The sequence below is a fragment of the Cupriavidus basilensis genome (assembly GCF_029335485.1).
Taxonomy (GTDB): Bacteria; Pseudomonadota; Gammaproteobacteria; order Burkholderiales; family Burkholderiaceae; genus Cupriavidus; species Cupriavidus basilensis_E.
Genome location: NZ_JARJLM010000574.1, coordinates 1 through 43,243, shown reverse-complemented (window position 1 = coordinate 43,243; position 43,243 = coordinate 1). Strand labels below are relative to the sequence as shown.

Sequence of the window (43,243 nt, the reverse complement as noted above, 5' to 3'; positions counted from 1 at the left end):
CTGGGACGGCCGCGGTGCCATGCCGGACTGGTTGCAGCGGGCAGTCAACGCCGGGCAGACCGTGGAACATTTCCGCGTGCCCATAACGGGAGTCAGGGGGCCCGTCGTGAAGGGGAGCTCCGATTTGAAATCAAACGGTTAGCCGGAGCTGCGGCGGATTTTTGACGAATGACACGGGGAGTCATATCAGCTTGGTAAGCCGAGTGGCTGGACCTGGGGTAATGGGACGGGCTATCAGCGCAGCTTTGACCTCAATGGGCGGCTTACCCAGCTCCCGCTGGGAGCCACCAGCGGGGCCGGCGCCACCCAAATGGCTGGTCACGGACCGTCAGCTATGACGCGGCATCGCGGGTCACCGCCTACACCCATACCGACGCCACGGGCAGCCCCTCCAGCAACACGATCAAGGCGGTGAAGACCAGGCTCGAGCCCTGGGAATACGACCGAGAGATGTACAAGCGCTGCAACGAAGTCGAGCGACTGTTCCGGCGCCTGAAGGGCTTCCGCCGAATCTTCTCGCGATTCGAGAAGCTCGACGTGATGTTCCTTGGCTTCATCAGCTTCGCGCTGATCGCTGACGGACTTCGATCGTGTTAACAGGTCCTAGCCCCCGGTGACTGCCAGCCGACTGTTGATTCGATGGGCGGCCTCTACGACCCAATGGGCGACCTGCTCAATGCTGAGTTCCGGGGTGATGTGTCGCGAAAATGCCGCGCTAATCGCCGAGCGCGTTTGCCCCGAGGGGTCGCCGATGAGCGCACCGACCGAAGTGATTCCCGGGACGTTTTCATCGACCACGTACGCATACCCTGTTGCGCGCGTTTGGGCCAGAGAGGCCACCAGTGCCAAGGGATCCGTGATGGTGTGGGGGGTGACGGCCGGCAGTGGTTCGGTGCCCAGCAACTTCAGCGCCTCTTCGTCCGAGAAAGAAGCGAGGATGGCCTTGCCGATCGCGCTGCAATGCAACAGGATCACCTGGCCGGGATCGCATCGCACGCTGACCGGTCCGGGGCCCTGGATGCACAAGAGATAGATCGCCTTTGTGTCTTGCAGCACCGCCAAATACGCGTCGACGCGCATTTGATTCGCCAGTGCCTGGAGCTCTCTCTGCGTCTCCAGCAACATCGCGTCCTTGGTCATCAGCGATGCGCCGATGCCGAGTATCTGGTAGCCGATGCTGTAGCGCTTGGTCACGGCGTCACGGCGCACATAGTGCTTCTCGGTGAGTGTGTTGAGCAAGCGCTGGACGATGGCCGGGCTCAGGGACATCTGTCTTGCGATCTCACGCGGACCCAACGGGCGATCAGAGGAGTTCAGCAACTCCATGACATTCAGACCGCGCTCGAGCGATTGGCTTTTGGTCAAGGTGATCCTTCGGATTTCGGAATTTGTCTGCTCGAAAAAGGAAGCTCGGCAACCCAGCGTTGCCGGCCCGCTTTCTCAGGGGTGGATGGCCGATGGCTGATGCAGTGCACGTGCTGAGCTGGTGAGCAGTTCATGGCCGGTATCCGTGATGATAGCGGTGTCTTCGACCATCATGCCGCCCCAGCCGATCTCGTAATAGGGCGTCTCGACGCAGAAAACCATTCCGGGTTCGAGCACCGTTTGGCTCTCGGGTCCGATGAGCGGAAATTCGTGGGAATGCAGGCCTATCCCGTGACCGCAGTGGTTGCGCTGATAGTTGGGCAAGGCGCCCTGGCGCACCGTGCGCATGGCGATGTCATACACATCCTTTGCCAGTATTCCAGGGCGTAGGGCTGCCAACTCTGCCTGCTCGCCGGCAAGCAGTGCGGCGTAGCGCGAATCCTGCACATCCGTTGGCATGCCGACGCACAGTGTTCTGGCCATGTCCGAACAGTAGCCCTCAACGGTGCATCCAATGTCCAGTCGGACCAGGTCGCCGTCTTGCAGCACCTTGTGCCGTGCATAGGCATCGACACGCGAGCTTCGCTCTCCGGAAGTGACGACGACGAAGCGGGCGATCCCGCCGTGGCGAACCATATGCCGGCTGATCTCGCTGGCGATTTCCAGTTCGGTCGTCCCGGGCCGAATCATGGGGAGGATTCCGCAGATGGCCTCGTCCGTGATGCGCGATGCGTGCCGCATCAAATGAAGTTCGCCCGGAAGCTTTGTTGCGCGCGAGGTCCTGAATGCCGACGCCGGATCGACAAACGAGGCGCCGCTCAAACTTTGTTGGATGCCGTGGGCCGTTGATGCGTTGCGAACATCCATACCGACGCGCAGCCCACGCATGTCGAAGGTGCACAGCGCCGCCGACAGGGCGTCGGAAAAGGAAGCGCTGTGCTGCGGCATCTCTTCATAGCCCTTGGCCCCCGGTGCGCTGCTGACGTAGAAGAGCCCATAGCGCCAGATGGCCGAGGGCTCACTCAAGCGTTCGAGCGCTGCCGGCGCATCGCTGGCGCCGGTGACAAGAACAAGGCGCTCCGGGGTGGCGATCACTGCCTGCGCGTACAGCGTCACGTCCTGAAGGATGCTTCGATAGCCGCTCAGATAGCCCACGTGTGCAGGATCCGTGGTGATCACGGCGTCGAGTTCTTTCGCTGCGCCGAAGAATTTTTGCCGGCACAGCGCACTGAGTCCTTCGGTTGATTTCTGCAACTCATCCAACGTATGGGTCACTGTCATGGTGTCTCCGGCGAAGTCATTGGTGGACCGATTATAGGAACACTGTTGCTATAGTACAAACACCTATGACAAAAAGCAAGCTGCAGCGGGCGCTCGTCGTTTATATTATCGGAACAGTGATCCTATATAAATCACGATTCCGTGCTGCTGCTGATAGTGTGCCGCAGACTTAATCCTCACATCCCGGTCCGGAGTTCTCACATGTTGAAAAGACGAGCCCTTGTTGTCAGTGTCTTTACCGCGCCCGCGCTCTGCGCGTTGATGCCTGCACTGGTGAGCACCAGTGCCTTGGCCGTCACGACGGCGGGCAAAATTTCCGTCGGCGTCACGACCGTTGTGCCGCCTTTCTCCTTCATGCGCAACGGCAAGCACTCGGGAATCAGCAATGACATCCTGCAAAAGGTTGCTGCGCTGGAGAACCTCGAGATCGACTACGTGCCGCTCAAGTTCGATGCGCTGATTCCCGCCATCCAGGCGGGCCAGATCGACATTGCTGTCGCCGGCATCTTCGTGACGGAGGCGCGCAAGAAGGTGGTGGACTTCTCCGATCCCTATTTCACCCAGGGCGGCATCATCGTTGTCCCCGTCAACAGTCCCTTCAAGAGCGTGGCCGATCTGAAGGGCAAGACCCTGGCTTGCGAGCAAGGCTCGGCCGCGCTGGGAATCGCACGCGAAAACGCGGAGGCCTGGGGCGTCACGCTGCGCGTGTTGCCGGACCCCGCCAACATGCAACTGGCGATGAAGGCCGGCGACGTTGACGCCATGATCTATGACTCTGGCATCGTGGCGCATCAGATGCGTGTCGAAGGGGCCCAACCCACCATCAAGCAGATCAGTGGCGTTCTCAAGCCAACAGGCATTGCGTTTGCCTTTCCGAAGGGCAGCAAGATGGTCGATGTGGTCAATCACGGCATGGCCCAGTTGCGCGCCAGCGGTGAGATCGCAAAGATCCTCAAGTCTTACGGCATGGATTGACGAGAATTCAAGATGGCTACTTCCAATTGGCTGGAATACATCCCGATGTTGCTGAAGGGTGCCTGGCTCACCCTCGTCCTGACAGCGACATCGATGATTGTCGGCACCCTCATCGCCTTTCCCCTAGCGTTGATGAAGATATCAGGCTCAAGGTTTGCACGTGGCGTCGCGGCGTTCTACGGAACGCTTATACGAGGCCTGCCGCTACTGGTGCAGATCCTCTTCGTCTACTTCGGACTTCCGATGCTCACCGGCATCAGAATGCCCGCCGTGGTCGCGGGGGGCATCGCGATGGCGCTGTACACGGGTGGATTTTTGGCGGAGGTGGTTCGCGCAGGAATCCAGTCCATCGACAAAGGACAAATGGAGGCAGGGCGCTCCATCGGATTCAGCCGCGGCCAAACGATGCGCCTGGTCGTCCTGCCGCAGGCCTTCTGGACCATGATTCCGAACATCGCCAACCAGTTCAGCGTCACGCTCAAGAACACTTCGCTGCTGTCGGTCGTCGGCGTCACCGAGCTCACCATGGCGGGCCAGAACATTTACGCGTTGAACTTCGACACCATCCGCGTCCTGAGCCTTGTAGGGGCGATCTACCTGATCGTCTATCTCATCGCCGAGCAGATCAGCGCCTATGTCGAGAGGAGGATTCCGCGATGATCGTCGCAAGCAATGTACAGAAGTCGTTCGGCTCCCTCAAAGTTCTGAAGGGCGTCAATCTGACGGTCGAGGAAGGGGAAGTCGTTTGCCTGATCGGCGCATCGGGATCGGGCAAGTCGACGTTCCTGCGCTGCCTGAATTGCCTGGAGCAGGCCGACACCGGCGAGATCACCGTCGATGGCCAGAACATTCTCGCCAAGGGCGTCAATATCGACCAGCTGAGGCGAAAGATCGGCATGGTCTTTCAGGGCTTCAATCTGTTCCCCAACATGAGCGTGTTGGAGAACATCATCCTGGGGCCAACGCATCTGCTGGGAACGGACCGCGCGGAGGCGGTGCGCCAGGCCGAAGCGCTGCTCGCATCGGTGGGGTTGAGCGACAAGGCCAACATCAATCCGCAAAAACTCTCTGGCGGCCAGAAGCAACGCGCGGCCATCGCCCGTGCCGTGGCCATGAACCCGCGCGTGATGCTCTTCGATGAGCCGACCTCTGCGCTGGACCCTGAAATGGTCAGCGAGGTGTTGGACGTGATCCGTGGTCTGGCCCGCAAAGGAATGACGATGGTGCTCGTGACCCATGAAATGGGTTTTGCACGCGAAGCGGCACAACGCGTGGCCTTCATGCACGGCGGCCAGATCCTAGAGATCGGTTCGCCAGCCGAAGTCTTCGGCAACCCGCGCGAAGCGCGCACGCGGGAATTTCTTTCAAAAGTACTCTAAGCAATCGAGCGTCCCGTGTCCCAACTTGCAAAGCCTGACGACCAAACCTTGTGTGTGCAGCATCCAGCGGTCAGCCTGGATGGCTACCAGAGCTTCTCCACGCCGGTCTACCGAGCGTCAACGATCGTGTTTGACACGCCCCAGGCCTACCGCGAACGCGCTCAGCGCAGTCCGGATGGCTATACCTATGGCCTTTCAGGCACGCCGACCTCCAGAACACTGGAAGCCCAGCTTTCAAGCCTGAATGGCGCGGTCCGCACGATCATCGTTCCCTCGGGGCAGGCCGCGATTTCTGCGCTGATGTTGACGGTGCTCAAGGCGGGCGACCACGTGCTGTTGCCAGACAATGTCTACCCCCCGGTCAAACAGTTTGCCTCCGAGTTGCTTGTTCATTGCGGGGTGGCCACCAGCGTCTACGACCCACTGGACCTGCCGGCGCTCGAACGTGCGGCAGACACAGAACGCACGCGCCTCATCTGGATCGAATCTCCCGGTTCGACCTCGATGGAGGTGTCCGACATTCCGGCCATCGTGCGCATCGCCAGGTCACGTGGAATTATGACTGGCTGCGACAACACCTGGGCAACGGCCTTGTATTGCAAGCCGCTTCAGCTTGGTGTCGATGTGGTCGCGGAAGCGCTGACCAAGTACGTGGGAGGCCACTCCGACCTGCTGCTTGGATCGCTGAGCTTCGCGGACATCGAACTGTATGGTCGTGTGCGCCGCCAACTTGCCAATCTTGGTGTGGGAGTATCCCCCGACGATTGTTCGCTCGCCCTGCGCGGCATAGAAACCATGGGCGTCAGGCTGGAGCGCGTGGGGAAAGTCGCGGCCGATTTCGCCCAGAAGATAGAGGGTCGAGCAGGCATTGCGGAGGTTCTGCATCCTGCACTACCGACTTCAGCCAGTCATGCGTTGTGGCAAAGAGATTTTGCGGGCAGCTCGGGCGTTTTCACGCTGAGACTCGCCGGGACATCGCAGCAAGCTGTGGACCGCGCCTTGGGAGAACTGCAGGTGTTCGCCATCGGCGCATCCTGGGGCGGAACCCGTAGCCTCATTGCGCCGATGTCATTGGCCAATGATCGCTCCTTCGCTGACATGGACCGGGATGCGGTCTATCTGCGTATCAGCATAGGTCTTGAAAGCCCTTCCGACCTGTGGCGAGACCTTGAAAACATGTTAAATGCGCTCGCCGATCCAAGCCGCTAGCACTGCGTCCTGCAGAGCAGACAACAGCCCGGTACGGGTTGGTGCTGGAGCTCGTCCGCCGGTTCATCCGGTGACCACATTTCTCGCTTGAATTGGAGCCCCATTCATGACCCCCAAGAATTCTTCAACGCCTTCTGTCGACGTTGTCGAACTTGCGACGAAGGCCAGACACAAGCTGTTTGAAGCATGTCCCCGTGTCGGCGCCGTGTTGACGCTGGATCCTGCGCACATAGGCTACCTCACTGGCTACAGAAGTACAGGGCACGATCTCTACCGCTACTACCAGATGGCGGCGCTCGTTTCGCCCGAGCGCGTGGCGCTGGTACTGGGCGCAGGCGATGGCCCGCCAGCTTCCGAACTCCTCCCACAGGAAAGCTTGTTCTGCTACGGAACCTTCTTCGTCGAGAGCATCGATCGAGCCAAGCACTGGGGATCTGCATATACATCCTTCGACGCCGCGCTCGATGCTGCGTTAGGAAGCATTCTTCCTGAGCACTGCCTACTCGGTCTGGATCACACAGGAATTCCCTCGAAGGACCAGCTGACAGCGAGTTTGAAGAATTGGTGGATTGAGGACATCACAGCAAGACTACTCGATTGCAGGGTGGTCAAGTTGCCCGGAGAGATCGAGTTGCTTCGCCATGCGAACAGACTGCTTGAGCGCGGCATTGCAGTGGCTTTCGAGAACGCGAAGATCGGCGTCACCGAGTGCGAACTGGCCGCACTGGTCGCTTCGGAGATCGTGCGCGGCGGCGGGATGCCCAGGTCGCTGACGGTCACCTCCGGACCTCGTACCGCGCTGGTCGACGCGCCGCCGTCACAGAGAAGGCTTGCGCACGGCGATACGTTGAGGCTTGACTTGGACTGCACATACCAGGGCTACTGGGCAGACATTGCCCGGACCGCCTTCATAGGCCAGGCAACGCCAAAACAGGAAGCGAGGTTCTCAGCGATCTCGACGGGCCTTGCCGCTGAGCGGCAAGCCATTCGGCCCGGTGTGTCAGCTGGTGAATTGTTCCGGACCGCGGTCGACGCGACACGCAGGGCAGGATTGCCAGCGTTCGATCGCCACAACTGCGGACATGGAATCGGCGTGAACAGCAACGAACGTCCGCGCATTGTTGAAGGCAATCAGGAAATCTTGCAGCCCGGCATGGTCATCTGTATTGAAACGCCCTACTACGAAATCGAGTGGGGAGGCATGATGACAGAGCAGATGATGTTGGTGACCGAAAACGGCGCTGAGCCATTGACTACTCTTGATGCCACTCTGAGAGTGCTGTGAGTCGCCACTAATTCGTTGAACGGATACTGGTCCTTGGTAAGCCGTCAATAAACCACGCTCTTGTTCAGGGAGCGATGAGCTGTGAGGCTACGTGCCCATGTAGAGCAACATGGACAGGTAGACATGACAGAGCAGTACGCAGAGTTGAGGGCCGGTTGGTTGTGGGGCGCAAGAGTGACGGTCGCAGCGTCTACGACGAAGCCGCCAAGAGGGAGTTGATCGTTGCCTGCCTCAAGCAGGGAGTGAATCGCCCCGGATTTTGTGGAGGCTCAGCACTCTGAGAGCATCGCGACACCTTCGGGGTCGAGCCGATCTGCAAGGTCTTGCAGATCGCCCCGTCGGGCTATCGGCGGCACGCGGCACTGTTACGCGAGCAGCACAAGCGCTGCACCTGGGCACACCGCGACGATGCCCTCATGCCAGCGATTCAGCGCATGTGGCAGGCCAACATGCGGTCTCCAATGAAGCCGTTACAACTTGACTTGAGGGCCGAGTTCCAAGCTCGCCGGTTTTAGTGCTGAGGCTTCCGGGCTCAGCTCGCGTCTGGCGCAGGACCGGTGGTGTCGCGTCGTACGAGTTGAATGGGCAGAACATCGTGGACGGGCGCTCCCACGCCCCCGACACGAATGCGCTCGACCAGGCGCCGTGCGGCCGTCCGTGCCATGGCTTCGACCGGCTGCCGTATCGATGTCAGTCCAACCAGCGGAGAATTGGCCAAGGGCGTATCGTCGAAGCCGATGATGGAAAGCTGTTCTGGGACTTGCATGCCCCGGCGTTTGGCTGCCTCGAGAACGCCAAGGGCGATCGTGTCATTTCCGGCAAGAATAGCCGTGACGGGTCTGGGCTCGTTGAGCATTGAGACCGCACTGGAATAGCCTGCTTCTGTTGTGTATTCACTCCAGACGACAGATATCGCATCTGTCGGCAGTCCCGCGTCTCTAAGCCAGCTCAATGCCCCTTTTGCGCGGTCCCGGCTGGTCGAAGTGTTTTTCGGTCCCATGACAAGCCCGATCCTGCGATGGCCTAGCTGATAGAGATGTTCGGCGGCAACGGCTCCCGCGTGAACGTTATCGATCTCCACGGTATCGACCATGACATCGTCAACCGACCTGACGACAAGCACCAATGGGATTCCCCGCCGTTGCATCTCGGCGACCACCGGTGAATCGAGCGTCGCAGTGGCGAAAATCAAACCGTCCAGATAGCCATCAATCAGAGGCCGGAAAGCCAGCAGGTTCTGGGAATCGTTCATCGAGTCGATGACGAGCGCGATCTGATATCCGAGTTCCTGGAGAGCATCGTGCAGATGCGTGAGCAACACGGTCATGAACCGGTTGTGAAGCGCGCCGACCACGACCCCAATCAGTTTGGTTGGAGGCTTCTTCCCGCGACGCCCCTGGGTTGGGATCCGATAACCGAGTTCTGCCGCGACGGCATGCACAGCCCCACGCGTCTCTTCACTAATCGCGGGATGACCTGCCAGTGAACGTGAAACAGTGGACACGGAGATGCCCAGTCGTCCAGCCACATCCTCTAGCCTGATTTTTGTTGCGCGCGGCCCACCGGATTTTTTTGCATTGTTTTGCATAACTCTGCGTCAAAAGAAAACGAAAATAAGGTGCATGGCGCACTTGGAGGGACTTCGCTCGTCGCTGCAAGCGCAGTATCTAGGGTAAGTTTGTACCATTTGCAGGTTTTTTGCACGGGATATTGTGCTAACTTTGCACCCATTAACTGCAAACGTAGTGCAAATTGCAGGCCTCCGATTCTGCCCACCCATTCTCAACAGGAATTCAGAAAATGGCAATCCAACATCTGAAGCTTGGCCGTAGCGCCGAAGAATCGTCCCAGGACGCCGCGAAAGTTCGAGACACCGTTACGGGAATCCTTGCCGACGTCACAAAGCGGGGTGATGAGGCCGTAGCGGAGTTGTCGAAGAAGTTCGACAACTGGTCACCCGAGAGCTTCCGCCTGACGCAAGACGAAATCGGTGCTTGCTTGCGCTCCCTCTCCGCTGGCCAGCTTGAGGACATCAAATTTGCACAGACTCAAGTCCGCAATTTTGCACAAGCTCAGCGCGAATCGATCCGGGACATTGAAATTGAGACGCTCCCTGGCGTCGTTCTCGGGCATAAGAACATGTCGGTCGATAGCGTTGCGTGTTACGTGCCTGGTGGCAAATTTCCGCTCGTCGCGTCGGCTCACATGGGCGTTGTGACGGCCAAGGTTGCGGGCGTGCAGCGCATTATCACCGCGTCGCCGCCTGTTCAAGGCAGGCCCAATCCGGCAGTCGTGGCAGCGATGCACCTTGGAGGCGCGGACGAGATCTATACGTTCGGTGGCGTTCAGGCCATCGCGGCGATGGCACTGGGGACGCAAATGATCGACCCCGTGTCGATGGTTGTCGGACCGGGCAACGCATTTGTCGCCGAGGCAAAACGTCAGTTGTTTGGCCGTATCGGCATCGACCTGATCGCTGGCCCGTCCGAGACGCTCATCATTGCGGATGACAGCGTCGACGCCGAAATGTGCGCGACCGATCTTCTGGGCCAGGCTGAACACGGATTCAATACGCCGGCAGTGCTCCTGACCAACTCGATGAAGCTGGCAAAGGACACGATTGCCGAAGTCGAACGTATCCTCAAGATTCTTCCGACCGCAAATACGGCCGGCGTGTCGTGGCACGACTATGGCGAGGTCATCGTCACGGACACGTTGGAAGAAATGGTCAAGGAAGCCGATCGAATCGCGTCGGAACATGTGCAAGTCATGACACGCGACCCGGACTATTTCCTCAAGAACATGAAGAACTACGGTGCACTGTTCCTCGGGCCGCGAACCAATGTTGCGTTCGGAGACAAGGTCATCGGAACGAACCACACCCTGCCAACGGGCAAGGCGGCTCGCTATACCGGCGGTCTGTGGGTGGGCAAGTTCATCAAGACCTGCACGTACCAGAAGGTTCTAACAGACGAAGCCAGTGCGATGATCGGCTCCTACTGCTCACGACTCTGCGCGATTGAAGGCATGATCGCGCACGGCGAGCAGGCCAATCTGCGCGTTCGCCGTTACGGACACCGCGACGTGCCCTACGGCACGGCCGTTCCCGCCTGATTCCGCGGCTACGAATCACATTGCATGGTCCGCTGCGACATCGAGCATGACCGCATCTTGATGAGGATCGTTTCTGGATCTTTGCAACGCAACGCCCTGTTTGCCTTGTATCGCGTCCTCGATTAGCTGGCGATCTGGCCTGTATCTCTAGGATTACTTATGTTGCCAATGCTTCCTGATTTTCGTCTTGATGGAAAAACGGCGCTCGTAACAGGCGCAGGAAGAGGTATAGGCCTTGCCGCTGCGGCGGCGCTCGCACAAGCTGGCGCAAAGGTAACGCTCGCAGCGCGAACTGCAACAGAAATCGAAGCAGCGAGTGAAGCAATAAACGCGGCAGGGGGTGAAAGCGACTGCATGGTCCTGGACGTAACAAATTCCCGTTTGGTCAGCGAAGCCGTGGCGGCTCGGCAACCGTTCGACATCCTCGTCAACAGCGCCGGAATGAATCGACCCATGAAGCTGGTCGACGTAACGGACGAAGACCTTGACGCGGTCATGGCGTTGAACGTCAAGGCTGCCTTTTACGTGTCGCGCGCGGTAGCGAGGAAATTGCTGGAATGTGGCAAGAGAGGTGCATTCGTAAATGTCTCGTCGCAGATGGGGCATGTAGGGAGCCCGGGCCGTACCGTCTACTGCGCGACCAAGCATGCCATCGAGGGCATGACGAAGGCGCTGGCGTGGGAGCTCGGGCCTCATTGCATCCGCGTGAACACTGTCTGCCCCACGTTTATTGAAACGGCATTTACCGCCGACATGTTCAAGGAACCCGGGTTTCGTGACTGGGTGACGTCGAAGATTGCGCTGGGCCGCGTCGGTCGCGTTGAGGAAGTGATGGGTGCCATTGTTTTCCTTGCGAGCGACGCGTCCTCGCTGATGACTGGCAGCGCGCTCATGCTCGATGGTGGCTGGACCGCAGCCTGAACACCAGAGGAGGCAATTCCATGGTTCCCGCAACTTCACATCGATCAGCGTTGGAGAAACCGCTCGTGCACCTTGCGGGTTGCGACGCGCTGGACGTCCCGCCGGAAGACATCGATCCACTCGCCGACATTGCAGTCACTCAGGACGAGTTGATTGCATATGCACTTGCGGTTCGCCCGCTTTACGACAATCTCGGAAGGCTGATAGGCCAACTCGCGGGACTGTTCCTGCTCGCGCAAGTAAGTGGTCGATTCGACCGCGATTTCGAGGCGGTAACAACACCGATCGAACGTGCTCGCGAGTGTTCCGATGCGATTCGATCTATTGCAGCGCCAAAGGGGGCCTCACGTCGCCATTGGGCGCTGTGTCGTGCAATGTCCTTGGTCGGTGAAGTGACGGACCAGTTCGCGAGCACGACGTATGGGCAAGAACATGTCCGCGAACAGGTGTCGGCGTGGACGGATCAACTCAAACGCGCTAACGCGCTCGTGCGTTTGGCGTCTGACGCATCGCTCGGCCTCAATCCCGTGGACTTCAGCCAAGCCTGCTGCTGTTGCAGCGGCTGAGTATATCCATATGGAAACGAGTCATGACAATAACAGGAGATAAGCATGGGTGCAGGCTATTCGGTGTGGGTACTCGAGTACAGCTATGTCACGAATTACCATAAGAGCGGAGTGATTTACGGTGCGCATAACGAGGGATATGTAAAGCTGCCCTATTGCTATGTGCTGATCAAGGGGAACGGCCACGTCGTAATGGTTGATGTGGGATACAACCACAAGGAGTACGGCGGAATGCTCGGCGACCGCTTCGGCGTCGAGAACTGGCACTCGCCCAGAGATGTTCTGGCGGAATGCGGCGTGAAGCCCGAAGACGTTGATACTGTGTTCATCACGCATGCACATTTCGACCACCTCGGTAATACGGATGATTTCCCGAACGCAACCTTCTACATCCAGGAGCGCGAGCTGTCGAAATGGATCTGGGCCATGTCGTTGCCAGACCGCATGCGTTGGCTGATGGGGGCTGTCGACCCTTCGGACATCCTGCGCGCAGTCGACCTCGCGAGACAGGGACGCCTGGTAGTGGTTGAGGGAGATCGCGAAGACGTGCTGCCGGGCATCGACCTTCATGCGGCGTTTGACAGTCATACCTACGGCAGCCAGTGGGTGCATGTTCGCAACGATGGCCGCGTTCCCTCACAAGACAGTTGGGTGCTGGCAGGCGACCTTGTCTACGTGTTCGAAAACCTGGAGTTCGATGGTGCCTCGATTGGCGTCGAAAAGATGTACAACCCCGTAGGCCTCGCTGTGGGAAGCCAGACCAATCTCCTTCTTGCCACCGAAGAGATGATGAAGTCTGTGCAACACGAAATGCGACGCGTCATTCCGATCCACGAGGAGCGCCTGCGCGACACGTTCCCCTCGCGAATTACCAGGAACAACCTTCGGATCAGCGAGATATGTCTGTCTGCCGATCACGACTCAATGGTCAACTGAAATATGAAATCCACAATTGACTTCAATATGCCCGTAGCCATTGTTGGTGCGGGCCTGGTTGGCGCAGGCTGGGCAATTGCCTTTGCCCGCGCAGGCCTGTCGGTGCGTATCTTCGACAACGATCCCCGTATCTCAGAGCAGGCGATTCCGTGGGCGGTAGAGCAATTGAATGCCATGAAGGCACACGGCCTGCTCGAGCAATCGCCGGAAGAGGTGGCCGCAAGTCTGACCCGGGTAACGTCACTTGCCGAGGCGGTTGCCGGCGCGGCATACGTACAGGAATCTGTACTTGAGCGCGTGGACGTGAAACGCAGGCTGATGGAAGACATCGATCGCGTCGCAGACGGCAACGTCATGGTTGGCAGCTCGAGTTCCGGCATTCCCGCCTCGGCCTTTGCTAGCGACTTGGGGATCTCGCCTCGGGTGCTGATCGCTCATCCGGTCAATCCCCCTTATCTCGTACCCGTCGTCGAACTCGTACCGTCCAGCCAGACATCGGAAGAGACTGTCACGTTCGTCGACAAGCTGATGGCTGGCATTGGACAGAGCGTTGTGCACGTGCGCAAGGAAATCGAAGGATTCGTGCTCAATCGTCTTCAGGCGGCATTGCTGCGCGAGGCATGGGCATTGCACCGCGAGGGAATTGCGAGTTGCGAGGACATCGACAAGACCGTGCGTGACGGGTTGGGCTGGCGATGGTCATTCATGGGGCCATTTGAAACCATCGACCTCAATGCGCTCGGCGGCGTGGCCGACTACGCCAACAGGCTTGGGCCGCTCTACTACTCGATAGCCCAGTCGCGGATCGCGGACGGCCCATGGGATGCGCAGTGGATAGCCCAGGTGGAGAAAGATCGCCGTCAGCACTTGTCGATGCAAGATCTGGCCAAACGCAGGGATTGGCGCGATGAGCGGCTAATGGAGTTCGCCGCACAGCGACGCTCCGCAGCAGGACGCTAAGCCGGTTAGATTGCCGTGTGGGAGACAACCGCCGTCATCAGAACGGGGGGATATAGGCAGGCCCTTGTGGTGCGACCGCCGTACCGCCCGCGGTTGGTATTCCAAGTATCGTCTGGAGACACAATGTCGTTCGTCATCATCGCCGCATCGCTGGCGTTTCTCATGTTTGCTGCCTACCGCGGCTTTAGTGTCATTCTGGTTGCCCCGCTCGCGGCACTTGGCGCAGTCCTGCTGACGGAACCTGCCGCGGTTGCGCCCGTCTTCTCTGGAATCTTCATGGAGAAGATGGTCGTATTCGTGAAACTCTACTTTCCTGTCTTTCTGCTCGGTGCCGTTTTCGGGAAAGTGATCGAACTGGCGGGTTTCTCCGAAGCCATTGTTCATGCGGCAATCCGCTATATCGGCCGCTCCCGCGCGAATGCAGTCATCGTCGCGGTCTGTGCATTGCTCACCTATGGTGGCGTCTCGCTGTTCGTTGTCGTGTTTGCGGTTTATCCCTTCGCTGCGGAACTCTACCGACAGAGCAATATTCCGAAGAGACTGATGCCAGGCGCGATCGCCCTGGGGGCGTTTTCGTTCACCATGGATTCGTTTCCCGGCACCCCGCAAATCCAGAACATCATTCCGACGAACTTCTTCAAGACAACAGCGTGGGCGGCGCCCGGCCTCGGCATTGCAGGATCGCTGTTCATCGTCATCGTCGGGCTCGCATTCCTTGAGTGGCGACGCCGCGCCGCGATGGCAAAGGGCGAAGGATATGGGACGGCCCTTGTCAATGAACCGGAGAGAGTGGTATCACGCGTACTTCGACATCCGCTCGTGGCCATCGCGCCCCTGTTGCTCGTTGGTGTTGCAAACTTCGCATTCACCCGCGCGATTCCTGCCTGGTACGGACCGACATATACGATTGCACCGGATGTCCTGCCGGGCCTTCACTCCCCGGTGACGACTACGATCAACTCCGTCCTGGCAATCTGGTCCGTGGAAGTCGCTCTGCTTCTGGGCATTCTGCTGGTTGTTGCCACCGCTTTCCGCGAACTGCGTGACCGGTTTGCAGCTGGAACCAAGGCTGCGGTCGCCGGGGCGTTGCTCGCGTCAGTCAACACCGCTTCGGAATACGGTTTCGGAGGTGTCGTCGCCACGTTGCCGGGCTTTGCTGCTGTCATCGGCACGCTCGGGAGTATCCCCAACCCGCTTGTAAAGGCCGCGGTGTCTGTCAGTGCCCTCGCAGGCATGACGGGTTCGGCGTCGGGCGGGATGAGCATAGCCCTCGCTGCGATGTCAGATCTGTTCGTGAAAGGTGCACAAGCCGCGCAAATCTCGCTCGAGGTGCTTCACCGCGTCGTGGCAATGGCGAGCGGAGGCATGGATACGCTGCCGCATAACGGTGCCGTCATCACATTGCTTGCAGTGACCGGTCTGACGCACCGGGAATCCTATCGTGACATCTTTGCGATCACGATGATCAAGACGCTCGCCGTATTCTTCGTGATTGGTCTCTATTACTCATTCGGTGTGGTTTGAGAGAGGACTCACGGCTGTCGCCCGAGGCAGCACGTGCAAGCATGCACGTTCATATTTTCAATGAATCAGGAGCAAACCATGGATCAAAAGGTCGCCCTAGTTACGAATACCTCTGGCTACGCCGGTCCGCCTGCGGTGGCCGCATTGCTGCAAGCAGGCTTCCGCGTTTTCGTGCAAGACGACACATTCACCGTCCAGGATGACTGGAACAAGTTCGTCGCCTTGCATCCGGGTGCAGAACTTCTGAGCGCCGAAACGCCTGAGCTCCTGCTTGAGGCAGCATGGCAAAAAGCCGGTCGCGTCGACGCCATCGTCAGCAATGACCATTACCCGGCGATACACCGATCCTCGACCGATGTATCGCTGGATGACCTCCGGCAGACGCTCGAAATGCTTGTGGTCCGGCCGTTCGCACTAGTGAGGGCTGCAATCCCTCATTTCAAGGCCCAGGGCGGCGGGAACGTCGTCATGATCACCTCATGCCGAACGCATCTTCCGATGTATGGCGCGGCAATTCCCGATGCGGCCAGGGCTGGAGCAAATGCCCTGCTTCGTTCTTTTGCCATTGAACTTGCCCCGCTCAATATTGCAGTGAACGCAGTCGCCCCAAACTTCCTTTACAGCGAAGCCTACTACCCGCGCGCCGTTTTCATCGACGCCCCGGCCGGGAGGGAATACGTGAAGTCAGAGGTACCTGTGGGTCGACTTGGTCATCCCGAGGAAATCGGCGATCTGATTCGGTACCTGGCATCAACCCAGTCTCGCTTCCTGACCGGTGCGGTGGTCGATTTCTCCGGTGGATGGCCGGCAGCAAAGGTCCGCCCCGGGAGCTGACACCTACCTTGTCCCGTAGCCAGGCCCGCAATCAATTTTTTACAAGTCCCGCAGCCAAGCCCGGTATACGATGCATCAGTCTTGGGGGAATCCTCCACCGGTCGAGTATGAGGAAAGGACTAACATGGAGCGACGTGTCTATCTGCGCAGTGACGATCTCGATATGAATGTCGACGTGGTGGGGTGTAGCCAGGCTGTCGATGGCACTTTCCATGTTGAATTGTCTGCAACGCTCATTCATCCCCACGGCGGCGGGCAGCCATCGGACGTCGGCACGATCGGGCAGGCTAGCGTGATTCGGGTCATTCAGGTGAATGACGACGTGATCCACATCTGCGACCGGGAGGAGCCAATCGGTAGTGCCTGTATCCAGGTATCTTCACCTCATCGCGTGCTGCACGCGCGACTGCACTCGGCTGGTCATCTGATAGGTTATTGCGGTGAACGACTGGGCTGGAAGGCCGTGAAGGCCCATCACTGGCCGGGCGAGGCGCGCGTCGTTTTCGAAGCGGGGCAAGGCATGGAGTTGATGACTGCCGACACAATCGAGCGACTTGCCAATGAGCAGGTTGCTGCCGCCTCGCCGCGCTACACGTTTCAGGAAGGACAAGTCTGAACCGCCCCGGGTTTAGTGGAGGCTCCAACTCTTGAGAGAATGAAGCCTATGAGCAAGCAAACCAAGTTTTCCCCCGAGGTCCGAGAGCGGGCCGTACGTCCGGTTCGAGAGCAACGTAGCGAGCATCCGTCGCTGTGGGCGGCAGTCGAATCCATTGCACCGATGATCGGTTGCACGAGCCAGACGCTGCTAGGTCAAGCAAGAGCAAGTCGAGAGCGGCGAGCGCGACGGCGTGACCACGTCGGAGCGTGAACGCCTCAAGGCGTTGGAGCGCGAGGTAAAGGAACTGCGCCGAGCCAACGAGATCCTGTATCTGGCGAGCGCGTTTTTCGCCCAGGCGGAGCTCGACCGCCGTCTGAAGTCCTGAAGGCCTTTGTCGATCAGCACCGCGACGTCTTCGGGGTCGAGCCGATCTGCAAGGTCTTGCGGATTGCCCCGTCGGGCTATCGGCGCCACGCCGCGCGGCTTCGCGATCCATCGCGGCGCTCTGCACGAGCCAAACGCGATGAACTGCTGCGGCCCGACGTCAAGCGAGTCCGGCAGGCCAACATGCGGGTCTACGGGGCCGATAAGGTCTGGAAGCAGTTGAACCGCGAGAGCATAACGGTGGCGCGCTGCACGGTCGAGCGGCTGGTGAAGCAGCAGAGTTTGCGTGGGGTGATTCGCGGCAAGCGGGTTCGCACGACGATTCCCGATACGACAGCAGCGCGCCCGCTGGATCTCGTCAATCGTCAGTTCGGGGCCGAGCGGCCGAACCAGCTCTGGGTTTCGGACTTCACCTACGTTTCGACGTGGCAGGGTTAGCTTTACGTTGAGTTTGTGATCGACGTGTTCGCCCGGCGCATCGTCGGCTGGCGTGTCAGCTCGTCGATGACCACGGACTTCGTTCTGGACGCACTTGAACAGGCGCTTTACGCTCGCCAGCCCGGCAAGGATGGATCTCTCATCCACCACTCCGACAGGGGTTCGCAAGGCGAATTCAACCGGTCGTTGCAACACCTCCATCAAACGAGGAGTTGCAATGGGAAAACGCAAACATGGTCGTTGCCGCAGGAGCATCCGTCCTGCCCTTGGCTCAATTGGTCATCCGGGTGCTGGCCTCAAAGGAGAACTGCAGCGATTCTGGAAGCCGCTTATTCTCGGCACCGCGTGGGCGCTTCTATATACCGCGAAAGGGGGGCTGCGAATGCCTCGCGTTGTTCCCGCTGTTCACCGCCGGCAAGTCGTTTGAACGGCGGCGGCATCAATTTTGCTTTAAGAAACGCCGGGAGCTGCAAAAAATCTGTTCCTCCGGCCGACACTTGAAGCAATTTTGCGCCTTCCCCTAACGCTTCGGTCAGCCCTCGGTAAGGTCCAGGCCGACAAGGCGAGGCGAGCCGATGGTCCCCCGTTGACGTCATTTCTAACATAACGCCCGTGCAGCGAAAAACTGACTCGACTGTTTGGCGGGGGCGAAACGTACCCCACGGCCTGTTCTTCCCCGCCCTGATAGAAGGTGACCCATTTGCCGTCGCTGATGCATTGGGCGCCAGGGCAGACCTCATCATGGCCATTGGGAACGTCCAGCGGGAAGGGCGCGCGTGGCGTGGCCCAGTAGCGGCCGGTCGGTAAGGCCTCGATCGCTTTTCAGGACATTCTCTTCAGTACCGCCATGCGCTGTCACTCAACGTGCTATTTAACCCTGCTGCGGCGAAACCTATTATGTCAATCCTGCAACGGCATGGCACCGTCCCGAGAGATCCTCGTGTAGTCTCCCTACCCGTCACCTCCTGCTACACGGTTCAATTTAGCCATGGGGCAATACCTCCAAGTTGCAGTCCGAGCCTTCGGCGTCAGCGCCATCCTTGTGATCGTCGCCGTTGCCTCCCGGCAAGTATATCTGCGGGTCGCTGCTGAGGCTGGTAGTGCCGGCGGTGAAGAGGATCCCGCAGCGATGATGTTGATCCGATGCGAGGCCATGCACAGCCGCCTGCAGAATCGGCCTGTTTCCGAAGACGCTGCGGACGCTGACGAGGTGCCGCGTGCCCGGTGTATGGAGTCCTGAGCCCGCAGCAAACCTAGGCAGTCTGCAGTTCACGCTCCGTATGTGACGCTAATGGGCCGTCCCGCCTGCCGGCCCTGGTTCCATTTGACTCCGGAATCACGGCCGGCGCGTATGTGGCCGGCAAGCGGCTGGGCCGGGACCTCCCCCGCAAGCGCCCCTCGCACGCGCCCAGTCTTGGCGAATATCCTCCCCAAGGGGGCCTACCGCTGCGGGGCGACAAGGTGAACATCAGAGGTGCGTCATGCCGAGCGGCAAGCCAATGCTGCAACCCTGGCGCGGCTGGGGGCCTGGGGGGCGGAGCTGGAGGCAGCTGGCCGTCCGCTGATGGAGCTACGTACCCAATTCTCGACCGAACAGGAACGGGCGCGCGGCGGAAGGCCGGTGGCCAAGGGCCGATCACGAATGAAGAACCGAGTGCGCCGGCGCTCCCCCTCAAACCACATGACGGTAACGATGGCAATGGAAATTGAGCGGGCGGACGCGATCCGCTGGATCCGGGCGCAGATGCTCGAGTACGGGCTGACGATGGAAGAGTTGGAGGCGGCCGGGTGCTTTGCGCCGCCGCCGAGCCCGCGCCCGGTCTGCTACAGCAATGCCGAGGGGCTGAGTTGGGACGGGACGGGCGAGATGCCGGACTGGCTGCGGCGGGCGGTCAATGCCGGGCAGACGGTAGAGTTTTTTCGCGTCAGGTAGCACAAGAAATCGACCCTGCTAATTTCGAGACCTGCGACGGCGCCGAGAATTGGGTACGACGAGGTGGGGCCCATGCTCGATGGCGTGAGGTTGGGGGCATGCCAAGATTCGCCCAAACCGCTATCAAATGCGCGCGTCCCTCGCGGTGTGGCGACAACTCCCGGGCGCCTGCCATGGCCCTTGTGATAGCGGGCACATCCCCTTCCTGCAAAAAATGAGCCGTGAACTGCCGGCCTAAACTTCCTTCGTGTCGAATATGAGCATGTCAACGCCGGCCTGGGCAAAATTGGCCACGTCAGTTGCTGCTGCTGCGCCCTCAGGCGAAGCCATTGCCCGCTGGATCGCCGCCAGCGAATCGAAGTTCAGCACCGCAACCAGGTGAAATGGCGAATCGCCGGCCGGGCTTGTAACTGGGCCGCTGCTGACCTCGTAGCGTCGCAGGCCGGCGATCTTCTTGGCGATCGGAACATGGGTCGAGAAGTAATAGGAATCGAACGCCGCCGTGTCCGCAGGCTTCTTGTATAGCACCACCAGCTTTGCCATCGTGGTTTCTCCAAACGTGAGTTAGATAGAGCCTGAGTTTGCTCCTGTAGCTTTCCTATAGCGTGTGAACCCCTTTTCCGTCAGGACACGTATTGTCCGGTGCGCTTGATGCATAACGGTACAAAACTGTGGTTCGCAGCGGGTTCCGGCGTGGGTCGACAGGGGCATGGCTTGGGGCACGCGCTGTGGAACGCTACGAAGTCACGCCCCCCCGCCATTCCATCCTTCGGGGTCGGGCGCTTGATGGACAACTAGCTACAGCTATTACGGCCGCTGTGCCGAGAGCGCTCCGTTTGCTCTTCGGTACAAGCTGACTGACTCTTAACGAATGCGGCGCACGGCTTCGAGCATGGAATGCCCCTGACTTGTCAGGCGGGGGTAGGCATCGCCGGTATCATGACCATGCTCCAACGTGACCAGCTTGTGAACCAACAAGGTGTCCAATTGCTCGGGCTCGAGGTCGTCGATCTCCTGCGTGTCGCCAAGCAGCAGTAGCGCGGCGATTTCATGCGGACTTAGCATCTCGGCCTCCTTTGTCGCGGTTGGAAAAACGAACTACGACTGCTTCCCCGAGCTCGATTCCACAGTGGACGGTGGCGACGGCAGTGGGTCATCGGTGCGAGGAACTGGGAGCGTGCACCGAACGGCCACAATAGACTTCTTTATCGCCGGCATCAAGTCAGATATATGCGGCAATGCCGCAAAGTGAAGCAGCGCCAGAGCCTGTCACCGCCGACGGTGGATTGGTACGCCCCGCGTTCGCGCGAGCGGTGGATCCCGGTCTGGAGGCCCTTCGAGGGCCCGCTGTCGTCGCGCGCGCAGGGCTACGCGCTCGGGGTGCTCAACAACCTCTACCGCTTCCTGGCCGACCAGAACTACCTGATGGGCGATTCCTGGCACGGCATCCACGTGCCGCGCAAGGCCCGGCCGGCACTGGACGTGGGGCGCAGCCTGACCGAGGACCAATGGACGTTCGAGCTGGCCCAGCTCGATGCACTGCCGCCCATCTCGGCCCACCAGCGCCTGCAGGTCGTCTTGCCGCTGCGGCACGCCACCCGCCTGCGCTTGTCGGAAGTGGTCGCTGCCACCACCGGCCATCTGGAGTGGGTCAACCTGCCCGGTGCTGGCCACCGCGCCGGCACCAAGAAGCGGATCGAGGGCCGGTGTCTGGAAGTGGTGGGCAAGGGCAACAAGCTGCGCCGCGTGCCAGTGCCGCCGGGGGCGATCGCGCGGCATGGGGCGTATCTGGTGGCGCGCGGCCATCCGGCCGACCGGGGAGCCAACCGGGTCCCGGGCGGCGTCACGCTGCTCGGCCACACCACCGACCTGGGCGAGCGGGCGCCGTGGGCCGGTGCGCACACCGCCGCCAACCCCGTCGGTTCCGCAGCCGAGATCAGCGCCGTCACGCTCGCCAAGCAGATCAAGAGGTTCCTGATGACTGTGCCGGCACGCTGCATCTCGCCGATCCGCGCCGCGCGGATCGGCTGGAGGCCGCCAGCACGCACTGGCTGCGGCATACACACATTTCGCATGCGCTGGCGGCCGGCGTGCCGATCGAGGTGATGCAGCAGAATGCCGGCCATGGCTCGCTGGCGACGACCAGCCGCTACGTGACGACCGAGGACGCGCGGCGCATGGAAGCGATGCAGGCCGTGTGGGATGCCGGCAATGATGATTGATTGTGCGGCCCAAATCGTTGCACCTTTCCGACTACCAAAACGTTATACCTATATCTCTTGAGATTGAGCGCGCCGCAGCCACGGTGTGGATCCGTGTGCAGATGGCCAGGCACGGTCTGACCTTGACCGACCTGCAGGCGGCCGGCTGCTTCGCCGAGAAGGCACCGCCGCCGGTTCCCGAGCCGGCGCGCACCTACCGCAACGCCGAAGGGCAAAAATGGGACGGGCAGGGCGAGATGCCAGTCTGGTTGCAGTGGGCGGTCAACGCGGGGCAGTCGCCCGAATTCTTCCGGGTCTAGTTGTGCCGTGCTCCAATCTCCGGCTAAAGGGCGATGGATGACCGATCACGCGAAGAACTCGCGCTTCGCGCCGCCAATCGCCGTATTGACGGGGCGCAAAGAAGAATCACCAAAATGAACGGTAACGTACAGCGCCTTCGTGCAAACGGAACCGTAAGCTCCGACGCAGACGAGCTGCCATCTGAGTCCGGTGCTCGGCCACATCCCGGCGACGATCTCGGTCGTACGGCTGGGCGACTGAGCCCTTCCGCCTTTCGCCACCATGCATCCGCGAGACGTCTGTCGTCAAGCTTGCAGGTGCCTCCCAGCCTCGCGAAGCGTCAACGCGGAAAGGCTGTAGCGATGGGCGGCGAGGAATGCTGACACTGCATCCGGATTCCAGTTCGCGTAGTCGCGCAGGGCCCAGCCGATCGCCTTACGGATGAAGAAGTCGGTCTCCGGCGCCAACGTTCGCGCGTAGCGGAAGAGCCGCGCCTCGTCCGTCTCTAGCCGCCAGCCCAGTTGGTGGAGCATCGCGACGCGCCGCACCCACGGCGAGTCATGCCCGAGCCAAGCATCAGCGCAGGCCTGCGCGTCGGCATCGGTTTTTCGCTCGCGCGCGATCACGGTGCCGATCGTAACGGCGAGGCTGTCGACTGTGTCCCACCATGGCTCGGACTGGGCGAGCGCGAGGATCGGCGCGATCCGCGTGGCATCGAACCGGGCAGCGTATTTGCGCAGCAGATCCGCGGCTGCATAGCGGTACTCGCGCTCGGGTTCGCGCCACAGCAGTTGCGCGACGGCCACCCATTCGCGGTCGCGCCACGGCACGGTCGGCAGGGCGCGCAGCGCTCGCCGGCGGGCCGGCGTGGGAATGCCGAGAAACGGAAACTGATCGCGCATGTAGGCGCGCATTTGGGCAGCGGCGGCCGGATCGGCCAGCGGCTGCAGCGCGCGGCGGATGTGCCCGACGTAGGTCTCGGGAGTGATGTCAGTGGGGAGAGTTGGCCGTTCTGCCGTCATGCCTGTTGGCTCCGATGCTTGTGCATAGCACGAATGGTATGAACATCCGTTGCGGTATGGGGGTGAACAGCTACGACGACGTTGTGAACACTGCCTCCGTCAGGCAGATGTCGGCCATCAGCGTTCGCTCCACTTTGTCAGCGCGAAGCGGTCACTCGCCGTATATCATCAAGGCACCAATGCTTGGCTTCAAGGACTTTCGCTGCGCGCGCACCTTGCTGGGCGGCATCGAGCTCATGCATATGATCGCCAAGGGCCAGATGCAGTGCCACGAAGGGAGCAATCCGTCGGCCGCTGACCAATTCTATGCCTTAGCCGCCTGAGCGAATCCCAACGCCCCCACTTCGCTCGTCGCCGCGTCCTTATCGCGACAGAGCCCCTTGGCGGGTACTTTCGTGCGGAGTCTGGCGCTTGATGGCCCGATGGTCTCGCTCGACGATGTTGTTCAGATACTCGACCTGTCGAATGGCGATGGGAGCCTCCTGCTCGGCGTTGATGTCGCGCAAGGCCGCCAGGTTGACCGGGCTGCCGTCGATGGTCACTGAATCGGGCTGGCCGTTGTGCGCGATGGCCTTCTCGAAAAAGCGCCGCGCCGCGGCCTTGTCTCGCTGGGCGCGCAGCAGGAAGTCGATGGTATGGCCGGCCTTATCCACCGCTCGGTACAGGTATTTCCACTGACCGCGCACCAGGATGTAGGTTTCATCCATGCGCCAGCTTTTGCCCACCGGGCGCTTGTGAGAGCGAAAGATCTTGCTCAACGCCGGCAGCAACTTCAGTGCCCAGCGGTGCACGGTCGAATTGTCCACCGAGACGCCACGCTCGGCCATCATCTCTTCGAGATGTCGCAGGCTCAGCGGATAGGCCACGTACCAGCGCACACAGGTCAGCATCACCTCCAGCGGGTAATGCAAACGCTTCAAGACCTTCGCCACTTCCGGGTTCATGACTGCCACCAACGCTTGCTGAGTCCGACACCAGCATATTCTATCGAAGGCTTACTGCGACAGAACCTCCGTGACGACCTTAGCTGCCAACTAATGCGCAGCCTTGGGCTCCGCCCACGCTGCGCATCAATCGATGATCGGCTTAGTTCATGACACAGCAAAATGAAGGAAATGGTTTGGCCGAAAAAATTTGCCTGCCTCTCACCATGGTAGCCGAACCTTGACGCTATCCCGATGCTCTGCGATATAGAGCGAGGGCAGGAAGCGGGAAAGGAAGGTGAATTCGTTGTAGCAGTGCATGAGCAGTGCCTGTCCGAATACATCGGGAAATGCCGCCTTGATCTCCTCGGCGTCATGCCCTTGCGCGGGCATATCTTCGCCAAGGTAGAAATGACTTCTCAGCGTCATTCCCGATGGCGTATCGCGCCCCATGTGCAACAGCCGGCCGCCAAGTATTTCGCCGCTGCCAGTGCGGCCAGGCGCATCCCCCATGCCTACGCGGCCGCAAACCGCCGCGCTGACGGCACCCCGATCCCTGGCATCGTCGTACGCCGCGCCATCGAAATACTCATGGGGATGACGAAACTGAATCGCGAGCTTTTCCGCTGGCGATCCGGAGAAGTGCTCCTCGACGAGATGAATGGACCCGATATGTGTCCCATCTTGACCCTCTGCCCACTCGCTGGAGACATGGTCGGCCGGATGCCACCAGATGTACTGCTGCGTATTTGGGCGAAAGCGGAACCACCATTCAAACATTTCCCCCGTACAGCCGTGTAGTTCCGTGCGGCAGGCCACGTGCAAGACGCCGCTCGCAAGACGTTCATAGCCGGTCTCCAGAGCAAGCGGAGCCGGATCGAGCAAGGCGTGCGCTTCAGATAAATCCATCCCAATCTCCTTCAGAAAAAAAGAACACCAACTAACTGTCACCTTAAAACCGCGTGGCCATCCCGATACGCCCGATCGCCTGACTGGATCCGGACGACGCCGCGTCTGGCCCGAAGAGTCCGTTGATCCATGCCTGCGCGCCGTGGTCGCCGGCAGCATGCTGGTAGACGCCTTCCAGGTAGACCGAGGTACGTTTCGACAGCGCATACATCAAGGTCGACGTGATCTGTTGCGCTTTGTTGTGGCTGAGCCGTGCATTTCCCTTCATCCACTGGTAGTTGGCGCCAAGTGTCAGGACGCCGGAGACGGTCCAGTTTGCGCCCGCCTCCACGACGTTCACCATTGCACCGGAGAGTGTGTTGCGCGTGTTCGTGTAAAGAATGTGGGCCAGCACCGAAGGAAATCCATAGTGCGCGCCCACGCCAACGTTGCGTATGCCATCTCGGCCATTATTGATCGCGCTGTAGCGCGCGTCCGTGACTGCAGCGCCAAGCGTCAGCGGGCCGCGCTCATAATTCACTCCGGCGCTGGCGGTCCGCCCGGAGGTTATCGAGCCCGCGACCTCACCGAAACCATACAAGGCGCCAAGAGTGAAGCCTCCAGTTGACGGTGTCACATATTTGACGGAATTTGCTACGCGCGTGGAGGCGCCGACGCGATCGAAGTCGGTCGCTCCCGTTGGATTATTCGGAATGCCGAGGCCAGTGAACGGACCATTCCGGAAATTGTAGAATCCGCCATATAGCAGGCCACCGTCAAGACCGGCGAACAATAGGGATTCAGTCATGAAGTCGTACTGGTTTCCCAGGGAAATTTTCCCCCAGGATGCATTGCCAAGACCGACAAGTGCCTGCCTGGCGAAGAGCGAGCCGTTCGACGGAATCGTTGCTCCATTGTCATTGCTGAACTGGCTGGCCAGTTCAAAGAATACTTTGCTGCCACCGCCAATGTCCTCGTTCCCGCGCAGCCCAAAAATGCTCGGCACATACACCCCCGTATCGAGCAATACGCCCCGTTTACCGGATTGATTGCTTACATACGTCACACCGGCATCGAGCATGCCGAACAGGGATACGCTGCTCTGGGCGCAAGCGCCGGCACCGAATCCAAGACACGGCAGCGCCAACAGCCATCTTGCCTTCACTGTCTTCGTTGTCTTCATCGTCGTCTCCTCCTTGTATTCTTGTAAGCTGGGCTGCGAGCGCGAACTGCGGCGCGCCCCATGGAACGTGGCGCCATCACGTATCGGTCATCACCGGTTGCCAGCAACTTCCGCTGCCCGCCGTTCACCCTCCCGCGCAGACGGGGCACTGGGGTACTCGGCCGGAAGGTGCCAGCGCGTGGGCAGAAATGCGATGCCGCGGCGCGAGGCTAGTTCCCCCCAGATTCCCCTTGGATAGAAACGCATCACGACGATGCCGATCAATCCCAGGAGAATCAGGTAAGTGCTACCGGTATCGGCGAGGTACTGCCGCATCACGAAATAGGCGATGCAGCCGATGATCGGGCCCTCAAGCGTGCCGATTCCGCCAATCACGACGATGAAGATGATGTAGCCGGTCCAGTTGATGTCGAATGCGGAAGCTGGCGAAATACGCAGCTTGGTCAGGAAGATAAACGCGCCCAGCATGCCGTAGGCAGCGCTGATCACGATATAGACAGCGAACTTGAGGTGCCGCTGATGAATCCCCACGGTTGACGCCGCGCTCTCGTTGTCTCGTATCGCGCAGAGCGCGAGACCATACTTCGACCTGAGCATGCGGTACGCGCCATAGTTCACCGCGACGGCAAGCAGCAGGGCGATGAGATAGAGCAGCATGTCGCGGCTCATCCAGCCGAGGTCAAGGGAGCGCGCCGCATCCAGGGGAATGCTGATTCCAGACCCCGCTCCAAGCGCGCTCGCTTGCGAAAATGCCAACCGGAACACCTCGGCGATCACCCAGGTCCCGATCGCCAGGTATGGTCCGGCCAAGCGAAAGACCGCAAATGCGACGATGCACGCCATGCCAGCAGCGCACAACCCGGCTAGGACAATCGACGCCAGTGGCGGCATATTGAAGAAGATCGCCAGGGCAGAGAGGACATACCCCCCACTGCCAAGGTAGGCCTGCTGTCCGAGCGACATGAATCCGCCATAGCCAGCCAGGATATTCCAGAGCTGTGCGAGCGCGACGAAATAGAAGAACTCGACGAGCATGGACTGCTGTCCTGTATCGAGAACGAAAGCCAGTGCGGCCAGCGCAACGGTCGCGGCAGCAAAGGCGCCGTCGGTGCGCGAAAACCTCGGCGCGCCAGCCGGCAGCGTCAAGGGAGATGTCAGGTGTGCGCTCATTGGTTGCCTCGTTGGGGAAAGAGTCCGTTGGGCGCGATCAGCAGCACCACGAGAAACAACAGATGGCCGGCAAGGAGTTGCCAGTCGGGGTTTAGCGATCCGCCGACGCTCTGTGCGACGCCGAGCGCGATGCCGCCGGCAAGGGTGCCCCACAGCGAACCCAGCCCGCCGATGACCACGGCTTCAAACGCAAAGATCAACCGGTCCGGTCCGCTGGCAGGATCGAAGCTCGCCCGCGTCCCCATGAAGACTGCGGCGATGCCGACGACGGCCATCGACATGCCGGTCGCCAGTGCGAACAGGTTGCGGTGATTGATACCCATCCAGCCAGCCGCCTCCGCGTCATCGGAGGTTGCCCTGAATGCCCGTCCGATGGCGGTGCGTCGCAACATGAACTGGAGCGCGCCAAGAACGGCAATGGCCGCCATCAGCGTGATCACCGGGAGGATGCCGACGGCGATGCCTCCGCCGAGAGGCAGGCTCATTATCTCGATCGCGCCGCCAGGAAGCTTCCTGGAGTCCGCCGAGAATATATCCAGGAGACCATTCTGCAGGACGATGGACAGGCCGAACGTCAGCAGCATCGGACGCAGCACGTTGGCGCCCATGGCGCCGTTCAGTAGCGCGCGCTGCAAGACATAGCCGATCGCAAACATGAACGGGACGGTTAGCAGCAGCGAGGAAAATGAAGTTTCTGCCCCCGGGATGCGAATGGCAAAGGCAAGGAATGCCGCCAGCACGATCAGGTCACCGTGCGCGACGTTGACCAACCGCATGACACCGAAAATGAGCGACAGCCCGCTAGCATACAAGGCGTAGAGGCCGCCCAGAAGAATGCCCTGAACGATCACATCGATCCAGCCCATCATTTTTTTTCTCCAAAGTATGCGCGTCCGATCTCTTCCTTGCTGGCCGACGCAGATTTGCCGGACAGCGTGACCCGCCCCTTCTGCATGCAGTAGTAGCGGTCCGAGAAGCGAAGCGCCTGATGAATATCCTGCTCGACGATCAGCAGGGTCGTGCCTTCCTCCTTGAGGGTTGCGAGGTGGCCATACATCTCTCGAATGATCTTGGGCGCTAGGCCCAGCGACAGCTCATCGCACATCAACATGGAGGGGTTCGACATGAGCGCACGCCCGATGGCGACCATCTGCTGCTCGCCACCGCTCAGGGACGTCACGTTCTGCCGGCGCCGCTCTGCGAGTCGGGGAAACATCGTATAAACGCGTCCCAGATTCCACGGACCCCGCCGCCTGGCGTACGCCCCGATTTGCAGGTTCTCCTCCACGCTCAGGCTCGGAAACATGCGGCGCCCCTCGGGAACGAGCGCAATGCCCTTGCGTACCACTTCCGCCGCACTGTCGTGTCCGAGACTGTGTTCGCGCAGGCGGATCGCGCCGTGCCTGACAGGGAGCGCTCCCGAGATTGCCTTGAGCAAGGTCGATTTCCCGGCGCCATTCGCACCGATGATCGCCACCGACTCGCCTTGCCGGATCTCCAGGCTCAGGGCGAACAGCGCCTGAAAGTCACCATAGTACGCATCGAGTTCATGAATGCTAAGCATGGGCTTCCACCTCAAGACCCAGATACACATCCCGCACCGCGGCGCTGTTCATCACAGCCGACGGTTCGCCTTCCATGAGCTTCTTGCCGAAGCTCAGCACCATCAGCCGCGAGACAACCGCCAGGAGCGCGTGCACGACGTGCTCGATCCAGATGATGGCGGTGCCGTGGGCGTGGATGCATTGAATGGTTGCAACCAGCTCCGCCGCCTCGCCCTCCGTCAGACCGCCTGCAATTTCGTCGAGCAACAGGACCTTCGGGCGGGTCGCCAGCGCTCGCGCCAGTTCCAGTCGCTTGCGTTCGAGCAGCGACAGCGCAGCCGCCGGTTTGTCGGCATGCCGGAGCAACCCGGTCAGTGCCAGCGTTTCGTAGCAGTGCTGCTGGGCACGGCGCGCGTCCATCCTGGCGCCAAAGAACGCGCCTACGAGCAGGTTTTCATATACCGTCAGCTGGGAAAAGGGCCGGGGGATCTGGTACGTTCGCCCGATCCCGGCAATCGCCCGCTCGTTTGGAGAGGCATTGGTGACGTCCCGCCCTTCCAGCAGGATACGGCCGCTGTCCGCGCGGATGTTGCCGCTCAGCAAGTTGAAGAAGCTGCTCTTTCCCGCACCGTTTGGGCCAATGACGCCCAGCGCTTCGGCGTGACCGAGCGTGACGGACAAATTGTCGGCGACCGTCACCGCGCCGAATCGCTTCACCAGCATTTCGGCGGAAAGGACACAATGATCCATACGACCCCTCAGTTGAGAATTTCCAGGCGCCTCTGCACTCCGACATCCTTCGCAAGCGTTGCGCTCACGATCTGCAGATCCAGTGGATGCCTGTTGCCCGCGGTCCATTGCGCACCTACCAGCGACGTCTTGGTGACGTTCTTGACCGGGCTTCCGGTCCACTTGACGGGACCGACGGCTGACGCGTAGTCCGTGGCACGGATCGAGGCGACAATCCCCTGTGGCGTTATCACGGTGGTCCGCCTGAGCACATCGAGCGCGACCTCGAACAGGGACAACGTTGCGCCAAGGGGTTGCACCCATTGCCGGCCGGTCGCTGCTTCATAAGCATCGGCAAACTGTGCACTGGTTTCGCCAGTCAGTCTGGAGCGATAGGGATAGGCCGGTGACCACGCGACCTCCGTGGACAAGCCGACGCCTCGTGGCCCGAGCCCTGCAACCGCGGAAGGGAAGAGCAGTGCCTTGGCAAAGGTCACGATCTTCGGCTTGAAACCCTGCTGTGCCGCCTGGCTCCAGAATGTGGCGAATGCCGCGGGCGGCAGGACGCCCGTCACGATCTCCACCTTTGCCGCCTTGAACGCGCGGATCTGCGCCGAGAAGTCGTTGGCGGTTGGCTGGAACCGGCCAAGGTCGACAAGCTTGTAGCCGTTCGCGGCAAGCGCCGGCGGAAAGCCGAACGCCTTGTCACTGAATGCGTTGCCTTCTGCATCGTTCGGCCAGAGCGCTCCGACGGTGCGATTGGTGGCGGTTCCGGCGCTGTCCCAGATGGCCGTATATACCGCGATCAGGTCTTCCAGTCCCCAGCAAAAGTGATAGGTGTACTCGAAGCCCTTTGCCGGCGAACCGCCTCGCCCGAAGTAGTAAGGTTGCCACGGGCAGTTCGTGGTGATGCAGGGGATCCGTCCCAGCTCGCATTGATCGGATACGGGGTTGACGGTGTCCGCAGTGGACGCGGACACAATCAGGTCCACCTTGTCGTCCTTGATCAGGCTTGCCGTGACTTCGGCGGCGCGATTCGGATTCGACTGGCTATCCTTCTCGATGATAAGTACAGGATGTACATTGCCCGCTACAGAGATGCCGTTCGCAATCGCTGCGCGCACACGCTGCAGGATGAATCCATCGGTCTCTGCGAACGGGGCGAGCGGCCCGGTTCGTGGGCTCACGTAGCCAATCTTCAGCGCCCGCGCGGCCGCTGAAGCGGGCTGGATCGATTGCACGCCGACCGTGGACGCCCCCAGCGCTACCAGGCCGCGCAAGGTGGCGCGACGCCCGGCGGAGTGCATTCGGTGGACAGTGCCACCTTCCGTTTCCTTCTTCATGTCTTGTCTCCTGTCATGCTCATGTCGGTGCGGCTCTTCTTTGGAGCCGCTGCCTTTCGTGCCTGCCGCTCCGGGCAGGGCGAATCACTATCCGGCTGTGTACCCTCCGTCGATGTATAGCGTCTGGCCGGTGCAAAACTCCGACGCCCTGGAAAGCAGGAACTGCAATGCCCCAACGAGATCTTCGGGTTCCCCCAGGCGCCCGAGCGGAATACGCGCGAGCATCCCTTGGCGCGCCGCGCGGCCGCGATCGTCATCGGCGAACATCCATGCCGTGAGCTCGGATCGGAACACCGTCGGCGCGATGGCGTTAACGTTGATGCCGTAGCGGCCCAGCTCGCATGCCAGTGTCCGCGTCAAGCCATCGATCGCCGCCTTTGAGGGGCAGTAAGCCGAGTAACCGGCGGCAAGCCCGAGCTTGCCGCGCGTGGACGACAGCAGGACAACCCTGCCGCGCTGCGCCGTCTCGATACAATGGGTGGCGAAGGCCTTGCAGACCAGCCACGATCCGCGCACGTTGGCTGCCATTACGTGTTCCCACTGTTCCGTGGTCATATCCTGGATCGGCGCGGGATCGTTGGTACCCGAGCCGACGACGACGAAATCGATGGCACCGAACTGCGCAACCGCTTCGTCGATCAGGTTGCGGGCATTGGCCTCCGTGTCGGGCCTGCATGCCTTGGCCTTGACCCGGATGCCGTCGGCATTCAATCGCACTTCAAGTTCACGCAGCGCCTGCGCATTCGCCCCCGCGATCACGAGTCTCGCGCCGGCATCGGCAAGGCTGCGTGCCGCAGCCCGTCCGAACGCGCCGGTGGCACCGGTGATCACGCCTACCTTGCCTGACAAGCCAAAGGCGGCACTGGTACTAGCCATTGTTTCCTTCTCCTGTAGATTGGCTCCCGGGCAAGGCCGAAGCCAGGATCACGAGCATCGAGGCCGGTAACCTAGAATCGTTCCTGATGCTTCGCCCTTCGCCGGCCGGAATCACGCACGAGTCCAACGCCTTGAGCACGACGTCCCCGCCGGCGGTGGTGAGCGTGATCTCACCGCTCAGCACCACATAGACCTTCTCTGTCGGCCCGGCGTCCCATTGCGCACCGCCGTCTGGCAAAAAGTGCGACAGGCCCACCCAAAAGTGCTCCACGTGCGTGGCATCGAGTCCCTGCAACCGCAGGGACCGCATGTCGAAATGCCTGGCCGCGTCATAGCGGGCTGCGGCATGCAGTCGTTTGACTTCCATGGCCGCTTCCGTTACAAACCGCTTTCGATACGGAAGGACTGGCTCTTGTCCTGCATCGCCACCACACGTACGATGCATCCGTCCCCCTTTACCCAGCGCCAGGGGAACGCCGCTATCGTCACCCGCTTTCCGGTCACCTTGTCGAGATCGCCACCGACATTCTCGATACCCGGGATTCCCGCTTCGAGCAGCGCCCGATGCGCCGGCTCCCAGTACGGAAAGTCCTGCTCGACGGAGCGGCCCGTTTCACGCTCATACTCCTCGCATACCCGCGGCAAGAGCGGGCCGACACCGTGGCGGCCGATAGCAGTACCCAGCGGATGGTCAAGGGCTTGCTGGTCGACGCCGACCATCTTCACGCCCTTTTCGGCCAGCCATTCTCCCGCTTCCTTGTACAGACCGGGAGAGTAGGCGTAGTACTGGCTGTTGTCGCCGTAATGATGGTGCCAGCCGGTGTTGATCATGACGATGTCGCCCCTCTGGATCTTCGGATAGGCGTTCTCCAGGTCCTTGGCCGTGATCACCTCCCACTTTTTCTTGGGAATGCTGACCACCACGCCTGTGCCGAAGAAACGATCCAGCGGGATCTCGTCCAGGAACGGCGTGCCTTCGATCACGTGGGCAGGCGCATCGATATGCGTACCGCTGTGCATGACGGTGGTAATGCGTTGCGTCAGCACGCCGGACTTCGCCATGTAGTGGATCCGCTCGATCTTCACGTCTTCGAAGTAAGGCCAATTCGGTACGCCGTGACCCCAGGGGTGGCTCAGTTCGACGAACTCGACGCCGTCGGTGTTGGAAGGAGGTGTGGCGGGGTATGCGGATATCGACATGATGTCTCCGTTGTGGAAAGGATGGCGTGATTTCAATGGGTTCAGAACGCGACGTTGTCGCGCCCTTTGAGTTGCAGCATGGATCGCGCTTCGGCGGGCGATGCGATATCGAAACCGAGTTCTTCCAGGATGTGGCGAATCTTCCTGACCTGGTCGGCATTGGACTGCGCCAGCTTGCCGCGCCCGAGGTACAGGCTGTCTTCGAGACCGACCCGCACGTTCGCCCCCATGATCGATGCGTAGGTCAGCAACGGCATCTGGTGGCGCCCGGCACCCAGCACGGACCAATAATAGTCGCGGCCGAACAGCCGGTTAGCCGTCTCGCGCATGAACGTCACGTTCTCGGCTGCAGGCCCGATACCGCCCAGGATCCCGAAGATCGTCTGCACGAAAAACGGCGGCTTCACCAGGCCGGCATCGACGAAGTGGGCCAGGTTGTACAGGTGTCCCACGTCATAGCACTCGAACTCGAACCGGGTCCCGCATCCTTCGCCAAGCTCCATGAGGATGCGTCGGATGTCCTTGAAGGTATTGCGAAAGATCGTATCTTCCGTGCCCTCCACGTATGGCTTCTCCCAATCGTGCTCCCACCGGGCAATCTTTGAAGCGACAGGGTGGATCGAGAAGTTCATCGAGCCCATGTTGAGCGAGGCCATCTCGGGCCGCGCGCGCAATGGGGGCGCGAGCCGCTCCTCCAGCGTCATCTTCGTGCTGCCGCCGCTCGTGATGTTGATCACGGCATCGGTCTGCCGCTTGATCTCCGGAAGGAACTGCATAAAGACGTCGGGATCGGCACTCGGGCGGCCGTCCAGCGGATCGCGCGCATGCAGATGCAGGATCGATGCTCCCGCCCGCGCGGCGTCGACCGCCTGCTGCGCGATATCTTGGGGCGTGATTGGCAGATAGGGTGACATCGTGGGCGTGTGGATCGCCCCCGTCACCGCGCATGAAATGATGACTTTCTCAGCTGCCATGGCTGTCTCCTGTTAATATTAGTACCGTATGGTGGTTATTGTGTATCGCTTTGCGGTTACTTTATGGATCGCCATCAGCGTTGTCAAGAGTGCAGGCAGCGGCTTTCCCTGTGACGCGCTCAACGGGAGACATGCAATTCCCTCGCAGCCCATACCAGGACTGGGAATCCGGCTGTTCGACAGCGTTTACCCTTGGTTGACCGATGCCGGTTTGCTGCTTATTGTTAACCACTATACGGTACATATGTACCGTATAGTGGTTAAATTAAGAGGGAGAGGACATTGAACTCAATGTGTATCGGTGTCGTCGGTGCCGGGCTGATGGGCCACGGCATCGCGCAGGTATTCTTGGAGGACGGCCGGTTCGATGTATGCGTCTACGACGCCGCGCCAGGCTTGATTGAAACCGTGCAGGAGCGCATCGCTTCCAATCTGAAAGCGCTGGGACGTCCCGCTGTTTCTTTCGCAAAGTTCAAGCTGAGCGACGACATCAGCGAAGCCTTATCCGGCTGTCAGATCGTGTTCGAAGCTGTGCCCGAGAAGCTCGAGGTCAAGCATCACGTCATGCGCCAGATCGAGGCGGTCGTATCTGGCGAGTGCATCATCGCGTCGAATACTTCCGTCATACCCATCGGCCATATCGGCGAAGCTGTCAGCAAAAAGGATCGCCTCGTCGGAACTCACTGGTGGAATCCGCCCTTCCTCATCCCGCTGGTTGAAGTCGTGCAGGCGACGGCAACGAACCAGCAGGTCGTCGAACGCACGATCTCACTGCTGGAATCGGTCGGCAAGGTGGCGGTACACGTCAAGAAGGATGTTCCCGGCTTCGTCGGCAATCGCTTGCAGCATGCGCTCTGGCGCGAGGCAATTGCCCTTGTGTCGCAAGGCATTTGCGATGCGCGGACGGTCGATCTGGTCGTCAAGAACTCGTTTGGCCTGCGGCTGCCGGTATTGGGGCCGCTGGAGAATGCCGACCTGGTCGGGCTGGACCTGACGCAGGACATTCACGCCGTTATCCTGCCGACGTTGGATAGCACCTCGTGGCCCAACCGTATCGTGACGAACAGCGTGCGCGACGGCAACCTCGGCATGAAGTCCGGAAAGGGATTCTACGAATGGACGCATTCGAGTGCGCAGGGCGTCAGGGAGCAACTCCTGGTGTATCTTGCCGCCGCGCTAAAGGAACGCGGCGATGCCCAGGCGTAAGACGTAGCCTTGGGGAAGAGGGCCGGAAACCTGGGTCAGGCCCTGCGCAGCGGTCCTGCCAGGAGCCGCGCCCTGCATTCCACAAGCTTCTCGGTGAGAAGCGCTTCGCTTTGCACGAAACGGTGGGTCGGGGTCGGCACCGAGATGGCGATGCGCTGGTCCATTGGCCCGAGCAAGCCGATTGCGACGGCACAAATCCCCAATGAGTTCTCCTCGCGGTCCACGGCGACATGGGTGGCCCGCGTTGACTCAATATCCTTTGCGAGATCGTCCCAGCTGCGAAGGGTATGCGGTGTCAGCTGCTCGAACTTCAGCTTGCCTTTCACCTTGGCAAGGGCCGCGTCATCCAGCATGGCGAGCAGGGCCTTGCCATTCGCGGAGCAATGCAACGGGAAAGCGGCTCCGACAGCGGAAACGGCCCGCAGCACATGCGTGCCCTGTACCTGATCGATAAACACCGCCTTGTTCTGATCCAGTATCGACAAGTCCACCGTTTCTCCCGTTGCTTTCGACAAGTCGACAAGCGCATCGCGGACCAGATCCGCGATCTCGAACTTCGTCGCGTTGGCCAGTGAGAGGATAGCCGGACCCAGCCGCACACCACTGCCGCCCGAAGCGGACATTGTCAGACCCTCCGCGCCCAGGGCATCGACAATCCGCTGCACGGTGGAGCGCGGCAAATCCACATCTTTTGCAATGGCGCCAAGACTCAGGCCGCCTGGGTGGCAGCTCAACGTGCGCAGTATTTCCGCCGCCCGCGCAATGACCTGGATGCCCGCCCTCACGGCGCGGGGATCCTCTCCGGGGGATTCGGAGAGCGGGGTGGGGGACGGTGCCGCGGCGGCGACCGATGACTCTGACTTCCGCATTCTTCAATACTCAAATGGTTGCACGGATGTGGGACGGCGGAAGAGAAAAAATCTGCCAACTGCCACGCTGAGGCAGCTCCTTCGTGCTCGGTGCGCCGGTCCCTGGGCGGAATCTCATTGCAGCAGCGTTATGCATGGAGACGTATGGATGCATCAAGGACACCTGCTGCCCCGAAACACGGGTTCAGGAAAGCAGATGTGGATTATAGATCAACGTAGATTGCACGCCTCACTTGACCGTCGCGCAAGAACTGTGCCGCTCCACCCCGCATTGGAATGCGGCACCCTGGCAGCCTGCGAGAACTTCTTATTTCGGTCGCATTCGAGCGCCGCGAACCATGACCTGAGCGGCAGACTCACAGCCGAAAAACGAGACGCTCAAGTGAGCCCTGTCATGATCGCATCGCAATGCCCAGTGCTAACACCACGTGGATTCGTGATCGGCTGTGACTGCGTGCCACGATCGGGGGCATGGCTCAGCTCGCGCACCATCTTTGAAGAGTCCGAGAATGTAGTCGTGCACTCGCACGATCCGTGGATTGCGCATGGAAGCCTTGTTCCACACAAGGTGGAGGTATTGGTAGGGGCGCTGGTTTCAGGTGTAATGGAAATCAACCGCCCCGACGCAAGCGCTTCCGTGCATTGGTAGTCGGGCAGCACACTCCATCCTTGACCCTTTATGACGAGACCCTGGATGATGCGCAGGTCGGGAATTGTCAATGCGGCCGGCAGTGTCGGGGCGAACTGGAACATGCCAGTCCACAGAGGTCTGATCAGAGGCAGGTCTTCGTCGTAGGCAATCAGTGGCAAGCTTGCCAGGCCGTCGGCTGTTGGGCGCTTGCCGAGTTGCTCGGCAAGCTGCGGATCAAGCACCAAAAGAAAGCGCTTGGTCAGTAGTCGTGCGAATCCGTGCGTGTGCTCATCGCGGTAATCGAATGGAAGGGACTTCCCCGTCCCGAGGCTGCGGCGGAAGCCGCAAGTCGGCATCGAGGTGCCATGATGGCGTGTCGAAACGCCATCACGACCGCAGGAGGGGAAGTCCCACGTCCATTGTTACCGTGGGTATCGATCTGGCCAAAGACGTGTTTGCCGTTCATGGGGTCGATGCGGCAGGCAAATCACTTCTCGTCAAGCCGAGAGTTACCCGTGATCAGTTGGCCATGCCCCAACGCACGCGTCGTGATGAGGCATCTGGCACGGGATCGGTGCGCGGGTCGGTCCCGCCGTGCCATTTTCCTGCGCCCGCAGCCTGATGCAACTTCCGTGAGCTGTGGCATAGATATTGCGCAGGCGCACAGGCCAACGGCGGCCTTGAAACAATCTGGCAAGTCGCGATGACACGCTCCGAAAAGGAGCATCCCGGGCAACGGCGCCCCGAAGCGAAATGATCACGAACTGGACAACCGGTTTGCAGGCATCTCGCGTCGGGGCGCTTTTTTCTTGCCGGTCAGCGCGGTGCGCGTCTGCGTCGACACTACCTGCAAGGCATGGCATGAACGCTTTCTCTACCCAGTCACCCGAGGCCGAAATGTCCGCCGAAACCATCGGCGGATTGATCAATCTTCCCGGAAGGCAGCGCATGCTGTCGCAACGGATCGTGCTCCAGATATTGCTCGCTTCGCGGGGGAACACTGCCGCGCTCGATATCGCACGCAAGTGCCTGTCAATGTTCGAATCGGCGCATTCGGATCTCGTGGCGGGCAATGAGCGTTTGCCCGGCGCATTCTCCGACGCTTTGCAGCAACTGTACTTTGGTAGTCCGCGCGCTGACGCGCGTATCCGTGAATTCATCGCCCAGGTCAGAACAGCGATAGACACACCAGCCGGCGAGCGCCATCCCTCGATGTGCTGGTGGCGCAGGCCACGCCAATGCTTGAACTGCTGCAGACCATCACGCTGGCCTACCAGGAGGAGATGCACCGTTGCGAGGTCGCTGTGCGCAAACGCCACACCGACCTCGTCGAGCGCCTCAGCGGTATGCCTATTGGCCGAAGGTCAAGGCCGCGGTGGAGAGCTGGACTGGGGCGGCGCGCTGAGCGAGCTGAATCGGGCCGCCGCGTGCCGTCAATCTTAGTTAGGCGGCGGAAATAAGCCGTGCGCGAGCAGCGTGCGGCATGAGGAAGGCCGCGAGATCCGCGACAACGGCGTCGAGCGGGGGAACTGCCGCCAGGTCGCGGGCGAACGCGAGCCATTGCGTTTGCTTGGCTTTGTCGTTGGCTAAATCGGGCGATAGGGCGAACGGCGGATCGGCCGGGATATTTGTTTTTCGGCGAGCAAAGGTCGCAGCTATTGCCGCGGCCAATCGCCCGTCATCGAACTCGAAGCTTTGGCTGAGGAACCAGATGTCGTAGAAGTCTTTAAGACGGGTGTTCGCCATGCCAAGCATCACCATCGCCTGGAACTTCTCCGCAACAACGGTTTCCCGTGCATATGCGCGAAGGCGAGGCTCGGGTTGATCGAGCAAGACCCGAAGCTGGATCTCTTCTGTTCCTGGCTCGGTTGCATCTCCAAAGCCAATATCGATCACCACCGGGATTCTCGCACCGGCGAGCTGTGCGGTGGTACGCAACCGCAGACCTCCATAGTCAGTGTCCTCGCGAATCGCCTCTGCTCTCAGGCCCGCAGCGTCGAACGAGATGCCGTCGTCCGCAGCTAGCGCGCACACTTCGGCGAAGGTCGCTAACAGGTGGTCGGCTTCGGACTCGCCGAAGCCAAGGAAGTCGACGTCACGAGTTGGTCGATGCGGATCCTCGAACCAGCTTGTCATGAGCATCGCGCCTTTTAGCACAAAGCGGTCGCGGTGTACGGAGATGCCCAGTCGGAACAAGAGGCGCTCTATCGCATAGCGAGTGAGAAGCAAATCGAACTGCTGGCCTCGCTGGCGCGCGAGAGTCAGAAGTCGGGCGCGAACTGACGCACCAATGTCGCGAAGCGGCTTTTGCTCAGGCATGGGAAACCATTGCTGTTAAGTACGGTTCTAGAATCTTCCAGACACCGGCATCTGCTGCATGCTGGGCAATTTCTGCCGGAGTCGCTTTTTTCTGCATCAGGGCTTCGCGGAGCCCCTCTAGCGCGGTATTTAAGCCGACTTTCTTCCGGTACCGGAACAGGTCAGCAATCGTCCTGGCAACGCTAAAGACCGGAACCGATACGTTGTCGATCGCATGCCGCTCCGCGTCCGGGTCATCACGGGGGGCAGGAGATCGGATGAATCGGACCGGAGGATAGTCGAAGCTTGGCTTCCAGTCCTTCTGGCCAATAGCCATCCAAACCTTGGCTGGGATCTGGTCAGTTAGCTCATGGAAAGCCAACGCCGAAGTGAGGCAGATGACTCCGCTGGGCACAAGTTTTGACGCCAGCGCCAGGGTATGCTGTAGGCTCAGAGGAGCATCCGCGAGTTGGTAGACGCCCCGGGCCAGGCGAACTGCAACACCGTCGCGCTCAAGGCGGGCGATCGTCGTCGCTGTAACGCCGATCTCGCGCATCTCGCTTGCTCGCACCAGCCCTCTGGCTCGAAGTTGAGCTACTGCGCGCTCTCGCTGAGAGAATGAGGAGGTTGACATTTTGATACAAAACCTCGGATGGTTTCCAATATTATCCGAGGTTTTGTATCATGGCAAGCTAGTCGTCATCCTCCGGTCTCCGACAGCGCACATGCTTTGCAAGGCGCTTCTAATCTTCGGATACACCGCTATTCGCCGGACGGCTGGTTTTGGAACGGCTGCCCATTGGCCGCCCCCGTCTCCAGTAGCGCTCGCGCCTCACACGCCCTACGCAAGTCGGGATACCTCACCGAGATCGTTTCCAGGATGGGGTAATCGTCCTTTTCCTGCAGATTGATACGGTTATTAATCAGCCCCGAGTCCCTTGTTGGCGTGGCGTTGCAGCCCATTCGCTTGACCTTATTGCGGCCATCTGAGCACTTGTCGTACAGTTTTGTCCTGAACGACACCCAGAAAAGTGTAGATGTCGGCATTTGCGTATCGCTACGTTGGCAGGGAAGAGGTGCCTGCCCGCTTGACAGAATTTGACCTGCGACAGTTTTTTCAGCTCACCAGTGCTGACATCGCGGCAATACGGGAGCGGTTTCGGGCCGACAGATTCGCCGCAGTCGGCCTACAACTCGTTTGCCTCCGGGCCTTCGGTCGGTCGTTGGACCGGTTTGCTGCCGTTCCGCGAAATCTCCTTCAGTACGTGTGCGAAGCTTTCTCCGCGCCGCTGCTGTCGATTGCCAGTCTGAAGACGCTGTACCAACGACGCCCGACGTTGTACGAGCATCAGCAATGGGTCAAGGAGCACCTTGGCATCAAGCCGTTCGATGTCACCAGCCAGACCGCTTTGCTGGAAATGCTCCGCGTGCAAGCTGCCGCAGCGGCAGACGTGGATGAACTTGTCACCACCGCTCAGCGATGGCTCTACGATCGCTGCCGCCTCATTCCCGGCCAGCGCCAGATCACCGACATGGCACGGCATGCATTTTCTGCCTACGAGGCGCAAATGCTCGCAGCGGTCAACCGCGCAGTGCCGGCGGCCACGCTGCAGCACTGCATGGAATCCGTCCGCAGTCCACGGGCTGGCGGCTCTGCAACGCACCTCGAGTGGATCAAGGCGCCTTCCAGGCGCAACGGCCCCAAGAACCTCGCTGAAACGCTGGACAAGATCCGCTACCTGAAGTCCCTCGCTGTGCACGAGTGGAATCTGGATGACATCGCGTTGCCCAAACTGCGTGCCTATGCGCAGAAGGTACAAGCAAGGCGTCCGGCCAAGACCAAAGCACTGAAGGAGAGCACCCAGGCGCTTGAACTGGTGTGCTTTCTACGGATGAGTTTGCTGGAACTCACCGATATCGCGATGCACCAGACCAGCCGACGCAGCCAGGATCTGTTCCGACGCGCGGCCAGCACGGCGCAGTCGACGCACACCCGCTCCGCCGTGGAAGACAGGCAGCAGGCGCTCAAGGCCAAGGCCGTCCTGCAAGACAAGAGCAAGTCGACCGAGCAGCGAGTGGATGAAGCCCTGAAGCACCTGGCCGTCGTCACCGACGCGGCGCATTCGAGCTTTGCGTCACACGTGCGCGCGGCGCTGACCGGTGACCATCAGCGGATTCACGCTCTGCTGTCGGGCCTGGAAGGGCTGGAATTCGGCGGCAGGGAGGACGATCCCGGCTTTGCGAACCTCAAGGCGTGGCGCGACCTGCAGACAAGGAAGCTCAATGCTCTGCCAGAAGACCTTACGGAGACCGGCATTGGCACGGCGTGGCATGACCTCGTCCATGACCCTGACCCAAGGCGCGGCTATCAGGCCTTCTCTGCCTGCACGATGATGTCGCTACGAAATAGCCTGCGTCGGGGCAGCGTATGGATTGACCACTCGATGCGCTTTCGTGATGGCGACCAAATGCTCATCCCTGCCAAGGAGTGGGTGCGCGACCGTGTCAAGTATCTCGGGCTATTGGGCCTGCCAGTCGCGGCTGATACCTTCATCGAACAGCTACTGGATACGCTTCGTGCTGGCGTGGCTGCTGTGGCCGAGGCCTCCGCTAAAGGCAAGATCGAAATCGGAGACGATGGCATGCTTCACCTGCGGGCGATCGTGCCGCTGGAGCAGGACGATGAGCCGCGCCGCACACGCGACTTGATCTACAAGACAATCGGCGATGTGCAGTTGCCGGACCTATTGCTGGAGGTCGACGCCTCGACCAACTTCAGCGAGGTGCTGCTCGGGCACCGGGCGAAGTCCGTGGCCGAACTGCTGTCGACCTACGCGGCCTTGCTCGCCCATGGCACCGAGATCGATGCCAAGGGCATTGCTGCGATGATTCCCAGTATCGACACCGCCCAGGTGTCACTTGCCATGCGCGGGCTGGAGACCCATGGCCGTTTGCGCCGGGCCAACGAGGTGGTGGCTGAATTTCAAGGAAAGATCCCATTAGCCACGCACTGGGGCACCGGGCAGAAGGCATCGGCCGACATGATGTCACTGGACGTTTCACGACATCTGTGGATCGCTCGTGTCGATCCACGTCGACGCACCTACGCGACCGGTATCTACACCCACGTGCTCGACAAGTGGGGCATCGTCTATGACCAACCGATTGTCTTGAACGAGCGTCAGGCTGGCGTTGCCATCGAGGGCGTAGAGCAGCACAACCGCAGCGAGGACCGTATCCGCCTGTCGTTGCTGGCAGTGGACACGCATCGCTACACGAACGCCGCGATGGCCTTGGCCAAGGGCTTGAGTTTCGATCTATGTCCGCGGCTGCGCGATCTGGCGGAGCGCAAGCTGTACCTGCCCGCAGAGTTCAAAGTGCCGGAAGGTATCGAGCGTGTCACCACGAAGCGATTGTCCTTGAGAGCCATACGCCTGGGTTGGGACGATTTTCTACGGGTGCTGGCATCGATCCGTATCGGCCGCATTAGCGCTGAGCTCGCCATGCAACGGCTGGGCAGCGCCGCCCGGACCAACAAGGCGCACAAAGCTGCCGAGCATCTCGCTCGGCTGTTGCGTAGCATCTTCCTGTGCGACTACGTGACCATTGAAGACTTCCGCCGCGAAATCCACACGTTGCTCAGCCGAGGGGAGTCGGTGCACCAGTTTCAGCGCGCGATTCATGCTGGCCGGGTACCACACGAACGCGGCCGGCGAGGCGCTGAGTTGGCGGCGGTGCAAGCGCGGGCGCAGGACGCCGCCGTGGCCAGAGCCGAGGAACGGGCAAGGCAGCAGGCCGAGCGCGACACGCTCAGCCGGCAACTGGCCCAGGCGCAACAGGCGCTGGCGGAGGGGCAGGCGGTGCAGGGCAGGCTGGAGGCGGAACTGGAGATGGCAGTCCGGCGCGCGGAGCGGGCCGATGCGGAAGCCACCGCGGCCCGGCGTCTGGTATCGCCCAGGCGCCGGGCGCCGGCGACGCGCACCAAGTTCAAGCCCGGGTCGGCCTGAGAACAGGAGCGGGATAGAAATTGTCCACCGTTCGCTGGGATAAGCCTGTGGACAAGCCGCGCGGGGGCCGAGTGCCGACGGCATCAGCGGGTTTGACTAAAATTTAAGCAGCGAGGGCGACGGCCACGTCCTCCCGCCAGCGCGGATTCCCGCTGCAGCCATCACCTGGAACAACCC

The 43,243-nt window shown here is 60.6% G+C and carries 41 protein-coding genes, 8 pseudogenes and 2 other annotated features; of the genes and pseudogenes, 27 read left to right on the top strand and 22 right to left on the bottom strand.

The window, feature by feature from the left end; genetic code table 11:
- From P3W85_RS45685 to P3W85_RS35825, 3 genes and pseudogenes are all read left to right on the top strand, one after another.
- Positions 1-142 (top strand): H-NS family nucleoid-associated regulatory protein (locus P3W85_RS45685; protein WP_430869684.1); only part of this gene is annotated, 142 nt, incomplete at its 5' end.
- Positions 143-193: 51 nt separating this feature from the next.
- Positions 194-411 (top strand): annotated as a pseudogene (locus P3W85_RS35830) (RHS repeat domain-containing protein); the annotation flags it as partial.
- 9 nt (positions 412-420) lie between these two features.
- A pseudogene (locus P3W85_RS35825) lies at positions 421-597 on the top strand (IS5-like element ISCARN85 family transposase); the annotation flags it as partial.
- Positions 598-603: 6 nt separating this feature from the next.
- Here the strand turns inward: P3W85_RS35825 and P3W85_RS35820 are convergent.
- Positions 604-1,365, bottom strand: coding sequence for an IclR family transcriptional regulator (locus P3W85_RS35820; protein ID WP_276268250.1), 762 nt, complete (start codon positions 1,363-1,365; stop codon positions 604-606).
- Between the two features lie 75 nt (positions 1,366-1,440).
- Positions 1,441-2,646: a M24 family metallopeptidase gene (locus P3W85_RS35815; RefSeq protein ID WP_276268249.1), complete on the bottom strand. Its 1,206-nt coding sequence runs from the start codon at positions 2,644-2,646 to the stop codon at positions 1,441-1,443.
- A 141-nt stretch (positions 2,647-2,787) separates the two neighbouring features.
- Between P3W85_RS35815 and P3W85_RS35810 the strand changes: the two genes are divergently transcribed.
- From P3W85_RS35810 to P3W85_RS35785, 6 genes and pseudogenes are all read left to right on the top strand, one after another.
- Positions 2,788-3,621, top strand: coding sequence for a substrate-binding periplasmic protein (locus tag P3W85_RS35810; RefSeq protein WP_276268248.1), 834 nt, complete (start codon positions 2,788-2,790; stop codon positions 3,619-3,621).
- A gap of 12 nt (positions 3,622-3,633) precedes the next feature.
- On the top strand, positions 3,634-4,281 hold the full coding sequence (locus P3W85_RS35805; protein WP_276268247.1) for an amino acid ABC transporter permease: 648 nt from the start codon (positions 3,634-3,636) through the stop codon (positions 4,279-4,281).
- Entirely contained in the window at positions 4,278-5,000 is a 723-nt protein-coding gene (locus tag P3W85_RS35800; protein WP_276268246.1) for an amino acid ABC transporter ATP-binding protein, read from the top strand. Before P3W85_RS35805 ends, P3W85_RS35800 begins: the two co-directional genes overlap by 4 nt.
- 15 nt (positions 5,001-5,015) lie before the next feature.
- On the top strand, positions 5,016-6,209 hold the full coding sequence (locus tag P3W85_RS35795; RefSeq protein ID WP_276268245.1) for a trans-sulfuration enzyme family protein: 1,194 nt from the start codon (positions 5,016-5,018) through the stop codon (positions 6,207-6,209).
- A 106-nt stretch (positions 6,210-6,315) separates the two neighbouring features.
- Positions 6,316-7,494 (top strand): M24 family metallopeptidase, encoded by a 1,179-nt coding sequence (locus P3W85_RS35790; protein ID WP_276268244.1) that lies wholly within the window; start codon positions 6,316-6,318, stop codon positions 7,492-7,494.
- 281 nt (positions 7,495-7,775) lie between these two features.
- Positions 7,776-7,832: a sequence feature (AL1L pseudoknot), on the top strand.
- Positions 7,779-7,949 (top strand): annotated as a pseudogene (locus P3W85_RS35785) (IS3 family transposase); the annotation flags it as partial. Its footprint overlaps the feature before it by 54 nt.
- A 77-nt stretch (positions 7,950-8,026) precedes the next feature.
- Here the strand turns inward: P3W85_RS35785 and P3W85_RS35780 are convergent.
- A complete protein-coding gene (locus P3W85_RS35780; RefSeq protein WP_276268243.1) occupies positions 8,027-9,082 on the bottom strand; it encodes a LacI family DNA-binding transcriptional regulator in 1,056 nt (351 codons plus the stop codon).
- A 212-nt stretch (positions 9,083-9,294) separates the two neighbouring features.
- Between P3W85_RS35780 and hisD the strand changes: the two genes are divergently transcribed.
- The 10 genes and pseudogenes from hisD to P3W85_RS35725 all read left to right on the top strand — a co-directional run bounded on the left by hisD (position 9,295) and on the right by P3W85_RS35725 (position 19,702).
- Positions 9,295-10,608 (top strand): histidinol dehydrogenase, encoded by a 1,314-nt coding sequence (gene hisD, locus P3W85_RS35775; protein WP_276268242.1) that lies wholly within the window; start codon positions 9,295-9,297, stop codon positions 10,606-10,608.
- Positions 10,609-10,767: 159 nt separating this feature from the next.
- Complete coding sequence (locus P3W85_RS35770; RefSeq protein ID WP_276268241.1) at positions 10,768-11,529, top strand: SDR family NAD(P)-dependent oxidoreductase; 762 nt, start codon at positions 10,768-10,770, stop codon at positions 11,527-11,529.
- A gap of 20 nt (positions 11,530-11,549) precedes the next feature.
- Positions 11,550-12,095: a hypothetical protein gene (locus P3W85_RS35765; RefSeq protein ID WP_276268240.1), complete on the top strand. Its 546-nt coding sequence runs from the start codon at positions 11,550-11,552 to the stop codon at positions 12,093-12,095.
- 45 nt (positions 12,096-12,140) lie between these two features.
- Positions 12,141-13,031 carry an N-acyl homoserine lactonase family protein gene (locus tag P3W85_RS35760; protein ID WP_276268239.1) on the top strand — a complete coding sequence of 297 codons (891 nt, stop codon included), beginning with the start codon at positions 12,141-12,143 and terminating at the stop codon, positions 13,029-13,031.
- A 3-nt stretch (positions 13,032-13,034) separates the two neighbouring features.
- Positions 13,035-13,991: a 3-hydroxyacyl-CoA dehydrogenase gene (locus P3W85_RS35755; protein ID WP_276268238.1), complete on the top strand. Its 957-nt coding sequence runs from the start codon at positions 13,035-13,037 to the stop codon at positions 13,989-13,991.
- A 123-nt stretch (positions 13,992-14,114) separates the two neighbouring features.
- A complete protein-coding gene (locus P3W85_RS35750; RefSeq protein ID WP_276268237.1) occupies positions 14,115-15,515 on the top strand; it encodes a GntP family permease in 1,401 nt (466 codons plus the stop codon).
- A 78-nt stretch (positions 15,516-15,593) separates the two neighbouring features.
- Positions 15,594-16,349 (top strand): SDR family oxidoreductase, encoded by a 756-nt coding sequence (locus P3W85_RS35745; protein WP_276268235.1) that lies wholly within the window; start codon positions 15,594-15,596, stop codon positions 16,347-16,349.
- A 124-nt stretch (positions 16,350-16,473) separates the two neighbouring features.
- Positions 16,474-16,965, top strand: a complete 492-nt coding sequence (locus tag P3W85_RS35740; RefSeq protein WP_276268234.1) for an alanyl-tRNA editing protein — start codon at positions 16,474-16,476, stop codon at positions 16,963-16,965.
- A 48-nt stretch (positions 16,966-17,013) separates the two neighbouring features.
- A pseudogene (locus P3W85_RS35735) lies at positions 17,014-17,937 on the top strand (IS3 family transposase); the annotation flags it as partial.
- Positions 17,287-17,403 (top strand) — a sequence feature (AL1L pseudoknot). Its footprint overlaps the pseudogene before it by 117 nt.
- Before the next feature lie 1,525 nt (positions 17,938-19,462).
- The gene (locus tag P3W85_RS35725; protein ID WP_276268253.1) at positions 19,463-19,702 is read left to right on the top strand and encodes an H-NS family nucleoid-associated regulatory protein; all 240 of its coding nucleotides are present in this window, start codon (positions 19,463-19,465) and stop codon (positions 19,700-19,702) included.
- Between the two features lie 234 nt (positions 19,703-19,936).
- Here P3W85_RS35725 and P3W85_RS35720 read toward each other — a convergent pair whose 3' ends face one another.
- Together P3W85_RS35720 and P3W85_RS35715 are read right to left on the bottom strand one after the other, a co-directional pair.
- Entirely contained in the window at positions 19,937-20,245 is a 309-nt protein-coding gene (locus P3W85_RS35720) for an EthD family reductase (protein WP_276268232.1), read from the bottom strand.
- Positions 20,246-20,566: 321 nt separating this feature from the next.
- Positions 20,567-20,767: a hypothetical protein gene (locus P3W85_RS35715; protein ID WP_276268231.1), complete on the bottom strand. Its 201-nt coding sequence runs from the start codon at positions 20,765-20,767 to the stop codon at positions 20,567-20,569.
- A gap of 183 nt (positions 20,768-20,950) precedes the next feature.
- Here P3W85_RS35715 and P3W85_RS35710 point away from each other — a divergent pair, with 183 nt between their 5' ends.
- The 3 genes from P3W85_RS35710 to P3W85_RS35700 are packed head-to-tail and all read left to right on the top strand — an operon-like array spanning position 20,951 to position 22,223.
- The gene (locus P3W85_RS35710; RefSeq protein ID WP_276268254.1) at positions 20,951-21,808 is read left to right on the top strand and encodes a hypothetical protein; all 858 of its coding nucleotides are present in this window, start codon (positions 20,951-20,953) and stop codon (positions 21,806-21,808) included.
- The gene (locus P3W85_RS35705; protein ID WP_276268252.1) at positions 21,730-21,924 is read left to right on the top strand and encodes a tyrosine-type recombinase/integrase; all 195 of its coding nucleotides are present in this window, start codon (positions 21,730-21,732) and stop codon (positions 21,922-21,924) included. Before P3W85_RS35710 ends, P3W85_RS35705 begins: the two co-directional genes overlap by 79 nt.
- Positions 21,925-21,974: 50 nt before the next feature.
- Positions 21,975-22,223 carry an H-NS family nucleoid-associated regulatory protein gene (locus P3W85_RS35700; protein WP_276268251.1) on the top strand — a complete coding sequence of 83 codons (249 nt, stop codon included), beginning with the start codon at positions 21,975-21,977 and terminating at the stop codon, positions 22,221-22,223.
- A 285-nt stretch (positions 22,224-22,508) separates the two neighbouring features.
- Here P3W85_RS35700 and P3W85_RS35695 read toward each other — a convergent pair whose 3' ends face one another.
- A complete protein-coding gene (locus P3W85_RS35695; protein WP_276268230.1) occupies positions 22,509-23,225 on the bottom strand; it encodes a DNA alkylation repair protein in 717 nt (238 codons plus the stop codon).
- A gap of 176 nt (positions 23,226-23,401) precedes the next feature.
- On the opposite strand from P3W85_RS35695, the pseudogene P3W85_RS35690 reads away from it, so the two are divergent.
- Positions 23,402-23,548: pseudogene (locus P3W85_RS35690) on the top strand (IS6 family transposase); the annotation flags it as partial.
- 81 nt (positions 23,549-23,629) lie between these two features.
- Here the strand turns inward: P3W85_RS35690 and P3W85_RS35685 are convergent.
- From P3W85_RS35685 to P3W85_RS35630, 12 genes and pseudogenes are all read right to left on the bottom strand, one after another.
- Positions 23,630-24,169: pseudogene (locus P3W85_RS35685) on the bottom strand (IS6 family transposase); the annotation flags it as partial.
- Positions 24,170-24,370: 201 nt separating this feature from the next.
- Entirely contained in the window at positions 24,371-25,057 is a 687-nt protein-coding gene (locus tag P3W85_RS35680; RefSeq protein ID WP_276268229.1) for a DAPG hydrolase family protein, read from the bottom strand.
- 43 nt (positions 25,058-25,100) lie between these two features.
- Positions 25,101-26,219 carry a porin gene (locus P3W85_RS35675; RefSeq protein WP_276268228.1) on the bottom strand — a complete coding sequence of 373 codons (1,119 nt, stop codon included), beginning with the start codon at positions 26,217-26,219 and terminating at the stop codon, positions 25,101-25,103.
- A 90-nt stretch (positions 26,220-26,309) separates the two neighbouring features.
- Positions 26,310-27,389, bottom strand: coding sequence for a branched-chain amino acid ABC transporter permease (locus tag P3W85_RS35670; RefSeq protein WP_276268227.1), 1,080 nt, complete (start codon positions 27,387-27,389; stop codon positions 26,310-26,312).
- Entirely contained in the window at positions 27,386-28,258 is an 873-nt protein-coding gene (locus P3W85_RS35665) for a branched-chain amino acid ABC transporter permease (protein ID WP_276268226.1), read from the bottom strand. Before P3W85_RS35665 ends, P3W85_RS35670 begins: the two co-directional genes overlap by 4 nt.
- Complete coding sequence (locus P3W85_RS35660) at positions 28,255-28,953, bottom strand: ABC transporter ATP-binding protein (RefSeq protein WP_276268225.1); 699 nt, start codon at positions 28,951-28,953, stop codon at positions 28,255-28,257. Before P3W85_RS35660 ends, P3W85_RS35665 begins: the two co-directional genes overlap by 4 nt.
- A complete protein-coding gene (locus tag P3W85_RS35655; RefSeq protein ID WP_276268224.1) occupies positions 28,946-29,683 on the bottom strand; it encodes an ABC transporter ATP-binding protein in 738 nt (245 codons plus the stop codon). The genes P3W85_RS35660 and P3W85_RS35655 overlap by 8 nt, the downstream gene beginning before the upstream one ends.
- 8 nt (positions 29,684-29,691) lie before the next feature.
- Positions 29,692-31,005, bottom strand: coding sequence for an ABC transporter substrate-binding protein (locus tag P3W85_RS35650; protein WP_276268223.1), 1,314 nt, complete (start codon positions 31,003-31,005; stop codon positions 29,692-29,694).
- An 87-nt stretch (positions 31,006-31,092) separates the two neighbouring features.
- Entirely contained in the window at positions 31,093-31,836 is a 744-nt protein-coding gene (locus P3W85_RS35645; RefSeq protein ID WP_276268222.1) for an SDR family NAD(P)-dependent oxidoreductase, read from the bottom strand.
- Positions 31,837-31,873: 37 nt separating this feature from the next.
- On the bottom strand, positions 31,874-32,248 hold the full coding sequence (locus P3W85_RS35640; protein ID WP_043356332.1) for a cupin domain-containing protein: 375 nt from the start codon (positions 32,246-32,248) through the stop codon (positions 31,874-31,876).
- 11 nt (positions 32,249-32,259) lie between these two features.
- Positions 32,260-33,081 carry a cyclase family protein gene (locus P3W85_RS35635; RefSeq protein ID WP_150992334.1) on the bottom strand — a complete coding sequence of 274 codons (822 nt, stop codon included), beginning with the start codon at positions 33,079-33,081 and terminating at the stop codon, positions 32,260-32,262.
- 41 nt (positions 33,082-33,122) lie between these two features.
- A complete protein-coding gene (locus tag P3W85_RS35630; protein WP_276268221.1) occupies positions 33,123-34,055 on the bottom strand; it encodes a 3-keto-5-aminohexanoate cleavage protein in 933 nt (310 codons plus the stop codon).
- 291 nt (positions 34,056-34,346) lie between these two features.
- Here P3W85_RS35630 and P3W85_RS35625 point away from each other — a divergent pair, with 291 nt between their 5' ends.
- Positions 34,347-35,261: a 3-hydroxyacyl-CoA dehydrogenase family protein gene (locus tag P3W85_RS35625; protein ID WP_276268220.1), complete on the top strand. Its 915-nt coding sequence runs from the start codon at positions 34,347-34,349 to the stop codon at positions 35,259-35,261.
- A 35-nt stretch (positions 35,262-35,296) separates the two neighbouring features.
- On the opposite strand, the gene P3W85_RS35620 is transcribed toward P3W85_RS35625, so the two are convergent.
- Positions 35,297-36,046: an IclR family transcriptional regulator gene (locus P3W85_RS35620; protein WP_276268219.1), complete on the bottom strand. Its 750-nt coding sequence runs from the start codon at positions 36,044-36,046 to the stop codon at positions 35,297-35,299.
- Between the two features lie 462 nt (positions 36,047-36,508).
- Positions 36,509-37,117, bottom strand: a complete 609-nt coding sequence (locus tag P3W85_RS35615) for a LysR substrate-binding domain-containing protein (RefSeq protein ID WP_276268218.1) — start codon at positions 37,115-37,117, stop codon at positions 36,509-36,511.
- A 62-nt stretch (positions 37,118-37,179) separates the two neighbouring features.
- Between P3W85_RS35615 and P3W85_RS35610 the strand changes: the two are divergent.
- Positions 37,180-37,287, top strand: a pseudogene (locus tag P3W85_RS35610) (IS110 family transposase); the annotation flags it as partial.
- A 335-nt stretch (positions 37,288-37,622) separates the two neighbouring features.
- Positions 37,623-38,110, top strand: a pseudogene (locus P3W85_RS35605) (type IV pili methyl-accepting chemotaxis transducer N-terminal domain-containing protein); the annotation flags it as partial.
- Positions 38,111-38,204: 94 nt separating this feature from the next.
- Here P3W85_RS35605 and P3W85_RS35600 read toward each other — a convergent pair.
- Together P3W85_RS35600 and P3W85_RS35595 are read right to left on the bottom strand one after the other, a co-directional pair.
- Positions 38,205-39,080: a nucleotidyl transferase AbiEii/AbiGii toxin family protein gene (locus P3W85_RS35600; protein WP_276268217.1), complete on the bottom strand. Its 876-nt coding sequence runs from the start codon at positions 39,078-39,080 to the stop codon at positions 38,205-38,207.
- Positions 39,073-39,693 (bottom strand): type IV toxin-antitoxin system AbiEi family antitoxin domain-containing protein, encoded by a 621-nt coding sequence (locus tag P3W85_RS35595; RefSeq protein WP_276268216.1) that lies wholly within the window; start codon positions 39,691-39,693, stop codon positions 39,073-39,075. Before P3W85_RS35595 ends, P3W85_RS35600 begins: the two co-directional genes overlap by 8 nt.
- A 403-nt stretch (positions 39,694-40,096) precedes the next feature.
- On the opposite strand from P3W85_RS35595, the gene P3W85_RS35590 reads away from it, so the two are divergent.
- On the top strand, positions 40,097-43,066 hold the full coding sequence (locus tag P3W85_RS35590) for a Tn3 family transposase (RefSeq protein WP_346430313.1): 2,970 nt from the start codon (positions 40,097-40,099) through the stop codon (positions 43,064-43,066).
- Positions 43,067-43,243 lie beyond the last annotated feature (177 nt).

Excerpts from the sequence above, each read along its gene's own strand:
- P3W85_RS35815 (WP_276268249.1), bottom strand. The coding sequence starts at position 2,646 with ATGACAGTGACCCATACGTTGGATGAGTTGCAGAAATCAACCGAAGGA.
- P3W85_RS35805 (WP_276268247.1), top strand. The coding sequence starts at position 3,634 with ATGGCTACTTCCAATTGGCTGGAATACATCCCGATGTTGCTGAAGGGT.
- P3W85_RS35800 (WP_276268246.1), top strand. The coding sequence starts at position 4,278 with ATGATCGTCGCAAGCAATGTACAGAAGTCGTTCGGCTCCCTCAAAGTT.
- P3W85_RS35790 (WP_276268244.1), top strand. The coding sequence starts at position 6,316 with ATGACCCCCAAGAATTCTTCAACGCCTTCTGTCGACGTTGTCGAACTT.
- P3W85_RS35780 (WP_276268243.1), bottom strand. The coding sequence starts at position 9,082 with ATGCAAAACAATGCAAAAAAATCCGGTGGGCCGCGCGCAACAAAAATC.
- hisD (WP_276268242.1), top strand. The coding sequence starts at position 9,295 with ATGGCAATCCAACATCTGAAGCTTGGCCGTAGCGCCGAAGAATCGTCC.
- P3W85_RS35770 (WP_276268241.1), top strand. The coding sequence starts at position 10,768 with ATGTTGCCAATGCTTCCTGATTTTCGTCTTGATGGAAAAACGGCGCTC.
- P3W85_RS35765 (WP_276268240.1), top strand. The coding sequence starts at position 11,550 with ATGGTTCCCGCAACTTCACATCGATCAGCGTTGGAGAAACCGCTCGTG.
- P3W85_RS35760 (WP_276268239.1), top strand. The coding sequence starts at position 12,141 with ATGGGTGCAGGCTATTCGGTGTGGGTACTCGAGTACAGCTATGTCACG.
- P3W85_RS35755 (WP_276268238.1), top strand. The coding sequence starts at position 13,035 with ATGAAATCCACAATTGACTTCAATATGCCCGTAGCCATTGTTGGTGCG.
- P3W85_RS35750 (WP_276268237.1), top strand. The coding sequence starts at position 14,115 with ATGTCGTTCGTCATCATCGCCGCATCGCTGGCGTTTCTCATGTTTGCT.
- P3W85_RS35745 (WP_276268235.1), top strand. The coding sequence starts at position 15,594 with ATGGATCAAAAGGTCGCCCTAGTTACGAATACCTCTGGCTACGCCGGT.
- P3W85_RS35740 (WP_276268234.1), top strand. The coding sequence starts at position 16,474 with ATGGAGCGACGTGTCTATCTGCGCAGTGACGATCTCGATATGAATGTC.
- P3W85_RS35725 (WP_276268253.1), top strand. The coding sequence starts at position 19,463 with ATGGCAATGGAAATTGAGCGGGCGGACGCGATCCGCTGGATCCGGGCG.
- P3W85_RS35720 (WP_276268232.1), bottom strand. The coding sequence starts at position 20,245 with ATGGCAAAGCTGGTGGTGCTATACAAGAAGCCTGCGGACACGGCGGCG.
- P3W85_RS35715 (WP_276268231.1), bottom strand. The coding sequence starts at position 20,767 with ATGCTAAGTCCGCATGAAATCGCCGCGCTACTGCTGCTTGGCGACACG.
- P3W85_RS35695 (WP_276268230.1), bottom strand. The coding sequence starts at position 23,225 with ATGACGGCAGAACGGCCAACTCTCCCCACTGACATCACTCCCGAGACC.
- P3W85_RS35680 (WP_276268229.1), bottom strand. The coding sequence starts at position 25,057 with ATGGATTTATCTGAAGCGCACGCCTTGCTCGATCCGGCTCCGCTTGCT.
- P3W85_RS35675 (WP_276268228.1), bottom strand. The coding sequence starts at position 26,219 with ATGAAGACAACGAAGACAGTGAAGGCAAGATGGCTGTTGGCGCTGCCG.
- P3W85_RS35670 (WP_276268227.1), bottom strand. The coding sequence starts at position 27,389 with ATGAGCGCACACCTGACATCTCCCTTGACGCTGCCGGCTGGCGCGCCG.
- P3W85_RS35665 (WP_276268226.1), bottom strand. The coding sequence starts at position 28,258 with ATGATGGGCTGGATCGATGTGATCGTTCAGGGCATTCTTCTGGGCGGC.
- P3W85_RS35660 (WP_276268225.1), bottom strand. The coding sequence starts at position 28,953 with ATGCTTAGCATTCATGAACTCGATGCGTACTATGGTGACTTTCAGGCG.
- P3W85_RS35655 (WP_276268224.1), bottom strand. The coding sequence starts at position 29,683 with ATGGATCATTGTGTCCTTTCCGCCGAAATGCTGGTGAAGCGATTCGGC.
- P3W85_RS35650 (WP_276268223.1), bottom strand. The coding sequence starts at position 31,005 with ATGAAGAAGGAAACGGAAGGTGGCACTGTCCACCGAATGCACTCCGCC.
- P3W85_RS35640 (WP_043356332.1), bottom strand. The coding sequence starts at position 32,248 with ATGGAAGTCAAACGACTGCATGCCGCAGCCCGCTATGACGCGGCCAGG.
- P3W85_RS35635 (WP_150992334.1), bottom strand. The coding sequence starts at position 33,081 with ATGTCGATATCCGCATACCCCGCCACACCTCCTTCCAACACCGACGGC.
- P3W85_RS35630 (WP_276268221.1), bottom strand. The coding sequence starts at position 34,055 with ATGGCAGCTGAGAAAGTCATCATTTCATGCGCGGTGACGGGGGCGATC.
- P3W85_RS35625 (WP_276268220.1), top strand. The coding sequence starts at position 34,347 with ATGTGTATCGGTGTCGTCGGTGCCGGGCTGATGGGCCACGGCATCGCG.
- P3W85_RS35615 (WP_276268218.1), bottom strand. The coding sequence starts at position 37,117 with ATGCCGACTTGCGGCTTCCGCCGCAGCCTCGGGACGGGGAAGTCCCTT.
- P3W85_RS35600 (WP_276268217.1), bottom strand. The coding sequence starts at position 39,080 with ATGCCTGAGCAAAAGCCGCTTCGCGACATTGGTGCGTCAGTTCGCGCC.
- P3W85_RS35595 (WP_276268216.1), bottom strand. The coding sequence starts at position 39,693 with ATGTCAACCTCCTCATTCTCTCAGCGAGAGCGCGCAGTAGCTCAACTT.
- P3W85_RS35590 (WP_346430313.1), top strand. The coding sequence starts at position 40,097 with ATGTCGGCATTTGCGTATCGCTACGTTGGCAGGGAAGAGGTGCCTGCC.